The organism is Carnobacterium sp. GW821-FHT04C06, assembly GCF_059420345.1.
The window spans coordinates 319516-377186 of the sequence record NZ_JBWKTN010000003.1 but is presented as its reverse complement, the minus strand read 5'-3'; the positions used below and the strand labels follow the sequence as shown (position 1 = coordinate 377186).

The following is a 57671-nucleotide window of genomic DNA, read 5'->3' as shown; positions in this document are numbered from 1 at the left end:
CAAGGTCGCTTGCCACAAACAGGTACAACAAATACAAGTTATTTAAACTTAATAGGGCTGTTTAGTTTCTCAAGTGCAGTCTTATTAATCTTAATAAATAAAAACAAAAAACAGGAGGAAATTTATAATGAAATTAATTAAATATGGAACTACAGCAGCAATGGTATTAGCAAGTATTGCAGCAACTGGAGTGCAGGCTTTTGCAGCAGAAGACGATTACGTAAGAACGTATCAAAGTGGAGGGATTGTTGAATTCGTACCAGATGAAGACCCAACGGACCCAGTCGATCCAGTTGATCCAGATCCAAACAAGCCAGTAAATCCATGGGATCCAACAACACCAGATCACAAGCCAAATCCAGGAACAGATGGACCGCTAAGTATTGATTTCGCATCAAGTATCGATTTTGGTAAAAATAAAATTACCAATAAAGACGAAACGTACTATGCAAATCCACAATATTTATGGAATGAAGATATGTCAGATTTTGATCCAGCAACAGCAAGACCAAACTACGTACAAATTACAGACAAACGCGGAAATAATGGCGGTTGGTCACTAAGTGTTAAACAAGAAGGACAATTTAAAAACGATAAAACATTAAACAAAGAATTAACAGGTTCACAAATTACCTTTACAGAAGGTGTATCAGCTTCAAATATCGAAAATGTAATCGCACCAAAAACATTTGATATGGCATTAACGCCAAATACTTCTACTAAAGTAATGACAGCTGTTAAAGGTGCCGGTGCTGGTACTTGGGTAGATCGCTTCGGTACGCTTGAAGATATGGAAGTCGAAGGAAAAACAGTTAAGAAAAACAAAGCCATCACATTAGACGTGCCAGGAACAACAGCTAAAGATGCAGTAAAATACGATACAAAATTAACTTGGACATTAACAGATGTTCCAGGAAATGAATAAAATTAACTAAACTAAAAAAAACAAATTAGAGGAGAAATGAAAAAATGAAATCATTAAAATTAGCAACCGTAGGAACTGTCTTATTCAGTACATTATTATTAAGTGGAGTTGGTCATGTTTCAGCAGCACCAGGCCCTATTCCAGCAAATCGTGACACAAATGCACAAGTAAAATTTGTTGAAGACGAATCACCAACAGATCCAACAGACCCAACAGATCCTGATCCAGAAAAACCAGTTGACCCGGTTGATCCAACGGATCCAGAAAAACCAGTTGATCCAGGTACAAACGGACCATTAAGTTTAGACTATGCATCAAGCCTAGACTTCGGTGAGCAATTAATTTCAACTAAAAACCAAACGTATTTTGCAAAACCTCAATACCTAAGAGGTGAGGATGGCAAAGCAGATTTAAAAAATCCAGTTCCAAACTACGCTCAAGTAACAGATAAACGTGGTGGTGAAAAAGGCTGGTCATTAAGTGTTAAACAAAATGGTCAATTCAAATCAGCTAAAGAAGGCAAAGAGTTAGTCGGAGCAGAAGTAACCTTTAAAAATGGTCAAATTGCCTCTGTTTCAAATTCAAAAGCACCTAGCGTTGTCAAAACTTCGTTCTCATTGAAAAACGATGGTACAGGTGTAGCTGAAAACATTATGTCAGCAGCTGCAGGTGAAGGTTTTGGTACTTGGGTATACCGTGCCGGAGATGCTGCAAGTATGGCTGAAAGTATTGAATTAAGCGTTCCAGGATCAAGTGTTAAAGATGCAGACACATATAAAACAACATTAACTTGGACATTAACAGATACACCAGCTAACTCAAAAGAATAATAAAAAAGTTTTTATGTATAGGAATACATCTATCTGGTGTATTCCTATGCCTATTTTTTCATTTATAGTAGGAGGAAGAAAAATATGTTGAACGTCAAAAAAAAATTAGTGATTGGGTTAATCTTTCTTCTAAGTTTAGTAAGTATAATCCCACAAGCAAATGCCTCGCAATTAAAATTTAGCGTGGAGCCTGTTATTCCAGAAAATCAAAAAGACACGTCTCATAGTTACTTTGATTTAACAATGAAGCCATCAGAAAAACAAACATTAAAAGTTCACATGCGTAATGACACAGACAATGAAGTGACAGTATTACCTAGTGTACATGCAGCAACAACCAATATCAACGGAGTAGTCGAATATGGCGAATCCAATACAAAATTAGATAAAACAAGCAAGTACAATATAGAAGAAATTGTCAAACCGGCAGTAAACGAAGTAAAAATTCCTGCAAATGGCTCTACGGATTTAGAATTAATGGTTGAAATGCCAAAAGACGGATTTGATGGAATTCTAGCAGGCGGCATTACTCTAAAAGAAAAAGAAGACACAGCAGAAACTAAAAAAGAAAAAACACAACAAGGCTTAGCGATTGAAAATAAATATGCCTATGTAGTAGCCGTCGTATTACAAGAAACAGACGTTAAAATTGACTCAGAATTAAAATTAAACAAGGTTGAGCCTAACCAAGTCAATGCCCGTAACGTTATCAATGCAACCTTACAAAATACACAAGCTAAATATATGAACCAACTGTCAGTAGATACCAAAATTACTAAAAAAGGAGAAAGCGATGTTCTGTATTCTTCTAAAAAAGAAGAAATGCAAATGGCTCCAAATACATCATTTGCCTATCCAGTTTCGTTGAATGGTGAAAAGCTCAAAGCAGGAGACTATACCCTATCAATGACTGCAAAATCAATGGGAGAAACATGGAAGTTTAAAAAAGACTTTACAATCAAAGCAGATGTTGCGAAAGCCTTCAACGAAAAAGATGTCACTGTTAAAAAAGATTACACTTGGATTTACATTTTAGTTGGCATTTTACTAATTTTACTAGCGTTGCTATTAATTTGGTTTATTATTCGAAAGAAAAAGAAAGAAAAGGAAAAGAAAGAAGCGCAAAAAAGAAGAAAAGCCAACCGAAAAAAACGCGCTAAAAAAGTGAACTTAGAAGAAGACAACAATTAAAACGTTATTTTGCATAATAGATTAAAGAGGAGGATAAAACCATGAGAATCGAAAAAAATTGGGACGATTGCTTTGTTTATGCAATAAGCTTAGAAATTCCGGCTAGTTCTTATCGGAAGAAATGGTTTACGAATCGAACAATTGTGCTTAAAAAAGAATTGGATTTTTCTGAAATGAAAGACTTCATCAAACAGACCTTTGGCCCTGAAGTAACCTTGTTAAACGTAGATTTATGGGATGAAGGCCTCTTAATAAAAGAACGATAAGTTACACATGGAACAATTTTTCAACTAAACTAAAAGAACCAAAACTGAAAGGTTAATTCAGTTCTGGTTCTTTTTTTAAACAATATAAACTACTGAAAATAAAGAGCAAACCAAGTAGGATAGGATCAAATAGAAACTCTTTTTCATGGGTCTTAGGCAGTCGCGTTTCAGTAGAAAGAGGAGTGTCTTTTGTTTTGATGCTTACTCGTTCAGTTGATTCTGGATTTGATCCAGCGGGTAATGCTTCAAGGGGTGCAATAGGAGCTAAATTAGCAGCAGGCACCTCTTCTACAGGTGGGTCAACAGGTAACTCTATTGCAGGCGTCGTCGTCGTTGTTTGGGATTCCTCATGATCTTCTTTAGAATTATCTGGTGAAACAGTTTGTTTAAATTGCCCCTCTTCTTCAAATAATTTCCCCATTTGAATTAAACGTTCGTCTTGTCCTTTGGCAGCATTAAATTGAATACCTAATGGCAAGCCTTCAGCAGTTAAATGAGTAGGAAGACTAATTGCTGCTTCACCCGTTAAATTCATTTGTTGCGTAAACGGCGATAAAGTTAAGGCTGGTAACCATTGATCATAAATTAATTGTTGACGTTCTTCGGCAGAAAGGTCAGTAATATGATTCATTTTTTCCACATGCTCAGCTGTTAGCAGAGAATCGCCCACTTTTGGAGCAGGCCATGCCGTGGTAGGAGTTAAAAAAAGCGGATAAGTTTGATGGAATTCGCCCATTAGAGCAGCCATCCGGCCATTTTCTTCCCAAGCAGCATTGACTTGTTCTTTAGTAATCGTTGTTCCTGTTTGGTAAAGAGCCCAAGTCAATAAATCGACATCTTCTATTATTAAATTTCTTTTTAATTTTTGATTTGCTAAAAAATTGGCAATACTCGCTGAACTGGAAGCAATTGTATAATAATTTTTCATTAATGCGACGCCGTCAATGGGATTGTTCACTTCTTCAACTTCAAATCCTTGTGTTCTTAGAAACGTTACCGCGTTTTCAACAGCTTGAATGGCCTCCGAACTGACGGGTGTTCCCACAGGTGATTTTGTCGAATAGCCAATTTTTAGATTTTTTAAAGGCGTAGGATCAGTTTGTAGTCTCTCTGGAATTTTTAGGGCATGAAAGAGAGTTTCAGTATCTTGCATTGTTTTAGTTAAGGCGAAATGAACCGCTTGTCCACGTTCTGCCGCACTATTGCCTATTAGGACGCCACGTGAGGGCTTTAATCCAATTGTTCCAGTCCATGAAGCAGGAATTCTAATGGAGCCACCAGCGTCACTTCCAGAAGCAATTGGAACCATACCAGCAGCGACACTTGCTCCAGCTCCACCTGATGAGCCCCCTGCTTGATAAGCATGATTCCAAGGATTATGTGTTGGACCATATAGAGGCGAGTCGGTGATATTCTTATAGCCCAATTCTGGGAAATTAGTTTGTCCAATAAGAATAAAGCCAGCTTCTTGCAACCCTTTCACAAAGCTACTTGTTCCACCTGCAAGCTGATCTTTTGAAAAAATCAGTCCATTTGTATTGGATTCCCCTTTTAAAGTTTGGCCTAAGCCTTTTAAAAGTAAAGGAACACCAAGAAAAGGTTGTCCATGATCCTCCAATTCATTTGCCTCTTTTAAGGCCGCTGTTTCTCGAAGCGTGATGACTGCATTCAATTGTGGATTCTCTTGTCTTACCTGTTGAAGTGCAACAGCCACTAGTTCAGCGCTACTCACTTGTTTTGTACGAACCATATTTGCCAATTCTAGTGCAGAGCTATGGGTATAAAGCTGTTGGAGTGTTGAGTCACTAGAAGGTAGAAAAGGGGAGTTTTCTGAAGATTGCTCTAATAAAAAGGTCGTTTGTTCTGGAGCTGTTGCGGCACTACTACTATCAAATGGCAGCCATGCTCCTATAAAAATACCAACAGATATACCTACTAATTGAATGGTTTTTTTGAAAAATTTAGTGTTCACTTGTTTGCTCTCCTTAATGAATGAAATTTTCTTTTGAAGCGTATCCACTTTATCATATTCCTCAAAAGGTGAGGGCCAAACGACATGAAATCATAAATTAAAAGAAGTATTTAGTTGGAAATTAGGCTTTTTAAGAAGAATAAAAGACAATATTGTATAAGAGTGTCTATTGTAACGAAAAAAAGAGTAGCCTCGACTACTCTTTTGCTTAGGTTTAATTTTATTTAGTTAACCCCTCATGAATATGATCTAAATTCCATTTAATCATCGCGTAATAGCTATCACCAGCTTGTCCTTTTTTAGCAATAGAATCTGTGAAAATATTACTAGCAATTGGTAAACCCGTTTCTTTTGATACGCGTTCCATACTACGAGGATCAACACTTGTTTCAACAAATAGTGAAGGAACCTCAGAGCTATTAATTGTATCAATAATTTGTTTCATTTGATCTGGGGTGCCTTGGCTTTCCGTATTAATTTCCCAAATATAAGCAGCTTTTAAGCCATATGCTTTAGAAAAATATTTAAAAGCTCCTTCACTAGTAACCAATAGCTTTTTACTTTCTGGAATGTCTTTGAATTTTTCTTTTGCTTCCGAATCTAACTTCGTTAATTTTTCAATATAGGTTTTAGCATTTTCTTGATAAGTTGCTTTGTTTTTTGGATCCTTTTTTTCTAAAGTATTGGTAATTGTTTGAACATAATGAATCCCATTTTGGATATCCAGCCAAGCGTGAGGGTCTTGTTCGCTTTCTTGTCCAGCACTTGTTAAAAAGAGTGGTTCAACACCTTTGCTAACAACGAAATAATCTGTATTTTCTTTACGGTGAGCAGTTTCCATTAATTTAGTAAACCAACCATTCCCACCTGTCTCCAAATTTAATCCGTTGTAGAAAATAATGTCAGCCTCAGAAGCTTTAGCGACGTCAACTGGAAGGGGCTCGTATTCATGAGGGTCTGTTCCAACTGGCACGATACTATGAAGCTCAATTAAATTACCTCCAACATTTTTAGTCATATCGGCAATAATTGAATTTGTAGCTACTACCTTCAGTTTATCAGTCTTATTTTGTGACGTTTTAGCATTCCCACAGGCTCCTAAAACAACAACGAGTAGCAACGCAGAGACGATTAATCCTATTCTTTTCATAGTTCTTGTTCCTCCTTTTTTTTATTGATAAAAAACAACCCTTTTTTTGGTGAAAATAGAAAAGCAAGTATAAAAAATAATGCTGCAGTTAAAACAATCGTTGCACCAGAAGCTAGATTATATGAATAACTGAAGAACAATCCAATAATCGAACTTAAGACACCAAAAATGGTGGAAAGAACAATCATCGTAGGTAAGTGATTGGTTAATTGATAAGCTGTAGCAGCAGGAGTAATCAACATTGCAATGACTAGAATTGTACCAACCGTTTGCAACGCAGAGACAGCAACTAACGTTAGTAGAAACATCAATGCATAATGAAGCAAGGTTGTTTTTAAACCGTAAGCCTTAGCCATCGTTGGATCAAAAGATGAGACTACAAGCTCCTTATAGAAAAGAAAGACAAACAGTAACACCACAATGCCGACAATCAAAGTAATCAGAATATCAGAATCTCGAACAGCCAATACATTTCCAAATAAAATATGATATAAATCAGTGGAACTTTTAGCAAATGAAATCAAGATAATTCCTAAAGCAAAGAAGGAACTAAAGACCACACCAATTGCGGTATCATTCTTTAATTGACTTTTTTGAGTAATAAAACCAATTAAAATAGCTGCCAGAATTCCAAACAAGGAAGCCCCAATAATATAATTGATTCCTAACATATAAGACATTGCCACGCCAGGAAGAACAGCATGAGAAATTGCATCTCCCATCAAGGACATTCCTCGTAAAACAATAAACGAGCCAATCACGCCAGATACAATTCCAACCATAATCGAAGTAATCAAAGCATTTTGTAAAAATTGGTAGTGAACCAGTCCGTTAATAAAATTTTCAATCATTCGTCCTTAACCCCCTTAATTTGAATATCTCCCATGCTTTCTCCATACGCCTTTTGAATGTTTTTATTCGTAAACGTATTCGTTACATCTCCAAAAGCAATCAATTCTTTTTTTAGAAGAATCACGTCATCAAAGTAATCCAGTACTTTGTGAAGATCATGGTGAACAATAATTATCGTTTTTCCTTGTTGTTTTAATTCCTTTAAAATACCCACAACGACTTTTTCGCTTAACATATCAATACCGACAAAGGGCTCATCTAAAAAGATAATATCCGCATCTTGTGCTAAAACCCGTGCAATAAATACTCGTTGCAATTGCCCACCGGAAAGCTCGCCAATTTGGCGTTTACTAAACTCGGTTAATTGAACCTTTTCCAACGCAAGTCGCGCTTTTTCTCTCTCCTTTGCAGTGGGTTTCTTAAATAATCCCAGTTTAGGATAAGTTCCAAGCAGTACCGTTTCTTCCACATTGATGGGAAAAGTTAAGTCTAAGGCATTGCGTTGTTCAACGTAGGCGATCTCCTTTTTTTTAGTATCAATTGAACGCTCACCTACTAAAACACAGCGCTGATCTGTTTGGATTAAGCCCATCATGCCTTTAATCAAAGTTGATTTCCCTGCACCATTCGGCCCAATGATGCCTGTAATCTTTCCTGAATTTATGTGTAACGCAATATTTTGAAGTGCGGTGTTTCCTTGATAACGCACGGTTAATTGTTGAATCTTGATACTACTAGAGGATGCCATAATGAATACACTCCTTTTTAATTTTTAGGCTTACCTAAAACAAGTCTAACAAACATTAATTTTAATATCAATATATTTTTAAAGTTAAGTTAACAAAATGTTTAGGTTAGGCTAAAAATAAAAAAGTCGAAAAAAAACCACCTGATGGAGAATCAGGTGGAAAAAGGGCGTATCATGGGTGTAGGTTGTTATATCCTATCCTCATGATACGAATTAAAATCAGTTCAAAGAACTAATTTTAAGGATAGCTTTCATTATACTTTGGAGGAGTAGTAATGAAAAAATGAAAAGTTTGTTTGTAGGGTGGTGTTCTTATTACTCTTTAAGTATACTTCGCAATTGTGAAGAAATAATGATGAAATAAGGAAATAAATTTGGTTAAATAAGAAGTAAGATAGAAGATCTTAGCAGTAAAAAAAATCGTAGCCAAAGGACATTGACACCTTTACTGACATTTTGTATAATTGAGAAAAGTTCTCAATTAGAAAGAGGTAACGAGATGTTTATTGTGACGAATACAATTCAAACTGAAAAAGCTGCAACCGATAAAGTCATTGAAAAATTCATGGGACATGGAAAAGTAAGTACGGAAGGCGTAAATGGCTTCTTAGGCTTAGAACTATTACAAACTAGAACAACTGAAGAATTTGATGAACTTGTTGTATTAAGTCGTTGGGAATCTGAAGCAGATCAAAAAGAATGGGTGAAATCAGAAGCTTTTAAAAAGGCTCATGGCCGAACAGAAGAAACCCGTCATGAAAAACCAAAAAATATCGGTATTATTAGTAATGAGATTAAAGAATACGATCAAAAATTTGCTCAATAGTCCTGTAGTTAAATAGAATTTAGGAATACAATGATTGGTTAAGCGATCATTGTATTTTTATATTCATTTTTCTTGACGATGCATTCAATTATGGAGACTATTATTTTTCGTTATAGTAACTCATTTATATAAACTAGCTGATTGATAATTAAGTAATCTATGTTGACATTTGGAATCCTATATGTTAATTTTTCTAAATGCTTATTTAGATGCCATGATAGGGGTAGATTTAGTGAATAATATTTTTGACAAAAGGACTTTAAGAAAGATAACTATTCTGTATTATATTGTAAATAATCAAAGTAAATCAAATTTAAATGATATTAGCAATTATTTGGAGTGCAATATAAGAACTACCAAAAGCTTAATTAATGAATTATCTAGTGAAATTAAAGATTGGAACAGCCAAGCATACCTAAAATTAAAAATAGATCAACAGAGTAACAGTATAGATTTATTTATTCCCTCTTTAGTATCAATACATGAAATGTATCTGTACTACTTAGAAAGAAATATAACATTTAATGCTTTAAAAACACTTTTTTTTGATAACAGTTTTGAATTGAATAAATACGCAATAAACAATTATGTTTCATATACTACTATGTATAAAAATATGAAATTAGTTAGCGAAAAGGTACTTAGTAGATATGAATTAGAGTTTCATGCTAATGTAAAATCAAATATAGTTGGAAGCGAAGTTCAAAAAAGACTATTCTATTTTGAATTTTTTTGGTATTCATACAGTGGAATAAAGTGGCCCTTTGAAACAATAAAGAAAGAAAGCTTTGATTTTCTTTTCTCATATATAGAAAAAATAAGAAAACAAAGTATAGGACTCTCTGAAAAAGAAATATTAAGACACTATTTTGCTATTATTTTTTATAGGATAGAAAATAATGAAATTTGTGACAAATCAATCTTAGAGAATGATTTACTTATTGACAGTAAACATTTTGACCTAATAAAAAAAGATACAATACCAGCTTATCAAAATATGTTTCCAAAATTAACAAATGAAGAAGTAGAATCAGAAGTTGCTTTCCTATATCTAACAGTTTTTGGACTTGAATATCATGTGGAAGATAATTCAATAGTTTCAGAAATGATGTTTTATGTACAAACCCATCAAGTAAATGTAGTAGAATACACAAATCTTTGGATGAAGGAATTCCTATTAAGTTTTGATGTCAATCTGAATGCAAAAGAGTACAGTCTTCTATATGCTAACTTAATACATGTTCATTCAAGAATACTACTATATAAAGGTATAGAGAGTATCACTGAAGATATTCCTGAAATGAGTAAACCAATTAAGTCGGAGATCATTAACTTTTATAACCAATTAGTGAAAAAAATGAACTATAATGAAAGTTTTGTAAAGAATGAAAAGTACTTGATTAATAAATATCAACTGTTAATAAGTAGGCACATAAGAAATAAAAGTTTAAACAATCCTGTTAATGTTTGTATATTATCTATTTATGGTGGAGAAGTTATTAAGGATTTTATAGATTTGCTGAAAAATAATAATTTAGATGAAATGGTAAATGTAACAATTTCTTTAGATGAAATAGTAGATGTAATAATAACAGATAGGATATATGATAGTATAAAAGATTCTAATGTTGAAACGTTATTATGGGAAGTGTATCCAACGCAAAAATCAAAAATGACAATAATCAATTTTTTAAAGAATCTTATTCTAAAAAAAAACACTTGAGAAATTAAATTTAAAATAGCACTAAAAAGTATATCAATTATAAGGTGGTTCATGTCACCTGAAAATTGATATTTTTTTTGATTTAAAATTTGTATAGTCCATTTTAACGATGTAAATGCAGTGAGAAAATTTTAATATTAACCACGTTCATAACAAAAATAAGTTAAAAAAAACAAAAATCAGTTGGATTTTAAATAGTTAATAGTCAATTTAAGTACAAAAAAATTTAAAAATGTTAATATTACTGTTTTTTTATTAACTTTTAAATGTTTAGAAATGAACATATTTGGAAAAGTAAATTATTAATTGAGTTGCTATAATTGTTTTGAGGCATAGAAAGCGCATCTAAATTTTATTGTTTATCTTAATGAATGCTACTTTGAATTTGTGAAATAAATATAATGTAAAAAATTATTTAGGGCCACTAATCAATACAAAACGGGAAGGGGGTGGTTTTTTGAAGATTGTGGTATATATTTCCCTAGTGATGAGTAGTATTTTAATAGGATTATTTTTCTCAAATACGGGGTATGCTTCTGATGATAATAAAAGTAAAGTAGGGATTAGTTTTTCTGAGGTAGAAGTAGACAACGGGAATAGTAATAAAGAAATATTAGAAAAAACGACACATAATCAAATAAAAAAAGCGGAAAATAAAAAAAATCTAAACTTACCTTCAACGATGGAAGCAAAATATAAATACCATAATTTATTAAGTTTAGTACTTATTTTGTTGAGTATTATGTTAAAGGGGTTAACTCAAAGAAGTGAGCCACTCAAAAAGGATAGAACGTAACATCCTTTTTAAGTTGGGAATAAAATGATTGGAGAATGTATAAATGAAAAAATTAATTAAAGTGGGATGTACTAGTTTAGGAGCAGTAATGTTATTTAGTTTTTCTAATAAAATATATGCAGAAGAAGTTGACACATCTAAAACGAATGCAGATTTTATCCTTGTAGGAGGAACCGAAGATAATAAACCAACAGAACCAATAATTCCAATTGATCCACCAACTAATCATACGGGGAACCTAGTAATTGATGCTATTTCAGATTTCAAGTTTTCAGATGGGAAAATTGAGAGTAAATCAGTATCCTATAATGCGGTAATTCCATCAGGTAAAACTCTTGGACTTCAAGTTACAGATACGCGAGGAACTGGTGCAGGTTGGAATTTAACAGCAAAAATTTCAAATTTTGAAAACGCTACTAAAACAAAAACATTAAAAGGAGCAGAAGTCTTTCTACCAGAAGGTGATGTTACAACAACCAGTGTTTCTAAAGAAAATGCTGCCATTTCTAATTCTGTGATACTCAACTCAAATGAACAAACTGTTTTTAGTGCAAGTAAAGATGCAGGGATGGGAACATGGTCAAGCAACTTTGAAGGTAAAGGGGAACACGTAACCATAACTGTTCCAGATGGAAACTATGCAGATAGCTATTCAGCTGAGATTTTATGGTCTTTACAAGACGTTCCAAAATAACGAAAGTATAATCAGGGGGATATAATGAAAAAACTAAATATTGGATTATTGAGTGTTGCGCTAATTTTAACAGGAATGGAGTATACAAACGTAGAAGTTGTTGCTGAAAATAGTGATACACAACAAAGTACAACAGTAGTTGAGATTGAGCCAGGTGGTGAAGAAGTTAATCCTATTATTGATGGCATTAAACCAGAAACAAATCATAAGGGTCCATTAGTTATAGATGCAGTATCAAATTTTAATTTTGGGAAGATAAAGCTGGGTATATCAAATAATAATGCTTTGTTAGAAAATGGTGAAACTTTGGGAGTGCAAGTATCTGATACTAGAGGTACAGGAGGAGGCTGGAGTTTAACAGCTAGCATTAGTGATTTTTCGAATGCAGACAGTACAAAAAAATTAAAGGCAGAGTTAACAATTCCTGTTGGGAAAGTCAAAAGCAATTCATCTAATCTTCTAAACCCCGCAGTTGCAGCAGGGGCAACTTTGAATGAATCACCTTCTAAAATATTATATGCACAAAAGGATTCAGGTATGGGGACATGGTCAAATTCATTTGAAGGAAATAGACAGAAAGTTAATCTTGTTATTCCAACAGACAGCTATATTGATTCATACAGCGCAATTATTAACTGGTCTTTACAAGATGCACCAACATAAAAAAATAAATCAATCATCTTTATTAAGGAGAAAAAACATGAAAAAAAAATTATTATTGATATCACTATTTTTAGTTAATTCGTATATTTTATTGGACGTATCAGAAGCTCATGCAGAAATTACTAGCCAAGCAAAGAGTCTTAATAGTATCAAATTTTTAGAAGGTGGTAGTGAATCAACCAATCCAGTAAATCCAATAGATCCTGATCTTCCTGTTGAAGTAGATCCTGTTGATCCTAATAATCCAGGAACAAATAATCCAGGACCACTATCAATTGATTTTATTTCCAATATCCAATTTGGGAATAATAAAATTAATGGTAAAGATACTGTATATAGTGCTCTAAACAAATCACCATATGTTCAGGTTACGGATGTAAGAGGGACAGAAGCAGGCTGGGAGCTGAAAGTTGCAGCGAGTGAATTTACGTCAACAGAAAATCCTAAAGACGTGCTGAAGGGCGCGGAACTTACCTTCAAAAACGCAACTGTAAAATCTGCTAGTAAAGGCAACGTATCTCAGCCTCCCACAAGTAGCGATGTCACTTTAATAAATAGCGATGCACAAACAATAATGAATGCCGATGAGAATCAAGGAAGTGGGACATGGCTAAGCACATGGACTGCAAATTCTGAAGTAAATGAGAACGTACAGTTAAAGGTACTATCTGGATCTGCAAAAGCTAACACTGAATACACTGCGGAGTTGAATTGGTCTCTTTCTGACGCTCCAAAATAAAATTTTATACGGCAACAAGAAAAAGGTATTCTTTTTCTTGTTGCCTATTATAAGTTGGGAGTTTTTTAATTGAAAAAAGCAATACTATTACTGTTTTTTTGCATGATAAGCAATCTAAATTTATTTACCAACGTTGAGGCTGCTTCTATGGGATATTCAGTTAAAGCCAATTTACCTGAAAATCAAATTGATAAAAATAAGACATATTTTGATTTGAAAATGGACCCAAATCAAAAAGAAGAAATTTCGTTAACTGTAAAAAACAGTTCAGAAGAAGAAATTATATTAAACATTGTACCTAATAATTCAAAAACAAATCAAAATGGTGTAATAGACTACAGTGACGAAAATTTAGAAAAAGATAAGTCTCTTAAATACTCACTAACAGATATTATATCGGGTAAGCAAAAAATTAAACTAAATCCAGGTGAAACTAAAGATGTAACATTTAGTATTAAAATGCCTAATGAAGAGTTACAAGGAATTATTTTAGGCGGGTTTTATATATATAGAGAGGATAATGAAACTAAAAATACAAATGAAAACTTACAAATAAAAAATTCATATTCGTATGTCATTGGAATTCAATTATCACAAAATACTATTAAAGTTGATCCTAAATTAAGCCTTAATAAAATTAAACCAGCGTTACAAAATTACCATACAGTTGTTACTGCAAATATTCAAAATAGTAAACCAACAATCATTAATAATTTGATTATAGATGCAAAAGTAACAAAAGAAGGTGAATCTAAAGTAATTCATGAAACAAACAAGCAGGGAATGTCTATGGCACCTAATTCAAACTTTGATTTTCCTATTAGTTGGGATAATGAGCCGTTAGAAGCAGGTGATTATACTCTCCATTTAAAAATTAATCCAGGTGAAAAGGAATGGAGCTTTGATAAAAATTTTTCGATTGGTAAAGAAGATACAAAAAAATTAAATGATGAGGCTGTAAACATTGATAAAAAAGAAATAAATTGGAACATAGTCGCACTGACAATTTCTATACTGTTAATAATCTGCGGAATTACAATTGTTGGGTTAACGATTAGACATAAAAAGAAAATTGATAGAGAAAAAAAAATAAAAGCTGCCAGAATAAAAAAAAGAAGGAAGGCAAAAAATAGTGAAAGAAACAAGAAAAAAATCACATAAAAAAAATTTTTTTCTTTTGGTATTTAGTTGTACTTTATTAGGCTTATTACTGTTTATTAGACCCCATTATGCTAATGCATATAGTCCATTTAAGACACCTACTGGAACGATACCAATTCTAACAGTTGGACAGGCATATTGGTTAGATATTGATAGTAATGGTTTAGCATTTGGCTACAGATATGGAAATTCAAATATAATCATTGATAATTATTGGAATTCAAAAGAATTATCAAATGGACAATTTATTTTCACTTCGATGAGAGCTCCAAATAAGTTATTAACAGTAAATTCTGATAACTCAATGTCTGTGAAACAGTATACACAAGAAATTTATACAGATGAGACAAAAATCCCTGCTAATTCTAGATTTTATACCAAGTATGTAGGAATTGTATCAAATCGATATTCTTTTGTAGTATCAACGAGTGCTAATTTTGATTATTCAATAGGTTATGATATGTTTAATAATAATTATTTGAAATACTTGCCAACTAACTCGAATAGTACTTCTGATGGAAGATGGCTAATAAGTTTTGGTCAGCTTTACACTACTACAAATATGTTAAATCTAAAAGTCGATAGTGTTGTAGGCAAAAAATATATAAATTCAGATATTCATATCACCGGATCATTAAATGTATCTGGAGTGGATACATCAAAACTTACAATAAACATAGGTAATAATGTTTATTCAATTAAAGATATGGATGTTACTTATACAAATGGAAAAGCAACATTTGATGTTGTAGTTCCTTTAACTAATGATAAATTTCAAGAAGGAGAAAGTTATTCTATTGAAGTTTCTGCTAATACAGGTTTTTTAGACTCTTATGATAATAGCCAGAGTTTTACTGTTGATTATTCAGTGATGACAGGAAACACAACCAATAAAAAGGTGGAAGCCGGAACTGATTTTAATGAGTTGAATCCTTCAGATTTTATAACAGATTTAAAAGACAGTGCAGGAAATGATGTTAAAGTAAATAAATTTGTAAATATTCCAGATAATAAAAAAATTGGAAAAAAAAATATCGGTATTGAGGTTACTAATGGAAAAAGTACAGCTACAATAACGGTTGAGTTTGAAATTATTGATACAGTAAAACCAACTGCAACAGCAGTGCCACAAAAAATTCAAAAAAATTCGGTTTTTACTTCGGATGCATCGTCTTTAATTACGAATGTAGCTGATAACGGTGGCTCAGATAGTGTTACCTACTCAATAACAAAAATTCCACCAATGAATAAAGTGGGGTATTTTTCTGCTGAAGTTACGTTAAGTGATCAATCAAACAATCAAAGTGTAATTGAGATTCCTGTAACAGTCTATGATGAAACGACTCCGATTGTAGGAAATAGTATTTTAACAGGTAATGATTTTGAAATAACGATAGAAGATTTGAAAACAGGAGTAAGCAATTCAAACCTAAACCATTTAATTTTAGAGAAATCTGGTTCTAAGGCATGGGATATTTTAACAGGTAAAGAAATTGAAACGATTAGCGTTGTACAAAATAATTTAGATTTTTCTAAAGGAAGCTATACTGCTACAATAAGGGCGCAAGATTCAAATGCTAAAATACTAGAAAAGAGTATAAACATAACTGTAACAGATGGGTTTCTTGAATTTACAAAAATAGAAAACGATTTGGATTTTGGAAAAATTACTTTATCGACTATCGAAAAAAACTATAATTTGATTAATGAATCCATTATTAAAATTGAAGATACTAGAGGAGAGGAATCTACTAATTGGGAATTAACTGCAAAAATATCTAAAAAATTAACCTCTCAAGATGGTGACCTCAGAGAAAGTTTATACTATGTAGATGATAAAAATGCAAAATTTTATTTAAACAGTGATGAAACAACACTGTTAAATCAATCCGCAACATCAACGTATAAAGAAACTACTATAAATCTTAATAAAAATGGATCATCAGGATTATATTTAGGCTTGTTAGCAGGACAGGGGAAAATTGGGAAGTATGCTGGCAGTATACAATGGTCGTTAAAAGATGCGCCATAATAATATGCAAGATTAAACGATAACCTCTACATTAAGGAGACTTTTATATGGAAACTTTAGACAAATATTGGGAGGATAATGCAATTTATTATGTTGTCTTTACTGCTAAATGTTTAAGTAACAACAACGAAGTAATAAAAAAATTCCAAAAATTTTTAATATTAGATCCAGATGTGGATGAAACTAAGGTAAAACAAATCATGCAAGAAAAATTATATAATTTAGTAGACATTTTAAATATCGACAAATTTGAAGAAGGAATTAGACTAAAAAAATAAATCTTAAATAATCGTTGATTTAGTTTATTACATTTACAATTTTAGATAGATGGACAGTTGAATTTTGATACTAAAATAGTTTAAATGCGACACAATTAATTGTGTCGCATTTTTTATTACAGAGGGAATAGAAGGAGGACTAATCGGAACTTTTTTGAATGTGATGTAAATTTTATTATGATATAGTTAAGTTGAATTTGATAAAGCAAAGAAAAATGTCTAAACTACAAGAGCTTTTTTATCTTCATAAAAAAGAAAAAATAATTAGGAAATTACTTCAATATTTAATCCATTTAACTTACTATTGTGAAGCATAAAGTAGTGAATAGAATTAATTAATGCAATAACGGACAGAAAAGCTTATAATCAAGAGAGTAGACTAAATGCAGTGGAGGAAATTATGAATAAAAACGATATACTAGTACGATTAAGATACGCTTTAGATCTTAAAGATCAAGAGATGGTCGACATTTTTAAGCTGGGGGACTTGGATGTTACGAAAGAAGCAGTCCAAAAAATGCTAGCAAAAATAAAAACGGCAGCAACAAACAACGAAGAAACTGAAGAATTTGCTGATAATGAATACGAACTAGCTTGCGATAATCAAACATTAGAATCCTTTTTAAATGGTCTGATTGTTTTAAAAAGAGGGAAACAAGAACCAAAACCCGGAGCGCCTAAAAAACAAGAATTTATGATTAAAGATCAACGTAGTGTGAATAATGTGCTCTTTAAAAAATTAAAAATCGCACTTTCTCTAACGAGTGATGATATCCTTGATATTTTAGATGAAGCAGGCGTTTATCTTTCAAATAGTGAATTGAGTGCGGTGCTTAGAAAAGAAGGACATCGCAACTATAAAGAATGCGGCGACCGTTATGCACGTAATTTCTTAAAAGGTTTGACGATGCGATATCGCGCTTAAACACATTCTATAAAAGGGGGAACTGACGTTGAAAAAACCCACACGTATCTCTTTAGCTAAACAAATTACAACCGAAATTGAGAGTCAAATTGAGAGCGGACGTTGGCCTGTTGGGTCAAAAATCCCTCCAGAATCTCATTTGGCAGAGCAATTTGGTGTAAGCCGCAATACAATGCGGGAAGCGTTACAATCCTTAACTCAATTAGGAGTACTTGCATCAAAGCCTGGAGATGGAACCTATGTAATGACTGCAGGCAAGTTTGAAGCCAATATGTATACCCGTTTAGAAAAAGCAGAAACGAAAGAAATTGCTGAAGCAAGGCTTTTTTTAGAAAAAGACTTAGCAATTTTAGCTGCTAAAAATCGTAATGAAACAGATATTGAAAAAATAGCATTAGCGTTAAAGAAGCGTAATGAAAAAAAAGCGACTCTTGAAGAAGAGGCTAAAAGTGATATTGAATTTCATGTGGAAATTGCCAAAGCTGCCCATAATAGCGTAATGTATGAACTGTATTGTTACATGTCTAACTATATTTATGAGCTTATTCTAGAAAAAATGTATCAAGATTTAGAACAAGACTTGCCGGATTTAGAAAAATTGCATCAGGATCTCTTTCTGGCAATTAAAAAGCAAGATCCAATTGAAGCTGAAAAAGTTGCCTCTTGTATTAATCATTTTTAATAATCAAAGCTTGAAGTTGTTGAATAAACTATCTCTTAAATTCAACAGCTTTTTTTGTCGTTCTATTGACAAAGTTATTCAGTTCGTGTTAATGTCATATTGTTCAAATGTCCGACATTTAAAAAGGGGTATTTTATGAAGAATAGAACTATAACTCGAAAAGGTTTTTTCTTAGGCCTTGGAATTTTATTCATTGCAACAATTTTAAGAGCACCAATTACGTCAGTAGCACCATTAATCGGAACAATCAGTAGTGATTTAGGTCTGAATTCAGCTGCAGCAGGGATGATTTCAACCACTCCATTACTAGCTTTTGCTCTGTGTTCTATCTTAGCACCAATTAGTGAGCGGAAAATAGGCATTGAAAAAGTGCTATTTTTATCGCTGATTGGCTTATCAATTGGCATTTTTCTTCGTTCATTTTCAGGTTCTTTCTTCTTATACTTTGGAACCATTTTGATTGGCATTTCTATTGCACATTGCAATGTGTTAATTCCAAGTTTAATTAAAAGAGATTTTCCTGAAAAAGTTGGTTTAATAACAGGAATTTATTCTGTCACTATGAATGTTTGTGGTGCACTAGCGTCAGGAATCAGTTTGCCACTTGCAACAAAACTGCATTTAGGTTGGCAAGGTTCTTTGAGAGTCTGGCTTGTTTTAAGTATGTTAGCCCTAGTTTTTTGGTTGCCACAAGTTCGTTCGACCACGAAGATGGATTTATCTGTATCTACTCCCAAACAAAAAAGCCTTATAAAATCTTCATTGGCTTGGAAAATCAGTTTATTTATGGGCATTCAGTCCTTGATTTTTTATACGCTAATTGCATGGATGCCACAGCTGATTTTGCAAAAAAATATAGACGGCGAGTTAACAGGATGGCTTTTAACCTTGTTGCAATTATTTTTAGTACCAGCTACTTTTTTAGTCTCAATAATAGCAGGTAGGTTAGCAGAACAAACGATTCTTGTTTGGCTTGGTGCAGGCACTATTTTTATTGGTTTATTAGGAATTATGTTGACAACAAGCCTACCAATTATTGTCATTTCTGTTATTTTATTAGGTATCGGCGGAGGATGCTGTTTCAGTTTATCGATGATGTTTTTCAGTTTACGCTCTAAAAGCTCAGCCGAAGCTTCTCAAATATCTGGAATGGCTCAATCCGTGGGTTATTTGCTTGCTGCAAGTGGACCGTTATTATTTGGTTTATTACATGATTTAAGCCATTCATGGATCAGTTCATTACTTGTTTTGTTAGCACTATCGGTCGTTCTACTTTATGTCGGTCTAGGTGCTTCAAAAAAGGTATATCTTTAAAAAAACTACTCTGAGTTCTTATCCTCAGAGTAGTTTTTTTAGTTAAAAGTAATTTATTGCACAAACTATCTGTTAAAAAAATAGTATAAAATTAGCTTTTAAATCTATTTGTTATTGAATTGAGGGACTGAACCTGTTATGATAATAGCGAACGTTTTGTTCGTTAATTCACAATCTTTTTTTGGAGTAACGACACAAAATATAAACAAAATTTGGAGGTAAAGTATGAAAAAGAAATTGGTTACGTTGTTGTTTGTTATGTGTGGTCTAGTTATTGTTTTAGCTGGCTGTGGAGGAAAAGAAAAGGATGTTAGTAAGAAAGATTCTTCAAAAGAAAAAGCAGAAACTTCAGAGGCAACAACCGGTGCATCTGAAACAAGTTATACGGCACTAGATAAACTAAAAGACAGTTATGATATTGTGATTGTCGGTTCTGGTGGAGCGGGAATGTCTGCAGCATTAGAAGCAAAAGAAAAAGGACTGAATCCTGTTATTCTTGAAAAAATGCCTATTGCTGGTGGAAATACAATGAAATCATCATCAGGTATGAATGCATCTGAAACAAAATTCCAAAAAGAACAAGGTATTGAAGACAATAATGACCTTTTCTATGAAGAAACATTAGCTGGTGGACATGGCACAAACGATAAAGAATTATTGCGCTACTTTGTTGATCATTCTGGTGAAGCAATTGATTGGTTAGATTCAATTGGAATTCGTTTAAACAACATTACGATTACAGGTGGAATGAAAGAAAAACGTACTCATCGACCAGAAGATGGTTCTGCAGTTGGTCAATATTTAGTGAACGGTCTTGTTAAAAATGTGCAAAAACAAGAAATTCCATTATTTGTAAATGCAGATGTTACAAACATTACTGAAAAAGATGGAAAAGTAAACGGCGTGGAAGTAACATTTGATGGAAAAGAAAAGAAAACCATCAAAGCAGATGCTGTTGTTGTGACAACAGGTGGTTTTGGAGCAAACATGGAAATGATTTCAGAAACTAACCCAGAATTGAAAGATTACGTTACAACAAATCAAAAGGGCAGTACTGGTGACGGAATCAAGATGATTCAAAAATTGGGTGGCGTAACAGTCGATATGAACGAGATTCAAATTCACCCGACAGTTCAACAAGAGAAATCCTATTTAATTGGTGAAGTAGTTCGTGGCGAAGGTGGTATTTTAGTTTCATCAGATGGTCAACGATTTGTCAATGAACTGGATACACGTGATAAAGTATCACAAGCAATCAATCAAACAGCTGATAAATATGCATACTTGGTTTTTGATTCAGGGGTTGCTGAACGAGCAAAAGCAGTTGAACAATATAAACAGCAAGGATTCGTTAAAGAAGGTAAAACGATTGCAGACTTGGCAAAAGAAATCAATGTTCCTAGTGAAGAGTTGGAAGCGACAATGACAAAATGGAACGACAATGTGAACTCAAAATCCGATTCAGATTTTGGGCGAACAACAGGAATGGATCACGATCTTACAAAAGGTCCTTACTACGCAATTAAAATTGCACCAGGTATCCACTATACAATGGGTGGCGTTAAAATTAATTCTAATACAGAAGTCTTAACGAAAGAAGGCACACCAATCAAGGGCTTATATGCAGCTGGTGAATTAGTTGGCGGTTTACATGGTCAAAATCGAATTGGTGGAAATTCAGTTGCTGAAATCATTATTTTTGGACGTCAAGCTGGCGAACAATCAGCAGCATTTGTGAATACAATTAAATAGAAAAACGTGTTTGGTTGCTTAAACAACCAAACACGTTTTTTTTTTAGTTATTTTTTAAAGAACGCTCCATTTCAAGACGTTGAATTTTCATTGTTGCCGTTCTTGGTAGGTCTTCATAGTTCATGATGATGGGTTCATTAATATGTGGCAGATCAGAAACATTCTTCCACCATTGCTCCCAATCCATTTCCTTATTTTCATTAACAGCTAAAATCGGTTGAGGACTGCCGTCAACGCCGCGAATTAAAACGACTTCATCTAAGAACGGCATGGCATCTAATAATTTGTCTTCAATTGCCAATGAACTTTCAATATTTGCAATCAAGTCAACTTGACGATCGTGAAGTGACAAACGTCCTAAATGATCTTTAGCACCATAATCGCCACTGTCCCACCATTTGCCATAAACATTTTCTTGAAAGCGCGCATCTTCTTTATAATAGGTCAATGCACGCCCTTTTGAAAACATTTGAATATTGCCACTGACATTAGCACCAACTGGATTTCCTTCTTGATCGACAATTCGAACTTTTGTTAAGCCAGGCATGCCAATTCCCATATCCCGTGCATCTGTTTTTTTAAGAGATTTTTTTGTATTTGCTCGCATAATCATTGGGCCACATTCACTTTGTCCGTAGACTTGTAAGAAAACAGGGGACTTTTCCTTTGAACAACGTAAGAAAACGGCCATGGTTTCTTTGTTGATAGCATCAAAAGTGGAATGATAAAATTTGATACTAGAAAATACTTCTGGTTGTTCTCTAGCTAAAGAAGCCCATTGTACAAAATGATTTGGATGTGTTTCTAAAATTCTTGGTTGATAAGTTGTTAAAATACGGCGGATATTTTCTTTAGCTGGATTTGCAATTGGGAATAACGGAAAACCTTTCGCCATTAGAGATGAAATTCCAATGTTAAAGCGTGAATGAACAGGTGAAATATGGAAAGCCACCAATTCTTTTTTACGAATCATACTGAAAATATTTTTTTGCCACTTGGTGCGCCAGCCCATTGAATTGGCTGAGTGTGCAATAAGCTTTGGAACACCTGTTGTACCAGAGGTGTGAGTCATATAAGAAATGGTATCTTTTTCAAGTTCTTCTTGAGGGCATTGAGGTGCACTGTCGCTAAGAATCAACTTTTCAACTTCAATTAATTTAGTATCAGGTAGATTTTTTAAGCTAGTACTTTTGTGATGAGTTTCACTATCGAATAGAAGCCAAGGCTGATCTAAACGATTGACAAAGATATCAATTGTTTCTGCTGGTAAATGAGGTGAGACCATAACGGGTACAGCGCCAAGATAAGAAGCAGCGACTGCTAATAGATAAGTATCAAACTTTGCTGATTTATAGATAATGATTTTGTCTGCTTTTTTTACACCTAATTGATGTAATTGTGCTGCTCGATTCACAATGGACTCCTTACAGCCTAGATAAGTGGTTTCCAAATTTAATTCAGGGAAAGCAATTAAAGGCTCATCAAAGTAAATCGCTTTGGTAGGGAATTTTTCTGCAGCTTTTTCAAAATTGGTGTACAAGTTTAATGGTTCATATTTATTCAACATTAAAAGTCAATACGCTCCTTTTATATTTAGATGGTGTTATTATATCATGTGATTTAAGAATGTCTATCGATTCTATAATAAGACTAAAAAAAATAGAGGGAAACAAGCTTTTTTCTAATTGAAAACAAAGGATAAAGGGATTTTTTCGTCAAATGAAGTTAGTAATCACAAAATGAAGGCTACGATGTTTGCTTGTGATAGCGACTATTAAACCATTTTTTTAAAAATTAGCTGTTTTTTATTATTTTTTCTAAAAAATAATGAAGATGGCTATGGTATATTCAAGGTATCCAATAACAGATATTTTGGAAATTAATAAGGAAAGGAGAAAAATATGACACCTAAAAAAAGTCAATGGTTAAGTATTTTGTTCATTATTTTTAGTATTTTTATAATTATTGGACTTAATTTAAATAACGTTGATGGTGAAAAAGGAGTTCAAGCAGAACAGCAGAAATCAGAAAATCTGTTATTTCAACTAGAATCGCTCCCTCTTCAGCAAGTTAATCAGACTTTTCAAATTCAATTAATCTATTCAAGAAAGCTTACAGAAGAAATAAAGTTAAAAGTTCCTGAAGGCATAGAATATCAACCATTACCTGAGAAACAAGACGATTCCAATTATATAGTAAACTTTGATTATACAACGAGAGAAGTGACGATTGTTCCAACGAGTGAAAATGAAGCGACTCAAGAAAGTTCTCAAACGATTGCTCTTGATTTCAAAGCGACAGCAGCAACAAATTATTCTTTACAGGCTGTGACTAGCGATGAGCAAACAACAATTGTTTCAAATAGCTTACAGTTGACAGTTGAAGCCAATGAACCTGCTCAAGACGAGTCTAACTCGGAAAATGAAGCTGATAATCAAGAAGGTGAAGCTCCAACTCCACCCGATACTGAAACAGCAGAAAAAGCTGCGACAGAAGATTTGGATAATCAATTAAACTTGAACTTAAACACACGCTCTTTATACAATGCTAGGTCAATTGAGACCAACAAACCAGAAGATCGTTTAATTATTAAAGAAAAATTCCGTGACCCAATTGGTTCGGGAGCTAAATTTATTGATCCAACGATTCTACAAATGAGTGATGCAAAATCTCAATTAGGAAGTATTTGGTCAAAAAACAAATTGGACTTAAAGAAAAACTTTGCACTCAAGTCTTATGTCTATCTAGGAGATTCAAAAGCCAGTGCCGCAGATGGAATTACATTTACCTTGCAAAATGACGAACGAATGGCAACCAACCCAAATAGTGTAATTGGAAGTGGCGGAATGGGATTAGGTTCTTATAGTTCGGCATCAGGAAAACCTTATGTTCATCGAGGATTATCGGTTGAATTTGATACCTACTATAATAATGGTTCTTCTAATAGAATGGACCGAGAAGTTGATAAAAATGGCGGGCGTGGGCATGTTGCTGTGGTAAAACCTAAGAGCAATAATAATAACTACTCAGGAGAACATTCACACATTCAATACCCTTCAGATTATTTATCAAATGGAACGTGGCGATCTTTTGTTGTGACATGGGATAGCGCAACGAATCAATTAAGTTATCAATTAGAAGGTTTAGACAAAGTTACTTTTGGCATTAATCCGCAGACTGAATTTGGCGGAGACTCTGTTTATTGGGGATTTACGTCATCGACAGGTGGCTCTTATGCACAAAATGCTATTGCTATTTCAGAATTGCCACAAGAAATTGATGCAAATCAAGAAGTGACCATCAAAAATAGCACATCTAATACAGTCTTAGCAACAGAGCAAGAAGCGAATGCTGGAGATGTGATTGAATATCATATTAAAAATAGTTACCTATCAGAAGAAGAATGGATTGCAGATTGGACGAATGTCGTTTCAATAGCTACCTTGCCAGATGGATTAACGTATCAACCGGGTTCTGCTACGATTGATGGAAAATCAATTGCAGACAGTTCTATAACGATTAATGGTTCAAATATATTATTTCCAAAAATGAATTTTACTAAAACACAACGGCACCAAGAAATTGTTTTTAAGGTTCAAGTAGATAAGAATTTGAAAGGACCTCAAGATTTAACTTCTACATTTAAGGCAAAAGGGGATAATTATATTGCAGAAGGAAATTCTGTTATCGTTCATCTTTTAGAACAACCAACGGGTGAAGTAATTGTACAGTATTTAGATGAAGAAAATAAACCAATTATAAATGATATTCATCTAAAAGGTTATAGTGGCGAAGAGTATCAAGCAGAACGAAAAGAATTTCCAGACTATTTGTTGGTAGACATTCCAGAAAATGAAAAGGGTATTTATCGCGATGGAGAAATTACAAATGTTATCTATAAATACAAAATGAGAGCATTAGAATTTATTTCTGCACCGAGCAAGATTGATTTTGGTGAAGACTTAACAATCACATCAAAACCTAAAATATATCCACTAACAGCAATGGATGGAAAGTTAACAGTTCAAGATACTAGAGCTGATAAAAAAAGCTGGACGGTTACAGCTAAAATGAAAAAAGTCTTAACAAGCACGGGGAATCAAGTGCTTCCAAACGCAGTTCAGTATACCAGACAAGGACAAACTTCGATTATCAATTCAGCCGCGACTGTTATTTTTGAAACAGTTAGCCCAAATGACGAGGCCGTTGACGTCTCTGATAATTGGTTTCCAAATGGAGATGGCTTATCATTGAAAATCAATCCAGGAGAAGCTTATTCTGAAGCCTATAATGGCACGATTAATTGGACATTGCAAAATACACCAGCAAATCAATAGGAGGAATTAGATGAAAAAGCAAGCTCGATTTATATTGTTATTTATTGTTTTGTTCACTAGTTTCTGCTCTATTGAAGTCGCATTCGCAGAGCCCTCTAACCAACAACCTTACACATCTAATGGTGACATTAGTTTTTATGGAGAGTACGAATATCCAGGTGAAGAAAAACCATCTGGAATCTTGCCTAATACTAGTCCACCAACGAATCAAGGTGAAACAGGCTCTGGTAATCGTTTGCCGCAAACTGGTGAAAACAATCCACAACTACCTATTGTGTTAGGCGGTATCTTGATATTAAGTAGTTTTTTAGGAATAAAAAAATTAGGAAAATAATTAATTAAAATTTGGAGGAAAATAAAAAATGAAACTAACAACATTAATGACAACATCAGCTTTACTATTAGCAACAATCGGTGGAACAACGGCCTTAGCAGCAGATGGCGATCACGGTGGCGTATATGAATCTAACGGACTTGTGGAATTTATTCCAAATGACGAGCCAACAAATCCAGTCGATCCAACAGATCCAACAAACCCAGTTGATCCAATTGACCCAACAGATCCAGAAGGCCCAAATCCTGGAACAAGCGGACCGTTAAGTATTGATTACGCTTCAAGTTTAACCTTTGGAAAAAATAAAATCACCAATAAAGATGAAACGTATTTTGCTGATGCTCAAAAATTAAAAGATGGAACATTTAGACCAAACTATGTGCAAGTTTCAGATAATCGTGGAACTAATGGTGGTTGGACATTAACTGTTAAACAAGAAGGGCAATTTTCTAACCAAACAACACAAAATAAAGTATTGACTGGTTCAGTTTTAAAATTAGTAGATGGCGTAGCGGTTAGTAATGTAACAGATGTCACTGCACCTATCACTTCAGCAATTACATTAGACCCTACAGGAGCTGCATCACCAGTAATGAATGCAGCAGCTAAAACAGGAGCTGGAACATGGATAGATCGTTTTGGGACAAATGAAGAAATGACAATCAACGGTGAAGCTGTTCAAAAAAATAAAGCAATCACGTTAGATATTCCAGGATCAACTCCAAAAGATGCAGTTAAATACAACACTAAATTAACATGGACATTAGCAGATATTCCTGATAATGGATCTGAAACACCAGAAGAAACAACAAAATAAATTAAAGCAACTAAACAATTGGAGGAAATAAAAAGATGAAAAAAGCAACTTTAATCACAACGTCAGCACTAGCATTAGCAACATTAGTAGGAACATCAGCAACAGCCTTAGCAGCACCAGGTAAAATTCCAGCAAATTATGATTCAAACGCTGTTGTAAAATTTGTCCCAGATGACAATATCACACCACCAGTGGATCCAACAGATCCAACAAACCCAGTAGAACCAATTGACCCAACAGATCCAGAAGGTCCAAATCCTGGAACAAGTGGCCCACTAAGTATTGATTTTGCCTCTTCATTTTTCTTTGGCGAAAATAAAATTACAAGTAAAGATATGGTTTACAACGCAGCACCTCAAGAATTAAAAGATGGTTCAACTCGTCCAAACTATGCACAAGTAACCGATAATCGTGGTGGAGCGAAAGGCTGGAAATTACAAGTAAAACAAAATGGTCAATTTAAAACAGCTAAAGACGAAGAATTAACAGGCGCGATGATGTCATTTAAAAATGGTCAATCAGCATCAGAATCAACTTCACCAATCCCTTCAGTTGTAAAAGAATCTTTTGATTTAACAACAAATGGAACTGGAGCAGTTGAAGATATCATGGCTGCTAAAGAAGGCGAAGGCGCTGGAACGTGGGTATACCGTTTTGGTGATGATACAACTAAAGCAGATAGTGTGACTTTATCTGTTCCAGGTAAAACAACAAAAATGGCAGACACTTATTCAACAAAATTAACATGGACATTAACTGATGTACCGGATAATGGTGAAACACCAGAAGAATAGAAAAAACGGAACAGCATCAATGAAAATTGATGCTGTTCAATTATTGAAATGCGTAACGAAGGAGACCACTATGATAAAACGTAAACATTTATTTACCCTACTAATAGTCGCTTTGACAATTCCTTTTCTCAAAGGATCATTTGTTTCAGCATCAGAATTAAATTTTGCAGTAGAGCCTGTAATTCCAGAAAATCAACGAGATAAAACAAAGACCTATTTTGATTTATTAGTGAAGCCAGATATCGAACAAACAATAGAAATTAATTTACGAAATGACACTGAAAATGAAGTGATTGTTGAACCAAAAGTCCATTCTGCAACGACTAATTTAAATGGTGTTGTTGAATATGGGCCAGTGGATAGTAAAAAAGATTCTACGTTAAAGTACGATTTAAATGAAATTGTACAGGTTGAAAATGAAGTGAAAATACCGGCTCATAGCTCAATCAAAGTTCCTTTAAAAATCAAGATGCCTAAAGAAGCGTTTGATGGTATTCTAGCAGGCGGTATCACGCTACAAGAAAAAGACACAAAAAAAAGCGAAAATACAGAAACAAAAGGTTTATCGATTCAAAATCAATATGCATATGTTGTGGCTTTAGTACTAAATGAAAATAATAATCCTGTTAAACCAGAGTTGAAGCTAAATAAAGTGTATCCAGATCAAGTAAATGCCCGCAATGTAATTAATGCAAATTTACAAAACAGTACACCAAACTATATAAATCAACTAAATGTTTCAGCTAAAATAACTGAAAAAGATAAGTCAACAGTGCTATATGAGACAACCAAAAAGGCTATGCAGATGGCCCCAAATTCTAATTTTGATTTTCCAATTTCATTATCAGGGAAAAAATTAGAGGCCGGAGACTATACACTTGAATTGACTGCAACAACCAAAGCTGATCGCTGGCATTGGAAAAAGAATTTCACAATCAAGGCCGATGAAGCAAAAAAATTGAATGCTAAAGATGTTACTATAAAGAAAGATTATACATGGATTTATATAGTGGTTGGCATTATTTTAATTTTAGTATCAATTTTACTAATTATTCTTATTTTAAAACGCAAACGAAAAAAAGAAGAGGAAGAGCGTAAAAAAAGAAACCGGATCAAAAGAAAAAAGAAAAAGTTAGCACAACAACAATCAAATCAAAAGAAGGATAATTAAGGGATAAAGGAAATGGAAGGACAACTAGTGAACATAAATAACAAATATTTTTTAGCCGGTTTTAAAATGAAGTCAGTTGAACACACAAAAAAATATCCATACAAACAGACTAGAATCAATCAAAAAAAGAGCAGTTCCTCCCCCTCTGCTAAATGAAAGTAAAAGGACTAACAATGGTTAGTCCTTCTTATTAATCATTCCTTTTAATGAAAAACAACAAAACGAATGTAGAAATGAAGTAGATAAATCATGCAGATTAGGGGGATTTACATGGAAGAATTTCTTGATAAGATTGATAATAGAAAATTTTTTCTCTTTAAAGCACTAGAAGAAAGTTATCGGAATAGATTAACTTATTCTGAATTGATGGAAGCCTTAAATGTTTCAGAGTTTGTGTTGATGAGGATTTTAAATGATTTAGAAGATGATCTCCAAAAGTTTGATTTGACGGAATCATTTAACATTATTAAATACAAAAAATATGTTCAATTAGAAGAAAAATTGGATGTGAATTCAGAGATATTGCTTCATAAACTAGTAATCAATTCCCCTAAATTCAAAATGATTGATTGCATCTTAAAAAAAGAATTTCCAGGGGTTAGTATTTTTTCAGAAGAAAATTATGTTAATATGCCCAAAGCATATAGTTACATTAAAGAAATAAAAAAATTGTTTATAAGAACAAGAATCAAAATAAATGCAAAATTTGAATTAGTTGGCAACGAAATGGACCAACGAATGTTTATGTTTAATTTTTATTATTCTATATTTGGTAATATCGATACACCCTTTCACAGAAATATTTCAGAAGAAGCGGAATTGCTGACCGCGCAGTTTAAAATGGAGTGCTATCCAAGATTATCTATTATTCAGACAAATAAATTACTTTATTTGTTTAGTATTATCTTGATTCGTCAAAAAAATGGTGAGTATATTGATTCTGAAATGACAGTTCGTGATTATTTAAGAGAAGAAGATTACCAAATGTACAGTCTTTTTTTTAGAAGCAAGTTCATAGAAATTGATGATAAGGAGATTAATTTTTTTATTGCATTTTTAATTTCAGAAAATATTATCAATAGTGATGAAAATGTTATAAAATATAATCAACAAAGTATCAACACAACAGAATTATTTCTCAGCCGTTTTGTTGAGCGCTTTGGTAAATTTGAAGATTTTAGATTAAAAAGAAAAATAGAAGAAGGGCTGAATCATGCCCATTTTAAAGTAAGTCTGATTAATCGAACTAAATATTTTCGAGATGAATTTATTGTATTTCCTTTTATTAAAGAACAATATGGGGAAATTTTGCAATTTTGTGACGAGTTTGTAGAAAGTTGCAGACGAACACCGAGCTTGAAAATTGTATACTTAAACAAAGAATTTCTCTTAAATGAATACATTTATTTGATTATCAATAGTATGCCTGCTAGTTTTTTTATGAAAGAAATCAATGTTTGTGTTGATTTTCTATTGGGAAAAAATTACAATGAAATGATTATTAAGAATATTAAGACATTTGAATTTTTAAATATCGAAATTCAAGAAAATTTAGACCTCAAAACGGATTTATTATTAACGGACAGCCTAATGAAGAACGAATTAACCTGCGATTATATAATATGGAACACTCCACCAACCACCCAAGATTGGGGAAATTTGGGAGAATTGTTGGTGAAGATAAAAAAGAAGAAAGAAATGAAGAGATGATAAATAAAAAGAAACTAATACAAAAACTGATTATATCCTTAACGGTATTGTCCTTTTATGGATTTATCGACTTATGCACAGTTCAGGCATCGGATCAAGAAAATATTGTAGATCCATTAGATCCATCAAAAAAAGCAGAACCGGTATTTCCACCAAGACAGGCTCAAAAAAGAAAAAACGAGCAAGAATTATCAGAAGAATCGTTAATTAGTTTACCAGATGGGAAAAAGCCAATAAAAATTGTTAAACCATCTAAAAAGAAAAGAGAAAAACAAGAAAATAGGTACAACCACTTACCTCAACAATTCAACGTAGAAACTATTTTTCCAGATGGAATTGAGCCAGGCGAAGGCAAAGAAGATGATCTTTATCTTTCTGAAGTTTACATTCAATTATCAGGAACAATCTTATTTGGCAGATAAATATAGAGGGGGCAATGTTATGAAAATTGAAGATTATTGGAAAGATGTTACAATCTATGTTACAGAATTTATTGTAAATCAGGGGACAGAAAAAGAAAGAAGACTATCCAGATGCCTTGTTTTTGATGAAGAGGTTACTAAAAATGAAGCAATAAAACATGTGAATGACAAATTTAGTAATGTTGGCGAAATTCTGTATATTGATTTGTTTGACGAAGGTTTGCGAATGAAGTGATTGGATGGAAGAGCATCAATAACTGTTAAATGAAAAGTAAAATAAAGCATAGATGAAATAACTTTCTCATTAATGGGGTTATTTCTTTTTTTATATAATAAGACGCTATAAACATATAGGTGAGCTATACGCTTATAACGTGAGGGGCTTGTGTTGAAAACTTTAATTGTTCGATAGTTCTTATACGAGCTTCTAATTGATCCCATTCAACTTTTAGCGGAAACATATGCCAGTAAAAAATGGGTTCACGTGTCGGTTGTAAATAATAATCCGATAAAATAAGGTCAATACAATCTGTTTCTTGATCTGTAATTGTTAGGTAGAAAGGCAGAGTGTAGATTTTATCATATAAAGCTTGTTTTTTTGATTCATCTAATTTTGTTACAACTAATAGACGAATCATCGGTTGATAATAATTGGCAATTAAATGGCGATGAATTAAGTGCGTTATATTTTTTTTTTAAAAAGGCATTTTATCAGAATCTATTTTATTTTCATCAAGAAGAGTAGCTAGTTCTGTCTGGTAAGAATTACTAATAGGTGACTGTTGGTAGGTGTTTTCTAATAATTCAAGATAAGAGTCACCTAAATGAGAACTTAAATAAACTAAGTAAAATAGTTCATTTTTAAAAAAAGTTGATAGTTTTGCTTTTGGGAAAAGTTTAACAGTGTCTTCTAATAGATGTGCTGTTTTCTTTATTAGAGGATCTTCTGTTAGATGTAAAAAGGACTCAATTGGAAGATTTAATATCTGGTGAATTACAAAAAAGATAAAATATTCCTCATTTTTTTGTTCAGAAAGACCATTATTTTTACTAAAATTTTTAATAAAAGGAAGCAAGCTAATATAAAATGGGCTATTTTGAGCAATAGTTTGATAAAAAGTCACCTTTGGATCAATAAATTCATTTAAACGATATCTTGTTTGGCAAAGCGCAAACCAATATTTAAGCTGTTCTTTTTGAATGAATGAGAGTTTAATAGAAGTTAATGCTTCAATAGCTTGAATATCGTCATCTAGTTCAGCTGAAGTGACAACTTGAAAAGGCCATTCAACTCCATTACAAGTGTAAAAATAATAATAAAAGAATAAATAGCGAATCCTGAGTTCAGACCCATTCATCTTTAAAGGTGAGAGATCGAACGATAAGCATAATGGCTTTAACAGTTGGTTCATTAAGCGGATTTGGCGATATATATAGCTATAACTAAAGAAATTTACTTTAGCATAAGAATCGATTGTTTCATTTTGTTGATGAAATGTGTATAAAAAAAAGTAATAAAACAAAGTATCTTTTATAATTTCGTGGTAAACAGCCTCTATTGAAAATGAATTTTTTTTCGAGAGGTAGTACCCATCATTATTTTTAACTAATTGAATATCTTGTTTAAAGGCTTCTAAATAATGTTGTAGTTCTTTTAAGTAGCTTAGCAACGTCTTACTGCTTACAGATAATTGTTGGCTTAAAGTAGTAGTAGAACAAGGCTTATTTTGGTTGGCTAGTAATTTCAATAGTTCAACTTTTCTATGTGCAATTTTATCAAGCGAATTTATTTTACTTAACATCAGTATCTCCTTTCAAGTATCAATTATAAGTAAAAAACAGTAACCAACTTACGGGGTTACTGTTTTTTGTTTTTTTATAAAGCAACACCTTGTAAATCAGGAGTTGTGTAAAGTTTTTCTAGAGGAATAAATACTGGGGTAGTAGTAGGACGCATGCTTGGCGTAATCCATTTAATGTGGCTGTATAAACCAAATGTAGGATCGTTGATTTGTCCAATATCCCATACTTCATATTTAACTTTAGCAACTTGTCCAGCATTAAGGTAAAGTGGAGTACCGTAATTAGGTAAATCATTTACCATTAGAGTGTAACCTAGGTTTCCAGTCATTGAGAAGCTATAAGTTCCAGATTCAGTAATTGGAATGTAAGCTGTTTTGATAATTTTAAAGTTACGGTAGCCTAAGTTTGGGTAAGGCTCTGTTAATCTATAAGAAGAATCAAGTGTTTTCGCTTCATACACTGATACAAAATTATCCCATTGGCCTGATTGTGTATTTCTTTTTTGGTAAACAGAATGTACGCCATTTACTAATTTTTCTGGTGTTTCAACCTCAACACCTTGTAAATCAGGAGTTGTGTAAAGTTTTTCTAGTGGGATAGATGCATAGTTAGTAGTTGGACGCATGCTCGGGGTAATCCATTGGATGTGGCTGTATAAACCAGATGTAGGATCGATAATTTGACCACTATCCCAAGATTCAAACTTAATTTTGGCAACTTGTCCAGCATTTAGATAAATAGGTGTTCCATAATTAGGTGAGTCGTTAATCATTAACGTCATTCCTAAATTTCCAGATGTTTTAAAACTATAATAGCCTGTTTCAGTAATTGAAATATAAGCAGTTTTGATGATTTTAAAGTTTCTTAAACCTAATCCTGGATAAGGTTCAGTTGATCTGTATGAAGAATCCAGTGTTTTTGATTCGTATAATGACATGAAATTTTCCCACTGGTTTGTTTGTACATTTCTTTTTTGATAGGTTGTATGAACCCCGTGTACTAATTTTGTTGTAGCTCTTGTGTTGCTGTCTGCAGCAAATGCTTGGTCAGACTTAGTAGGAATACATAGAAACAGCAGTGCTGCTAAAAGAATTCCAATGATACTTAATTGCTTTTTCATTTTTTTGTTGCCTCCTTCTTTTTATACTTTCAGTTTATCAGCTCTAATCATCAAAATGTTTTCCTAAAGAAAGAAAAAGATTCTTCTTTGTGAACAAAGATAAATTTGTTTAAGAAGTTTTTCATTTACTCATTAAATACTGATTTTTGTGAATTAATAGAAGAAATAACTATGAAAAAGTCGAATTAAAGCTCGGTGGTCAATAAAAAGATAAAACTAAGTATTCATTTTGCTGAGAAATATTGATAGGAATAAAAAAATCAACGAATGAAAAGAAAGAGCATGCTTTCTAGATTAAATAGGAAGCATGCTCTTTCTTTAATTAAGATAATTCGCCTGTTAAAAATTGAGCTTTTCCAAAACCAAAGCTCCAATCTTCATCGTCATTGATTACGAATGAAACTAAAATATCCCTTGGGCTAATCTGACATTCTTTTTCCAAACGGGTTACAAGTGAATGATAAAATTGTTCTTTTTGTTTTTTTGTTCGTTTACGGCTAATGACAGTAAGAATCATCTGATTTTTAGTTCGGCTAAATCCTAGACCAGTATCTTCCATTCTCATTTCATAGGGCTTATGTTGGGTGACCACTTGATAGCGATCACCAGGTGGCACTTGAAAAGCATCTAAAACAACTTGGTGTGTGACATCAAGCATTTTAATAATTTCGTTTTCTGTTTTTCCTTCTAATAAATCAAACTTTAGTAATGGCATAATCTTCCTCCTCCTTAACTGTTATGTGGTCGTCAAAAGGTTAATCCCCTGTTCTTGGCAGAATATTTGATATTCAGCTGGGATGTTTGGTGTGGTAATAATCGTATCGACTTTTTCCAATGGCGCATAAGTCAATAAAGTCGATTTATTGAACTTAGAACCATCTGCAAGTAGATAAACATCGCTAGCTTTTTCAACAATCATTTTTTTAATACGGTATTCTAGCAAATCAGAGTTTGTTAGCCCATTTGAAATAGAAACACCAGTTGCTGCCATAAAAGCTTTGCCAATATTGTATTTTGTAATGAGTTCCTCATCTTCCACTCCAACAAATGAGCGTGTCTTGGCTTTATAGCTATTTCCAATCAAAATCAATTGGATATTTTCCATACTTGCAACAAGATTCACTACATCTAAGCTATTCGTGAGTACAGTAAAGTGTAAGTCTGGAGAAATAGCGTTTAAAAGCTGGCTTGTCGTCGTCCCTGAGTCAATAAAAATTAAATCATTTTCTTTAATCAGAGTGCTAGCAATGGCCGCAATTTTTTCTTTTTCTTCTTGATATTGAATTGTCCGATTTTCATATGGAACTAATGTATTTTCAACAGCAACAACTCCTCCGTAGACTTTTCGTAGAGTCCCTCTTTTCTCCAATTCGTTAACATCTCGGCGAATGGTATTTTTTGAAACATTGAAAACTGAACAGAGTTCATCTAAGGAGATACTTCCTTGTTGCTGTATGTAGTTTTCTACTTGTTGAATTCGTTTTAATTTCATATAAATAACAACCTTTCAGAGGATTTACGAATAAGTTGATTAAAATATAACATATAATCAAAATGTGTTCAATAGTTAATCATTTTGATTTTTTTCTAGAGAACTTTATATAAATAAAATGTTTTTATTAGTTAATTGGGTCGTCAACCCCTTTTTTTAACAGTTTTTTTGATTTTTAAGTTAGTTTTATCTTATTTTAATTAAAAAAACATTGACTGTTAACCAACTTAATTGTAACATGTAATCAAGAGTTAACCAATAAGGCGGATTTAATTTGGTTATGTCTTGTTTTTTCATTATTTGTAAAGAATAAGCGCACTTTTTTAATAAAAGAGATTGAATAGGAGGAAAATAACATGACAGAAATCAGAAAATTAAGAAATTATATCAATGGCCAATGGGTTGCTAGTAAAACAGCTAAATATGAAGACGTTTACAATCCAGCTACGAGTGAGATCATTTGCCAAGTTCCGATTTCAACGAAAGAAGATTTAGCAGAAGCAACTCAAGTAGCATCTACAGCATTTGAGAAGTGGAAAAATATAGCTGTACCAAGAAGAGCAAGAATTTTATTTACGTTTCAACAATTGTTGCTACAACATAAAGAAGAACTAGCACGGTTAATTACGTTAGAAAATGGGAAAAATTTATCTGAAGCGCGTGGAGAGGTTCAACGAGGGATTGAAAATGTTGAATTTGCAGCAGGAGCACCGACATTAATGATGGGAGACTCATTAGCTTCTATTGCAACCGATGTAGAAGTAGCTAATTATCGTTACCCAATTGGGGTAGTAGGTGGCATTACACCGTTTAATTTCCCAATGATGGTTCCTTGTTGGATGTTTCCAATGGCGATTGCATGTGGAAATACGTTTATTTTGAAACCTTCAGAGCGAACACCATTACTAACGGAACGACTAGTAGAACTGTTTTCAGAAGCAGGATTGCCAGCAGGAGTTTTCAACGTTGTCTACGGGGCACATGATATTGTTAATGGAATTTTGGAACACCCAGAAATTAAAGCGATTTCATTTGTAGGTTCTAAGCCTGTGGGTGAGTATGTATATAAAACAGGAAGTGATCATTTAAAACGAGTTCAAGCCCTAACAGGTGCAAAAAATCATTCCATTGTTTTAAAAGATGCAGATTTAGATGACACTGTTACAAACATTGTTTCTGCCGCTTTTGGTTCCGCTGGGGAACGTTGTATGGCATGTGCTGTTGTAACGGTTGAAGAGTCAATTGCAGATGATTTTATCGCAAAATTAAAAGAAAAATCAGAAGCAATAAAAATAGGGAATGGACTTGACGATGGAGTGTTCTTAGGTCCAGTGATTCGAGAAGAAAATCAAAAACGCACCATAGACTATATTGAAAAAGGACTTGCAGAAGGAGCAACTTTAGTCAGTGATGGACGCCAATCCATTCCTGAGACAGGGTACTTTGTTGGACCAACTATTTTTGATGGCGTTACAACAGAAATGACGATTTGGCGAGACGAGATTTTTGCTCCAGTATTGTCAATTATCCGTGTTAAAGACTTAAAAGAAGCGGTAGAGACAGCCAATAAATCTGAATTTGCGAATGGCGCATGTCTATTCACGAATAACGCAGCTGCCATCCGTTATTTCCGAGAAACCATTGACGCTGGCATGTTAGGAATTAATCTAGGTGTCCCTGCCCCAATGGCCTTCTTCCCATTCTCTGGTTGGAAATCTTCTTTTTATGGAACACTTCATGCCAATGGCAAAGACAGTGTGGACTTTTATACAAGAAAAAAAGTAGTCACTGCTCGTTACCCTAAAGCTACTATCTAAGAAAAAAGGAGATGCTGATGATGCCAAACTTGAAGTACCAACCGATAAGCGAAACATTAAGTTCAGGTGTTCAACTCGTTCAAAAGATTGATACGAAAAACTCACCCTTACATTACGTCCAATTAAAGATTTTAGAAATGGAATTGAATTCTAGTTACGAAGAGTCGTTAGCTAAGCAAGAAGTGTGTATTGTAGCCTTGACGGGGAAAATAACGATTACTGATTTTACACAAACATTTAAAAAAATAGGCACAAGAGGATCTGTTTTTGAAAAAATACCAACAGATAGTGTGTATATTTCCAATAACCAAACTTTTAAAGTAACAGCTGAATCAAAAGCAAAAGTCTTGATTGCATATTCGCCTTCAACTAGACAATTGCCTACAAAGCTGATTGCGGCAAAGGACAATACAATTGAATACCGTGGCAAGTATCAAAATAAACGACTTGTTCACAATATTTTACCTGATGACAGTCCGATAGCGAATAGTTTATTAGTCGTTGAGGTATACACAGATGGAGGAAATTGGTCAAGTTATCCACCTCATAAACACGATCAAGATAATTTGCCTACAGAATCTTTATTAGAAGAGACTTATTATCATGAAATGGACCCACCACAAGGGTTTGTTTTTCAAAGAGTGTACACAGATGATCGTTCAATTGATGAAACAATGACGGTGGAGTGTGGCGAAGTAGTCGTGGTTCCAAAAGGCTATCATCCGGTATCTGTCCCAGATGGATACAATTCCTACTATTTAAATGTGATGGCAGGCCCAACTAGAAAATGGCAATTTCATAACGACCCTTTTCATGAATGGATTTTGGATCGAAAATAAACTAAAAGGAGCAAACAACATGACGCAAACAAAAGAATTTGACATTATTGCTTTAGGGCGAGCATGTATTGATTTAAATGCAGTAGAATACAATCGTCCAATGGAAGAGAGCATGACTTTTAAAAAATATGTTGGAGGTTCTCCAGCAAATATTGCAATAGGAAGTTCAAAACTTGGAGTGAAATCCGGTTTTATCGGAAAAATTCCAGATGACCAGCACGGTCGATTTATTAAAAAATTTATGTCAGAAGCTGGGATTGATACAAGTGAGATGGTGACTGATCATGAAGGACACAAGTCAGGTTTAGCATTCACTGAAATCAAAAGTCCATCAGAGTGTAGTATTTTGATGTACCGTGAAAATGTAGCAGATCTGTTTTTAAAACCAGAAGAAATTAGTGAAGATTATATTAAAAAAACCAAAATGTTGCTAGTGTCAGGAACCGCGTTAGCTATGAGTCCATCACGAGAAGCAACTTTGAAAGCGATTTCCATCGCTCGGAAACACAACATTCAAGTGACGTTTGAATTGGATTACCGTCCATATACATGGAACAATCCCACCGAAGTTGAAATTTACTATTCCTTAGTTGCCCAACAGTCGGATATCGTGATTGGTACAAGAGATGAATACAATCAAATGGAAGGACTAGAGAAAGGAGACAATCAAACGACTATTTCCAATCTGTTTAAACATCAACCCAACTTAATTGTGATTAAGCATGGTGTAGAAGGTTCCTATGCCTATACAAAAGCTGGGGAATCCTACCGTGCTGGTTCTTATAAAACAAATGTCCTGAAAACCTTTGGTGCAGGAGACTCCTATGCAGCAGCATTCTTGTATGCAATAAGCGTAGGAAAAGAAATTGAAACGGCATTGAAATACGGAAGTGCCTCGGCGGCTATTGTCGTAAGCAAACATAGCTCATCTGAGGCTATGCCGACAGTTGCCGAAATTGAAGAATTAATTCAAGCACAATCCTAAGTAAAGGTGGAAACGCGATGAGTAAAAAAATCAGATTGACTACAGCGCAAGCTTTAATCAAGTTTTTAAATCAACAATATTTACATGTCGATGGAAAAGAATTTCCTTTTGTAGAAGGGGTTTTCAATGTTTTTGGACATGGAAATGTATTGGGCATCGGCGAGGCACTTGCCGAAAACTCCGGACATCTCAAAGTGATTCAAGGGAAAAATGAACAAGGAATGACTCACGCAGCAGTTGCTTATAGCAAACAAAAATTACGCCAAAAAATATATGCAGTAACTGCTTCTGCTGGTCCTGGTTCAGCAAATATGATTACAGCAACGGCTACCGCATTTGCTAACAACATTCCTGTTTTAGTACTACCTGCAGACACCTTTGCTAGCCGACAACCAGATCCTGTTTTACAGCAATTAGAACAAGAAAGCAGTGGGGCGACTACAACAAATGATGCATTTAAGGCTGTCTCGCGCTACTGGGATAGAGTGCAACGACCTGAACAGTTAATGAGTAGCTTATTACGGGCCTTTGAAGTGATGACGAACCCAGCAACGGCAGGACCTGCAACGATTTGTATTTCTCAAGATACGGAAAGCGAAGCCTATGATTATGACGAAGAATTTTTCAACAAACGCATTCATTATCTCAATCGCCAAGTACCAACGGATAGAGAATTAACAGAAGCAGTAGCTAAAATTCGTCAAAGTAAAAAACCCGTTATTATTGTTGGCGGAGGTGCTAAGTATTCAGAAGCACGCGAAGAGTTGATGGAACTGTCAATTCGGTGCAATATTCCTTTAGTTGAAACACATGCTGGAAAATCCACTGTGGAAGTAGGATTTGAAAATAATTTAGGTGGAACAGGTGTACTCGGAACAATAGCAGCCAATAAAGCCGTTCGACAAGCAGATTTAATTATTGGAATTGGAACAAGGTACACAGATTTCACCACTTCTTCAAAGACGGCTTTTAACTACCAACAAACAACATTTTTAAACATCAATATAAATCGCATGCAAGCGTACAAATTTGATGCTTTTCAAGTGGTGGGAGACGCAAAAGCCACCTTGCAAGAACTAATTCCACGGTTAAATGGCTATCAAACAGCTTTTGGTAACAAAATCTCTGATTTAAAAGCGGAGTGGCTTATTGAACGAAATCGGTTAAGAGAGGTTCGTTTCAACAAAGAGCAATTTGATCCTGAAATCAAAGGGCAATTCGATCAAACAATCCTCAACGAGTATTCAAAAGCATTAAATACAGAACTTACTCAAACAAGTGCCTTTATCGCTATCAACGATACTGTTGCAAAAGATAGCATTGCTCTTGCAGCAGCGGGCTCCTTACCTGGAGACATGCATCGCTTATGGAACGCAGCGGTTCCAAATACCTATCACTTGGAATACGGTTATTCTTGTATGGGCTACGAAATCAGTGGTGCATTAGGTGCTAAACTAGCCCACCCAGAGCAAGAAGTGTACGCAATGGTAGGTGATGGTAGCTTTTTGATGCTTCACTCAGAACTTATAACCTCTCTACAATATGGCAAAAAAATCAATGTAATGCTGTTTGATAATTCAGGTTTTGGATGTATTAATAATTTACAGATGGATAATGGCAGTGAAAGTTACAACTGTGAGTTTCGAACTAGCGACAATCAAATTATGAACATTGATTACGCCAAAGTCGCAGAAGGATATGGAGCAAAAGCATATCGTGCAACTACTAAAGAAGAGTTAGTTTTAGCAATTGAAGATGCAAAAAAACAAACCCGCTCAACGCTGATTGAGATGAAAGTATTGCCTAAAACGATGTCAGATGGTTATGACAGCTGGTGGCATGTAGGGGTTTCTGAAAATTCCGAAAATCCAAGTATTGAAGAAGCCTATCAGCGAAGTCAAGCAATGTTAAAGAATGCTAAAACCTACTAAGTCATTAAAGTTTAGATAAATTCAAGGGAGGAAATACAAATGGATTTAAGAATCGGAGTTATTGGAACAGGGGCAATTGGGCAAGAGCATATTCAGCGCTTAAATCATAAAACACAAGGGGCGCATGTTGTCGCCATCTCAGATATTAATAAAGAAAAAGCAACGCTACTTGCTAAGGAAATTGGTGCAAAATTTTATGAAACAGGGGAAGCCTTGATTGCGGATCCAGAAGTAGACGCTGTTGTAGTGACTTCATGGGATCCCACACATGAACAATATGTTTTGGAAGCCATTAAACACAATAAATATGTATTTTGTGAAAAACCGTTAGCAACTGATAGTGAGGGTTGTCGTAGAATTGTAGATGCTGAAGTGGCTAATGGAAAAAAATTAGTTCAGGTTGGTTTTATGCGTCGTTACGATCGCGGATACATGGAGCTTAAAGAAGTGATTGAAAATCGACAACTAGGAGAACCGCTGTTGTTGCATTGCGCACATCGGAATCCAACGGTGGACAAAAACTATGAAACTCCGATGGCAATTATCAATACTGCTATTCACGAAATTGATGCGTTACGATGGTTATTACAAGAAGATTATGTTTCAGTCCAAGTGATTTTGCCTAAACAAACAAGTTACACACATGAAAAATTACACGATCCACAAATGGTAATTCTTGAAACAAAATCAGGTATTCATATCGATTTAGAAGTATTTGTAAATTGTCAATTTGGATATGATATTAAGTGTGTAGTAGTGTGTGAAACGGGTGAAATTTCATTAGAAGATCCCTCGTATACACGCGTAAAAGCGAAAGGAAAAGATTACACAACGGTTTCACCAGATTGGCAAAGCCGATTTATGGATGCGTATGATGAGGAATTTCAATTATGGATTCATTCGATTCAAGCAGATGCCATTACAGGTCCAACTGCTTGGGATGGATATGTTGCCTCTATTACAATGGTCGCTTGTGGAGTTGCTCGTGAGTCAGGTGAGCGAGTAGCTATTTCATTAGATAGCTGTCCAACCTTGTACCAAGCTTAGTCATTAAAAAATAAGTTATTAAGGAGAACCGATATGGAAAAAGTTAGAGTAGGAATTGTGGGACTAGGGCGATTAGGAAAAGTTCATGCTAAGAATTTATCTGAAGCGATTCAAGGCTGTGAACTGGTAGCGGCATGTAGTGTTGTGCCAGCCGAACTAACGTATGCAGTTGAAGAATTAGGCGTTCAAGAAACGTTTACGGACTATCAAAAAATGGTAGAAAGTCCTTTCATTGACGCCGTATTTATTGTTTCACCTTCTGGTTTTCACTGCGAGCAAATTCAGGTAGCTATGGCTCATGGAAAGCATGTATTTAGCGAAAAACCTATTGGCTTATCCATTGCAGATATCCAACAAACCGTCAATGTCATCGCAGAACATCCGTCGCAAGTGTTTATGTTGGGCTTTATGCGTCGCTATGATGAGTCCTATCAGTATGCAAAAAAGTTGGTAGAAGCTGGTGAATTAGGGGAGATTACATTAGTTCGTTGCTATGGAATTGATCCTAGTTCTGGGATGGAAAGTTTTGTTAAATTTGCAGGCGCAAGCGATAGTGGCGGCTTATTCGTTGATATGTCAATTCATGATATTGATTTGATTCGTTGGTTTACAAAAAAAGAAGTAAGCAAAGTTTGGGCGATTGGGAAGAATGCCGCATACCCAGAACTAGATAAAGTAGGAGAACTTGAAACAGGGGCGGCGATGATGCAACTAGAAGATAACACGATGGCGCTTTTAGTCGCGGGTCGAAATTGCCAACATGGTTACCACGTAGAAACAGAATTGATTGGAACGAAGGGGATGTTACGAATTGCAGCAGCACCAGAAAAAAATCTGGTGACGGTTATGAATCAAGAGGGCGTGGTTCGTCCTTGCTCACAAAATTTCCCTGAACGATTTAGAGAAGCCTTTATAAATGAAGCTAGAGAATTTATTCAATGCATTCAAGAAAAGAGACAACCAGAAGTCAATGCATTTGATGGACTACAGTCAACACGTATTGCACTAGCCTGTAAAAAGTCTTGCGAGACAAATCAGCTAGTCGACATATTGAAGGATTGAAAAAATAAGCCAATAGGAGGAACAATGAATGAACGATTCAAACATAACATTAGGCATTGCGCCAATAGCTTGGACAAATGATGACATGCCTGAACTAGGTCAAGAAAATACATTTGAGCAATGTATTAGTGAAATGGCATTGGCAGGATTTGTGGGTACAGAAATTGGCAATAAATACCCAAAAGAACCCCATAAATTAAAGGAAATGTTAGATATTCGAGGATTATCTGTTGCAAGTGCGTGGTTTAGTTCCTTTTTAACAACAAAACCTTTTAGTGAAACGAAGGAAGCGTTTATCAAACATCGTGATTTTTTACATGAAATGGGCGCAAAGGTAATCGTTGTTTCAGAACAAGGGAACAGCATACAAGGGGAAATGACAACGCCACTTTTTTCAAAAAAACCGCTCTTCACAACAGAAGATTGGGAGAATGTCACAACAGGTTTGGAACGATTAGCTGATTTAGCCAAAGAAAAAGACATGTCGATTGTCTACCATCATCATATGGGGACAGGAATTCAAACAACCGAGGAAATCGATCAGTTGATGGAAATGACTGATCCTCAAAAAGTCTTTTTACTATTCGATACGGGTCATTTAGTTTTTTCAGGAGAAGATCCATTGACAATTTATCAAAAATATCAAAGCCGCATTAAGCACATTCATTTTAAAGATATCCGTCAAAGTGTGGCAAATGAGGTCAGAAAAACTCCCATCAGTTTTTTAAATGCAGTAAAAATGGGTGTCTTTACCGTTCCAGGAGATGGAATGATTGACTTTTCACCAATTTGGAACGCTATAAATGATAGCGGATACAAAGGTTGGATTGTAGTAGAAGCAGAGCAAGATCCTGCACTTGCCAATCCTTTTGAATATGCAGTTAAAGCAAGAACTTATATAAAAAATACCTGTGGGTTGTGACCAAATTGGACTAGACTCTGATTAAGAGCTAGTCCAATTTAAAAAAAATTCTCTTTAATGCGAAAGGAGCACTACAATGGCAAGGAAAGTGGAACACGGAAATGAAGAAATCACGACTAAGCAAGTCAATAAAAATATGAAAGTTATTGCGCTTATTTCAACTTTTGGTGGATTGCTATTTGGGTATGATACAGGAGTAATTAATGGCGCGTTGCCTTTTATGGCGAAACCAGATGAACTCAATTTTACACCAATGGTTGAAGGGTTAGTGGCAAGTTCATTAACATTAGGAGCTGCTGTCGGTGCACTAGCAGGTGGTCGTCTGTCCGATAAATATGGTCGACGCAAGGTTATTATGTATCTCGCTATTTTATTTTTTATTGCTACATTAGGATGTACGTTCACCCCAAATGCTGAAGTGTTGATTTTATTTAGAACAATCTTAGGATTAGCCGTGGGCGGGGCGTCAGTAATTGTGCCCACCTTTTTAGCAGAAGTTTCACCCGCTGATAAACGAGGGAAAATTGTAACCCAAAATGAATTTATGATTGTATCGGGTCAGTTTTTAGCTTTCACTTTTAATGCTATTTTAGGAACAAGTTTTGGTCATGTCTCTAATATCTGGCGTTATATGTTAGTTTTAGCAACGATTCCAGCAGTGATTTTATGGTTTGGCATGATGGTTGTCCCAGAATCACCAAGATGGTTAGCAGCTAATGGAAAAATGAGTAAGGCACTTGAAGTGTTACGTAAAATTAGATCATCTGCAGATGCAGAAAATGAGCTTGAACAAATTCAAATTTCATTGCGTGCTGAAAAGGAAATTAAAGTCGCTTCTTTTAAAGACTTAAAAATTCCATGGATTCGTAAATTAGTATTGTTAGGTGTCGGATTAGGAATTATGCAACAAATTGCAGGAATCAATATTATGATGTACTACGGAACCACTATTTTAGAAACAGCAGGATTCGGCCGGAATGCGGCTTTAACTGCTAATATCGCTAATGGTGCGATTTCAGTAATAGCCACTATCGTTGCCATGTCAATTATGAATAAAGTAAAGCGGCGGACGATGCTTCTGACAGGTTTAGGTGGAACGACTGCTACGATGTTGTTGATGTCGTTGGCCACTAGCTTTTTAGCAAATTCCCCCATGTTACCTTACGTTACAGTTTGCTTAACAGTCATTTTTCTAGCATTCTTCCAAGGTGCTATCGGGCCGTTAACATGGCTATTGCTTTCTGAAATATTCCCTGTTCGTTTAAGAGGAATGGGAATGGGTTTGGCAACGTTTTTCTTATGGATTGCTAATTTTGGAGTGGGCTTCTTTTTCCCAATTATGTTAGCTTCACTGGGATTATCAAAATCCTTCCTAGTATTTGTCTTCTTAAATGTACTTTCTTTCCTATTTGCAGCGAAATTTGCTCCGGAAACGAAAGGAAAAACATTAGAAGAAATTGAATTAGATTTTAAATTTGATAAAAATTTTAAAGAAAGTAATATGTAAAATAAAAGCATCTTGGCTAAAACCTTCTATATTATATAGAAGATTTTAACTAGATGCTTTTTTATTAATTAAAAACCATACCGCCATCAATCAAGAGTGATTGACCTGTCATATAGTTAGAGTCAGGACCTGCTAAATAAGACACGCAAGCCGCCACATCTTCTGGTTCAGATAGACGTTTTAAGGTAATATTTTGAGCGAATTGTTCCATTCCCCATTCAAAAGATTTTCCAGCATTGTCTGCTACTTCTTGTGCGATATCGTTCATCATTGGTGTTTTTACAATACCTGGGCAAAAAGCATTGACCGTAATGCCAAGAGGGGCAAGATCGCGAGCTGTTACTTGAGTGATTCCACGAATCGCAAATTTGCTACCACTATAGACGGTTAATTCAGGATTTCCCACATGTCCAGCTTGAGAAGAAGCATTAATGATTTTTCCACCATGACCTAATTTTTTGAAAGCTTTAACGGCTGCTTGAGTTCCCCAAATTGTGCCTGCAACATTGATATGAAAAACTCTATCAAATAATTCAGGTGTAATGCTTTCAAGTGGTGTAGTTGGCCCAATACCAGCATTATTAACCATCACATCAAGTCCACCGAGTTTTTCAACACATTGATCAACGGCTTTGAAAACATCTTCTTGATTAGCGACATCCACTTTAATTGCGACAGCTGTACCATTATTTTCATTTATTTCTTTGGCAACTTCTGAAGCAGTATCCATATTAAAATCGGCAATCGCTACTGAAAAACCATCTTTTGATAATCGTTCTGCAATCGCTTTTCCGATTCCTTGTCCAGCTCCCGTAATAAATGCAACTTTGTTAGTAGTTTTACTCATTTTACATATCACTTCTTTCTTATTATATAATAACATTTTACTACTATGTAGATAAGTTATCAAGTGAAAAGAATCACAATAAGAAACAATTATCCTCATTTTTTAAAATGAAATGAGATGTAATAAAAACCCATCAATCGTCTTGTTTAATCTAATTTTCTTGAGTACAAAGCAATAATATTTCTGTTCACATTTCCAAAACAAAAGTTTCTTTAAGAAAGAATGGGTGTTTTTTTAAATGATAAAATAAAAGTACAAAAGTTGAGGAGATTTAATAAAATGAAAAAATAAATCTACAGTAATAAAGTTAGTTTATGGGTGTGGATGAATCTGCCATCAAATATAGAAGAAACAAAAAGTAACCATTTTCAATTACTTATAAAAAATAAAATGTAGAGAAACAAAACTTATTGGAACCGGAATAATTTAAGTTGGTTGCTGTTTTTTTATTGGGTAAAGATAAAGTTTAGTAATAACGGCAAATTAATAACTTGTTGGTTGTTAATAATATTAAGTTCACGCAATCTTTGAAAAGATTCACTTGTTCGAGCTTGCCCGGTACCACTATATTCAGCAACAGTTTTTTGATTGATATATTTTGGAAGAGCGTAATAATTCTCATTAAGTCCGGGATAAAGAGTATAGATAATACAATATAAAGCATTTGCAGTTTTTACAATAGGAGGTTCATTAATGATAAACATCTTTTTACTTTGTTGAACATACTTAATAATCATAGCTTCGTAAAAATATTGAAATTTTAGTGGATTCAAATGGAGGTGATTTAAGAAGTATTCTCGATTAACAAAATAAACTTCAACAGCCTCCATAGCAACAACACGATAATCAAATTGTTCTGGAATTTTAAAGAATTCTAATAAATTTTCTGGGGTCAACAAGTAATTTGGTGTAGCAATTTCTCGACTACTCCAATTACTAAATTTATCAAGTGCCTGAATGACCGCAGTACCGGATTTTATAATTAAAATGTCATTAGTATCCCCATGATAATAAAATTTTGTTCCTTTTTTAAATTTCTTAAGTTTATAGTAATCCATTTGTTTATCAGATTTTAAGTCTAAAGATTCAACAATATTTATCAAATTAACACCTTCTTTTTTATAGTATATTCTTGATTTATAATACCATGAAAATGAACATTAAAATTATAATTTTTAAACCTTTAAAGAATGGATGGATTGATAATGCAAAAAATATTTTTAAAAGTGCCGATTTTATTAGGATTTTTTCTTTTTTTTATTAAATTTTATGATAATTTAAAAAGAATTAGAGCAGGAGAAAATCTTCTTTCGTGGCCGAGTAGCTTGCTATACAGTCTGTTTATCATTTTGTTACTTGTCTTAGGGATTACCTTAGCAAAATTATATAAATTAAAAAAAAGTTACTTTTATCTGGCTTTAGTTGTGCTGGTAATTGTTCCAAGAATGATTTGGGTAGTTGCTTTTCCAACCAGCCCGACGTCAGATTTTTATTTATATCACTTAATAGCGAATTATCGAGCAGATAACAACTCGTGGGCTATTCTTTATGATAAAGACATATTAAATTATGCTCCCTTTTTTACACATATCTTGTCTTTTTCTACTGTGCTTTCATGGTTCTATCAAATTTTTGGGAAATCTATTTTCTCAGGACAATTGTTTAATATTTTAGCTACTTTAGTAGGTTCAATTTATTTTTTTAAAGCGAATATACTGGTGTTTAATCGATACGTTGCTTCTATTGCAACCATTTTTTTCCTATTTTCGCCTTCTTATTTTATGTACAGTACGTTGATTGTTACAGAGCCTTTATTTATGAGTTTGATAGCTATTTCGATTTACTTATGGGTTTTACTATTTAAGAGTAAGAACCCCAATTGGATGTTGTCTCTGGGGATTGGAGTAGCGATGATAGGGGCTAATTTAATTCGACCAAGTGGTTTTTTAATTTCGGTTGTCTTTGCAGTTAGCATGTTGGTGTGTAGTAAAAATAAACTTCTTTCATTAAAAAAAATTCTTCCGGGTATGATTATCTTCCTAAGTTTTACAATTGCCACGCCGATTATTAATAATATCGTCTATCCTTTTCCAACCGCTGCAACCTCAGCAGGATACGGGGTGTACGTTGGAGCAAATGAAAAATCTGGTGGCGAGTGGTCGGAAGAAGATAAAGATTATTTTTGGGAGTTATATGATAAAGAACCTATTGATGAGGTCAGCTCAATTATGATGCGGGATGGCATACAACGGTGGGTAAAAATAATCAAAGAGGGAAAGTTACTACCGTATCTCAATATCAAATTTAAAAAATTCTCGGATGATAGTTATGGCTATAACTGGACTATCTATAATAATCCTAAAAATTTCCCGCTTGATGCAAGAAGTAAGTTTCATGGATTTAGCTATTTTGTTGATAGTTTTTTACTAATAATGAGCTTTATGGCGTGTTTGATTGCATTGTTCTTGCATAAAACTAAAAAAATTTATTTATATATCATACTAGAGTTAGGGTATACGATGGGTTCGTTACTAATCGAAGTACAGGGTAGGTATCATGTTCCGTTATTACTTGTCTACACAACCTTAACAGGAGTTAGTTGTTTCTATATATATAAAATGATAGTCGATCGAAAAAATATTAAAATTTGAACGATTAAGCAAAAAAGAGGGGAATTTGACAAAAAAGAAAGAAAAAAATAGCTTTTTCTTTCTTTGAGAAATCCTTAGTGAAATTGATAACTATAATATTAAGAAGTAAATAGAAGGTGGGTTTTATTATGAAGAAAACTTTTTTTTAGCAGTAGTGCTAATTATAGTACTTATTTGTGGATACTTTATCAAAGCTAGCAATAACATAAAAACTAAGTTTAAAGAAGAGGTAACAACAGAAAAAGTGGCAAAAGATCAAGATACAATCATTTCCTCTTTTCCAACTAAACTTATTTTTATCAAGGAAGGGTTTGGGTTGCCAATAATTCATACAAAAGTTGATTCAGATGGGCGGATGAGTGTACCCAAAGGACTTGGTAAAGCAGGTTGGCTACAAACAAGTCCCATTCCTGGAAATATTGGGAATTCTTTGATTGCTGCTCATCGTGACTGGAATAATCAATTAGGCCCCTTTAAATATCTTGAGAATATCAAAATAGGAGAAACAGTCGTGATTGAGTATGAAGATGGAACAAATAGAGAATTTAAAGTAGTAAAAAGAGAAGTCATTGATACGACAACAAATCCAGATGCAAAAATTGAAATTAACAGTAATAAAAGAATGATTACCTTAATTTCTTGTACAGGAGCTTTCGATACTAAAATCAAAAGTTACACACAAAGAGCGTTAGTGACGCTAGAGTAACAAGGAGGAATTTATGCAGTTAATCATTCACATCATGTCATCCTTTATAGTAGGTATTTTTTTCTTTTACATTATTTTAATGCTAATCATGCCGGTGCACAAAGAGCCAGTACGGAAAAAAAAAGTTAAGCAACTTTATTATGTTTTCTTGATTCCATGTTTGAATGAAGAAAAAGTCATTAAGCGAACTATTTATAACTTATTAAGATTGCGGTATAAGAGAATGATGATTATCCCAATTGATGATGCATCTGATGATCGAACCGCCGAAATAATTGAAAGTATCAAAGACAAGCGAGTACGGCTGTTAAAAAGGACAAAACCTAACGCACAAAAAGGAAAAGGTGCTGCGTTAAATGATGCGTACAAGCGAGTATTAAAAGAAGCAAAAGCGCTAAATATAGAAAAAGAAGTAGTAATTGCCATCGTTGATGGAGATGGGAAATTAGGCATGAATGTAATTAAAGAAGCCAATAAAGCTTTCTCAAATAAAGCAGTTTGTGCAGCCCAATGTCGAGTGCGTATTATCAATACGCAACATATTCTTCCTTTTTTACAAGATGTTGAATTTTTCACGATGATTTCGGATATTCAAAATATTAGAAGTTACATTCAAAGTGTTGGTCTAGGTGGAAATGGTCAATTTACGAGGTTGACAGCTTTAAAGGCTTTAGGCAAAGAGCCATGGGGAGATAGCTTATTAGAGGATTATGATATGACCCTAAGGTTGTTGTTGCGAAATGGAAAAATTAGTTACTTATCTAATGGAACGGTTTATCAACAAGGACTTTCTTCAATTAAAAAATTAATTTACCAACGAAGTCGTTGGGTACAAGGAAATATCCAATGTTTGAAATATCTCAAAAAAGTAAAAAAATCAAAAAGATTAAAAAAAGAAGCAAAGCTAGATATTTATTATTTTTTAGCACAACCATTTATTAATCTAATTGGAAGCATTATTTTTCTAATTTCATGGATATGGATCACTTTTTCTTTCATCCTGTTAATTAAATCGTGTATTGAGGGGGATTCAAGTTGGGTGAGCATCATTCTTTATTTAGGTCTGTTAATTTTGATTACGTCACTACCAGGATTTGTATTTACAATACGTCATTACTTTAATACAAATCATATTCGAGCACAAAAAAGCAATACTTTTATAGAATGTTTTTTTGCAGGATTTGCAATGACAGTATACAACATTATTACAATACCCAGCGTTTGGATTGCGTTTAAACGACATCTATTAGGTGAAAACAGCTGGTTGAAAACAGAAAGAGAATAATAGGGGGAATTTTAGATATGAAGAAGAAAGTTTTATTTACATCGTTTGTCGTAACATTGTTAGTTTTAGTAGGATGTGGGAATGCCAATGAAGCTGCTAAATCAAAAGAAAACGTAGAAGAAAGTGTTTTAGATTGGTCTTACAAAGGTGAAAAAGGACCGGATAATTGGGAAAAGTTAAATAAAAAATACGAACTAAAATCAAAAAAGAAACAATCACCAATTGATATCTCAAAAGAGGAAAAAGTAGAGACACTCGCACCAGAAGCGATTAAATTTCAACCAGGATACTTTGAATTATTACGTCAAGACCAGCAATTAACACTCACGCCAATGCCTGTTGAAGGAAAAGAAAACATTCTTACATTCAACGAAGAAGATTATTTGTTAACTGCAATCAATCTACATGTTCCTAGCGAGCATAAAATACAAGGAAAGCAATACGATGGCGAGTTGCAACTAAAATTTGAAAGCAAAGAAAAAAAGAATTTAATTATGGCAGTGATGCTTGAAGAAGGCGAAAAAAATTATGCTTTAGACCAAGTTAGCAAGGAAATTAATAAATTAAAAAATAATAAAAAAGTAAAAACAAAAGAGCCGATAAGCACACTAGCATTGATTCCACAAAATAGAGACTATGTTGCATACCAAGGTTCATTCACAGCGCCACCAACAACGGAAGGCGTTCAGTGGTTCGTTATGAAGAATGCCATTACGTTAGAAAAAAATCAGTTAAAAGAGTTGAAAAAAGTATTAAAAGATAACGTTCGCCCAATTCAAAAACAAAAAGCAAACTAAACTTTTTTAGGTTTTTAGGTTCATCCTTTAAAAACCTGAAAAATAAGAATAGGGGAGTGATAAAGATGAGTTCACCAAGTTCAAGTGTTTTGCTGCCTTTTACAGGTGGTGGAATGACGACGGTAGGACTAATTATGGGGGGCTATCCAATGAGGGTTGTGATAGGAGCTGCTGTATTAGCCATTGGCGTTGGAGCTGTTTTAGTTGTTAAAAGTAAACTGGTAAAAAAATAAAGTATCTTGTTTTTTAGATTGAGGATTTGAATGGGGGAGAACTGTTAATGAAAAAGAATAAATTAATGCAAATTTTTCTCTTAGTTACATTATTGTTAAATACCGTATTGCCAAGCTTGGTAACTACTGTGTCAGCAGAAAGTATAACTAAAAGACAAACTAAAGCTGGAACAGGAACGATTTCAGCTGTGTTTTTTGAAGATTTAAATGGAAACCAAAAACAAGACCCAACTGAAGCTGGTGTGTCAGGTGTAACAGTCACACTAACCGATGGTAAAGCAGAGCAAGTAATCGCTACAAAGGTAACGGATAGTGATGGAAGATACACTTTCAGTAATTTACCTGCTGGAACATACTATTTAACTGTAAAAATACCTGAAGGACATAAAGCATATACACAGGGGTCTCTAGGATTTGGAAAGGAAGGTAATACAACATACTTTGATTTAGCGGAAGGTGAGACTCAATCAGGTGCTTGGCAGGGTCTGTTTCCCACTACTGCGTCAGTGAAGGGAACTGCTTATTTAGATGCAAATAGAAACGGACGACAAGATGTTGATGAAAGTGGAATAGCAGGATTAGAAGCTTCTCTTTTTGAAGAAGGAACAGCTACTTCTGTTCAAACAACAACAACAGATGCACAAGGAAGATATTCTTTTTCAAAATTAAATCCAGGAACGCAGTACAATGTTGAAATTAAATTTTCATCAGATTATGTGGTGATTGCTACAAATTATTTCAATAAATCAGGGAAAAGTGAGCCAATCAGATTAGGCTCGGAAGAAGTATTAGAAAATGTAAATCTAGGATTATATAAGGATGTGCCAGTAGGTTCAATCAATGTAAATCCTACAATCCTTGATAAGTTAGTTGGAGATAGCGGAACTTTAACTACAAGAATTTTCCCAGAAAATGCAACGGATAAGACAGTAACTTATACCAGTGAAGATTCAACTATTATGACAGTTGATGCTAACGGGAATTGGACTGCTAAAAAAGCGGGGACAACGAAATTAAAAGTTACTAGTAATGGAGATCCAACAAAATTTGTTTATGTGACAGTGACAGTCACAGATAAAAATGCCTCAACCATTTCTGGTCAAATCCAAAAAGAAGATGGATCTGGATTTTCAGGAATTCATGTAGAATTAAGAGAACCAGGATCAGATAAACTTATTCAACAAATGACAACATCAGTAGATGGCAATTACTCGTTTAAAGAGTTGAGCAAAATGAACTATTATATTCAAGCGACAATACCAAATGATTACAAAACGAAGTATGGATATAATTATTTTGATTCAACAGGAAGAACCGTGTATCTTCATCCAGATGGAATTAATGCAATTTCAGGGGTAAATCTTCAATTAGAACCGAAACAAATTTTACCAGATTCAATCAAAGTAAGCCCTAAAGTGATTGACACAAGAGTTAACGAAACGGGTCAGTTAACGGTAGATTTTTTACCAACGAATACGACTAATAAAGATCTTGTATATAGAGTTTCTGATGTAAGTATTCTTTCAGTGGATGCCAATGGAAAATGGACGGCTAAAAAGCCTGGAAAAGCAACAATCACTGTAGTTTCAGCAAGTGGAGCACAAGACACAGTTGAAGTAACCGTCAGAAGTTTCACCAATTCACACATTGCAGGAAAAATAGTAGATCCTAATGGGAAACCAGTCAGTGGAGTAGACTTAGTGATTTATTCATGGGATGGGAAATTAATCGGACAAAAAACGACCGATGCAACAGGAGCGTATCGCTTTGATAGTTTAGAAGCGATGGAATATTATGTGAAAATTCAAGTTCCAACAGAATATGAGCTTGCTTGGTCTAGCCATTTCTGGGGAGATTCGACAGGTTATTTAAGAGTGGATGGAAGCAATTCAATTGATAACGTAGATGCAGTTATTAAGTTAATTAATCCAAAAGATTCAGCATTATCAGGAACCATTTACGATCAAACGAACAATGGTGTTGGATTTGGCGGTGTTCAAATTCAATTAGTTAATGTTTTAACAGGTAAAATGACACAAACAACGACTAATGCAAATGGAACGTATAGTTTTCCAAACTTAGAAAAAGCATACTATTATATGAAAATAGTAGCACCAACAAACTATGAGTATGCTAGTTCTGTTCAATTTTATCAAGATTTAACAACAGCCTATATTACTATTGATGGTTTAGCAAAACAAGAAGGTTTTGATGCTTCATTAAAAGCGATCACACCGAAAAATAATTCTTCTATTAAAGGGGTTATTACTAATCAAGAAACAGGATTAGGGTTCCCAGGTGTTCAGTTAAGTTTATATTCGGGGAGTAATGGACTAGAAGGAACAACGATTACAGCTGCAGATGGATCTTATAATTTTACAGGGTTAACCCCAGCAGACTACTATGTTAAATTAACATTTCCAACTGATTATCAATTAAGTCATTCTAATTTTTTAGGTTCAGATGGAGTGTCTGGTTATAAATATGTAGATGGAGCTAACCAGTTAACAGAACAAAACGCGACACTTAAGAAAATTGCTATTGAAGCAGAAAGCATTACAGTAGAACCAAAAGAATTAAATCAACTCATTGGAGATACAGGTAAATTAACGGTAACCTTCCAACCAAGTAATACAACAGATAAAAACGTGAATTTCACTAGTAAAAATCCTAATGTAATAACAATTGATAAAGATGGCAACTGGATTGCAACAGGAGTAGGCACAACAACTATTGAAGTAACAACATCAAATGGAAAAAAAGAAACGGTTAAAGTGACGGTTAAATCTAAACAAGAATCAAGTATTTCTGGAAAGATTACCAATCACAGTACAGGCTTAGGGTCCGAAGAAATTTCTATGAAATTGTATACTTCAGATGGAAAATTAGTCAGTGAGGCAATCACCGATGTGAACGGACATTACTCATTTGAGGGATTATCAAAAAATGACTATTATGTCATACTAGGTGTTCCTGAAGGACAAGTAATGTTCACTTCAAATACCTTTGGAGCAGATGGCGTCAGTGGATTTTATCCGATTGATGGTAGCAATAAAATGACCGACCGAAATGCAACATTAAAACCAAAAGATATCCCGGCAGTTGGAATTACAGTAGAACCAAAAGAATTAAATCAATTCGTTGGAGATACAGGGAAACTAGCCATTACGTTCCAACCAGGAAGTACAACAGATAAGAGTTTAAACTTTGTCAGTGGAAAACCTGAAATCATGACAATTGATAAAGATGGCAATTGGATTGCAACAGGAGTAGGCACAACAACTATTGAAGTAACAACATCAAATGGAAAAAAAGCAACTGTTAAAGTAACGGTTAAATCTAAACAAGAATCAAGTATTTCTGGAGTGATTACCAATCACAGTACAGGTTTAGGGCTATCCGAAATTACGCTGAAACTATATACTTTTGATGGAAAATTAGCCAGTGAAGTCATTACAGATATGGATGGACAGTACTCATTTGTCGAATTATCAAAAAGTGATTACTATATTGTATTAAGTGTTCCTGAAGGGCAAGAAATGTTCTATTCAAATACTTTTGGATCAGATGGCGTCAGTGGATTTTATGCGATTGATGGAAGCAATAAAGTAACCGACAGAAACGCAACATTAAAATCAAAAGATATTCCTGCAATTGGAATTACAGTAGAACCAAAAGAATTAAATCAAGTTGTTGGAGATACAGGTAAATTAGCGGTAACATTCCAACCAGGGAGCACAACAGATAAGAGCTTAAACTTTGTAAGTGACGATCCAACAGTAATGACAATTGATAAAGACGGCAATTGGATTGCGACAGGAGTAGGCACAACAACGATTACAGTAACAACATCGAATGGAAAAACAGAAACGGTTAAAGTAACCGTAACAGCAAAAGAAATTCCAGCAGAAAGTATCACCGTAGAGCCAAAAGAATTAAACCAAATCGTTGGAGATACAGGAAAATTAGCCATTACGTTCCAACCAGAAAACACAACAGATAAGAGTTTAAATTTTGTCAGTGGAAAACCTGAAATCATGACAATTGACAAAGACGGCAATTGGATTGCAACAGGAGTAGGCACAACAACGATTACAGTAACAACGTCAAATGGAAAAATAGAAACGGTTAAAGTGAAGGTAGAGGCAAAACAAGAATCAAGTATTTCTGGAATAATTACCAACCATAGTACAGGTTTAGGATTATCCGAAATCATGATGAAACTATATACTACTGATGGAAAATTAATAAGTGAAGTCATTACAGATATGGACGGACATTACTCGTTTGTCGAACTATCAAAAAATGACTACTATATTGTATTAAGTGTTCCTGAAGGGCAAGAGATTTTCCATTCAACTACATTTGGACCAGATGGAGTCAGTGGGGTTTACGCGATTGATGGAAGCAATAAAGTAGCGGATAGAAACGCAACGTTAAAATCAAAAGACATCCCTGCAATTGGAATTACAGTAGAACCAAAAGAATTAAATCAAGTTGTTGGAGATACAGGTAAATTAGCGGTAACATTCCAACCAGGAAGCACAACAGATAAGAGCTTAAACTTTGTTAGTGAAGATTCAACAGTAATGACAATTGATAAAGATGGCAATTGGGTTGCGACAGGAGTAGGCACAACAACGATTACAGTAACAACATCGAATGGAAAAACAGCAACGGTTAAAGTAACCGTAACAGCAAAAGAAATTCCAGCAGAAAGTATCACTGTAGAGCCAAAAGAATTAAACCAAATCGTTGGAGATACGGGTAAATTAGCCATTACATTCCAACCAGAAAACACAACCGATAAGAGTTTAAACTTTGTAAGTGAAGATCCAAAAGTAATGACAATTGATAAAGATGGCAATTGGATTGCAACAGGAGTAGGCACAACAACGATTATAGTAACAACATCGAATGGAAAAACAACGACAGTCGCTGTGACTGTAAAAGCAAAACAAGAATCAAGTATTTCTGGAATCGTTACAAGACAGAGTACAGGAGCAGGTATTGGCGGAGTTACATTAACGCTGTATACATTTGATTCAAAACCTTATGGAGAAGTAACAACAAATGCAAAAGGTGAGTATATATTTGCAAACTTACCAGCAAGTGAATATTATATTGTATTATCAGTTCCTGACGGACAAGAAATCGCTCAATCTGATACATTTGGATCAGACGGAGTCAGTGGTTTCTATACTATTGATGGAAGTAACAAGTTAGTAGAAAAAAATGCAACCTTAAAAACAAAAGATGTTCTAGCAGAAAGCATTACAGCGGAACCAAAAGAGTTAAATCAAGTTGTTGGAGACACAGGAAAATTAACAATCACGTTCCAACCAAGTAATACCGCTGATAAGAGCTTAAACTTCGTTAGTGAAGATCCAACAGTAATGACAATTGATAAAGCTGGCAATTGGATTGCAACAGGAGTAGGCACAACAATAATTACAGTAACAACATCAAATGGCAAGAAAACAACGGTTAAAGTAACCGTAAAAGCAAAAGAAATTCCAGCAG

Annotated in this window: 52 protein-coding genes (1 of these 52 running past the window's edge); 40 read left to right on the top strand and 12 right to left on the bottom strand. The window is 34.1% G+C overall.

The features are described from left to right. The 5 genes from AC07SW_RS07135 to AC07SW_RS07115 all read left to right on the top strand — a co-directional run. On the top strand, positions 1 to 141 hold the 3' portion of the coding sequence (locus AC07SW_RS07135) for an LPXTG cell wall anchor domain-containing protein (protein ID WP_034572443.1). The gene continues 195 nt to the left of window position 1, outside the view; 141 of the gene's 336 nt are visible here — the last part of the coding sequence; the start codon falls outside the window, past its left edge; it ends in the stop codon at positions 139 to 141. Then, complete coding sequence (locus AC07SW_RS07130; protein ID WP_034572441.1) at positions 128 to 925, top strand: WxL domain-containing protein; 798 nt, start codon at positions 128 to 130, stop codon at positions 923 to 925. The genes AC07SW_RS07135 and AC07SW_RS07130 overlap by 14 nt, the downstream gene beginning before the upstream one ends. A 44-nt stretch (positions 926 to 969) precedes the next feature. After that, positions 970 to 1755, top strand: a complete 786-nt coding sequence (locus AC07SW_RS07125; protein ID WP_494632529.1) for a WxL domain-containing protein — start codon at positions 970 to 972, stop codon at positions 1753 to 1755. An 84-nt stretch (positions 1756 to 1839) separates the two neighbouring features. After that, entirely contained in the window at positions 1840 to 2946 is a 1107-nt protein-coding gene (locus AC07SW_RS07120) for a WxLIP family cell surface protein (RefSeq protein ID WP_034572435.1), read from the top strand. A 41-nt stretch (positions 2947 to 2987) separates the two neighbouring features. Further along, positions 2988 to 3212, top strand: a complete 225-nt coding sequence (locus AC07SW_RS07115; RefSeq protein WP_034572433.1) for a hypothetical protein — start codon at positions 2988 to 2990, stop codon at positions 3210 to 3212. 52 nt (positions 3213 to 3264) lie between these two features. On the opposite strand, the gene AC07SW_RS07110 is transcribed toward AC07SW_RS07115, so the two are convergent. The 4 genes from AC07SW_RS07110 to AC07SW_RS07095 form a co-directional block, all read right to left on the bottom strand. Continuing rightward, the gene (locus tag AC07SW_RS07110) at positions 3265 to 5184 is read right to left on the bottom strand and encodes an amidase family protein (RefSeq protein ID WP_051915707.1); all 1920 of its coding nucleotides are present in this window, start codon (positions 5182 to 5184) and stop codon (positions 3265 to 3267) included. Between the two features lie 220 nt (positions 5185 to 5404). After that, positions 5405 to 6334: an Mn/Fe ABC transporter substrate-binding lipoprotein EfaA gene (efaA, locus tag AC07SW_RS07105; protein WP_485402229.1), complete on the bottom strand. Its 930-nt coding sequence runs from the start codon at positions 6332 to 6334 to the stop codon at positions 5405 to 5407. Beyond that, on the bottom strand, positions 6331 to 7185 hold the full coding sequence (locus AC07SW_RS07100) for a metal ABC transporter permease (protein ID WP_034572428.1): 855 nt from the start codon (positions 7183 to 7185) through the stop codon (positions 6331 to 6333). Before AC07SW_RS07100 ends, efaA begins: the two co-directional genes overlap by 4 nt. After that, positions 7182 to 7934: a metal ABC transporter ATP-binding protein gene (locus AC07SW_RS07095; protein ID WP_034572425.1), complete on the bottom strand. Its 753-nt coding sequence runs from the start codon at positions 7932 to 7934 to the stop codon at positions 7182 to 7184. The genes AC07SW_RS07100 and AC07SW_RS07095 overlap by 4 nt, the downstream gene beginning before the upstream one ends. Positions 7935 to 8433: 499 nt before the next feature. Between AC07SW_RS07095 and AC07SW_RS07090 the strand changes: the two genes are divergently transcribed. The 13 genes from AC07SW_RS07090 (at position 8434) to AC07SW_RS07030 (ending at position 21519) form a co-directional block, all read left to right on the top strand. Next, positions 8434 to 8760 (top strand): antibiotic biosynthesis monooxygenase, encoded by a 327-nt coding sequence (locus tag AC07SW_RS07090; RefSeq protein ID WP_034572423.1) that lies wholly within the window; start codon positions 8434 to 8436, stop codon positions 8758 to 8760. A gap of 232 nt (positions 8761 to 8992) precedes the next feature. Next, entirely contained in the window at positions 8993 to 10483 is a 1491-nt protein-coding gene (locus tag AC07SW_RS07085; RefSeq protein WP_160113844.1) for a helix-turn-helix domain-containing protein, read from the top strand. A gap of 457 nt (positions 10484 to 10940) precedes the next feature. Beyond that, positions 10941 to 11279: a hypothetical protein gene (locus AC07SW_RS07080; RefSeq protein WP_034572418.1), complete on the top strand. Its 339-nt coding sequence runs from the start codon at positions 10941 to 10943 to the stop codon at positions 11277 to 11279. 43 nt (positions 11280 to 11322) lie between these two features. Further along, positions 11323 to 11973 carry a WxL domain-containing protein gene (locus tag AC07SW_RS07075; protein WP_051915706.1) on the top strand — a complete coding sequence of 217 codons (651 nt, stop codon included), beginning with the start codon at positions 11323 to 11325 and terminating at the stop codon, positions 11971 to 11973. A gap of 24 nt (positions 11974 to 11997) precedes the next feature. Beyond that, positions 11998 to 12636 carry a WxL domain-containing protein gene (locus AC07SW_RS07070; protein ID WP_494632527.1) on the top strand — a complete coding sequence of 213 codons (639 nt, stop codon included), beginning with the start codon at positions 11998 to 12000 and terminating at the stop codon, positions 12634 to 12636. A gap of 37 nt (positions 12637 to 12673) precedes the next feature. Further along, the gene (locus AC07SW_RS07065) at positions 12674 to 13375 is read left to right on the top strand and encodes a WxL domain-containing protein (protein WP_494632526.1); all 702 of its coding nucleotides are present in this window, start codon (positions 12674 to 12676) and stop codon (positions 13373 to 13375) included. A 69-nt stretch (positions 13376 to 13444) separates the two neighbouring features. Then, on the top strand, positions 13445 to 14536 hold the full coding sequence (locus AC07SW_RS07060) for a WxLIP family cell surface protein (protein ID WP_494632525.1): 1092 nt from the start codon (positions 13445 to 13447) through the stop codon (positions 14534 to 14536). Beyond that, positions 14508 to 16568 (top strand): hypothetical protein, encoded by a 2061-nt coding sequence (locus tag AC07SW_RS07055; RefSeq protein ID WP_119907420.1) that lies wholly within the window; start codon positions 14508 to 14510, stop codon positions 16566 to 16568. Before AC07SW_RS07060 ends, AC07SW_RS07055 begins: the two co-directional genes overlap by 29 nt. A gap of 47 nt (positions 16569 to 16615) precedes the next feature. Beyond that, positions 16616 to 16846: a hypothetical protein gene (locus AC07SW_RS07050; RefSeq protein ID WP_034572406.1), complete on the top strand. Its 231-nt coding sequence runs from the start codon at positions 16616 to 16618 to the stop codon at positions 16844 to 16846. Positions 16847 to 17246: 400 nt separating this feature from the next. Beyond that, positions 17247 to 17771, top strand: coding sequence for a YehS family protein (locus AC07SW_RS07045; protein WP_135022674.1), 525 nt, complete (start codon positions 17247 to 17249; stop codon positions 17769 to 17771). Positions 17772 to 17799: 28 nt separating this feature from the next. Continuing rightward, a complete protein-coding gene (locus tag AC07SW_RS07040; RefSeq protein WP_135022675.1) occupies positions 17800 to 18453 on the top strand; it encodes a FadR/GntR family transcriptional regulator in 654 nt (217 codons plus the stop codon). 135 nt (positions 18454 to 18588) lie between these two features. Continuing rightward, the gene (locus AC07SW_RS07035) at positions 18589 to 19767 is read left to right on the top strand and encodes a CynX/NimT family MFS transporter (RefSeq protein WP_494632524.1); all 1179 of its coding nucleotides are present in this window, start codon (positions 18589 to 18591) and stop codon (positions 19765 to 19767) included. Positions 19768 to 19992: 225 nt separating this feature from the next. Then, positions 19993 to 21519: a flavocytochrome c gene (locus tag AC07SW_RS07030; RefSeq protein ID WP_119907423.1), complete on the top strand. Its 1527-nt coding sequence runs from the start codon at positions 19993 to 19995 to the stop codon at positions 21517 to 21519. A gap of 43 nt (positions 21520 to 21562) precedes the next feature. Here the strand turns inward: AC07SW_RS07030 and AC07SW_RS07025 are convergent, their stop codons facing one another. Beyond that, positions 21563 to 23086, bottom strand: a complete 1524-nt coding sequence (locus AC07SW_RS07025) for an acyl-CoA synthetase (protein ID WP_311780969.1) — start codon at positions 23084 to 23086, stop codon at positions 21563 to 21565. A gap of 334 nt (positions 23087 to 23420) precedes the next feature. Here AC07SW_RS07025 and AC07SW_RS07020 point away from each other — a divergent pair, with 334 nt between their 5' ends. The 8 genes from AC07SW_RS07020 (at position 23421) to AC07SW_RS06985 (ending at position 31339) form a co-directional block, all read left to right on the top strand. Then, complete coding sequence (locus tag AC07SW_RS07020) at positions 23421 to 25856, top strand: lectin-like domain-containing protein (protein ID WP_463685278.1); 2436 nt, start codon at positions 23421 to 23423, stop codon at positions 25854 to 25856. A gap of 10 nt (positions 25857 to 25866) precedes the next feature. After that, on the top strand, positions 25867 to 26190 hold the full coding sequence (locus tag AC07SW_RS07015) for an LPXTG cell wall anchor domain-containing protein (RefSeq protein ID WP_034572388.1): 324 nt from the start codon (positions 25867 to 25869) through the stop codon (positions 26188 to 26190). Positions 26191 to 26218: 28 nt separating this feature from the next. Further along, positions 26219 to 27007 carry a WxL domain-containing protein gene (locus AC07SW_RS07010; RefSeq protein ID WP_034572387.1) on the top strand — a complete coding sequence of 263 codons (789 nt, stop codon included), beginning with the start codon at positions 26219 to 26221 and terminating at the stop codon, positions 27005 to 27007. Positions 27008 to 27042: 35 nt separating this feature from the next. Then, a complete protein-coding gene (locus AC07SW_RS07005; protein WP_034572386.1) occupies positions 27043 to 27801 on the top strand; it encodes a WxL domain-containing protein in 759 nt (252 codons plus the stop codon). Positions 27802 to 27871: 70 nt separating this feature from the next. Continuing rightward, complete coding sequence (locus tag AC07SW_RS07000) at positions 27872 to 28972, top strand: WxLIP family cell surface protein (protein ID WP_119907427.1); 1101 nt, start codon at positions 27872 to 27874, stop codon at positions 28970 to 28972. Positions 28973 to 29242: 270 nt separating this feature from the next. After that, a complete protein-coding gene (locus tag AC07SW_RS06995; protein WP_463688572.1) occupies positions 29243 to 30682 on the top strand; it encodes a helix-turn-helix domain-containing protein in 1440 nt (479 codons plus the stop codon). Next, on the top strand, positions 30679 to 31104 hold the full coding sequence (locus tag AC07SW_RS06990) for a hypothetical protein (RefSeq protein ID WP_135022680.1): 426 nt from the start codon (positions 30679 to 30681) through the stop codon (positions 31102 to 31104). Before AC07SW_RS06995 ends, AC07SW_RS06990 begins: the two co-directional genes overlap by 4 nt. A 19-nt stretch (positions 31105 to 31123) precedes the next feature. Then, positions 31124 to 31339, top strand: a complete 216-nt coding sequence (locus AC07SW_RS06985; RefSeq protein WP_034572381.1) for a hypothetical protein — start codon at positions 31124 to 31126, stop codon at positions 31337 to 31339. A 124-nt stretch (positions 31340 to 31463) separates the two neighbouring features. Here AC07SW_RS06985 and AC07SW_RS06980 read toward each other — a convergent pair whose 3' ends face one another. The 5 genes from AC07SW_RS06980 to AC07SW_RS06960 all read right to left on the bottom strand — a co-directional run bounded on the left by AC07SW_RS06980 (position 31464) and on the right by AC07SW_RS06960 (position 35519). Beyond that, complete coding sequence (locus tag AC07SW_RS06980) at positions 31464 to 31742, bottom strand: hypothetical protein (RefSeq protein ID WP_494632522.1); 279 nt, start codon at positions 31740 to 31742, stop codon at positions 31464 to 31466. Positions 31743 to 31799: 57 nt separating this feature from the next. After that, positions 31800 to 32906: an AcpB/EbpR/MafR family transcriptional regulator gene (locus tag AC07SW_RS06975; RefSeq protein ID WP_494632521.1), complete on the bottom strand. Its 1107-nt coding sequence runs from the start codon at positions 32904 to 32906 to the stop codon at positions 31800 to 31802. Positions 32907 to 32980: 74 nt separating this feature from the next. After that, a complete protein-coding gene (locus tag AC07SW_RS06970) occupies positions 32981 to 34027 on the bottom strand; it encodes a PA14 domain-containing protein (RefSeq protein ID WP_494632520.1) in 1047 nt (348 codons plus the stop codon). Positions 34028 to 34349: 322 nt separating this feature from the next. Further along, entirely contained in the window at positions 34350 to 34742 is a 393-nt protein-coding gene (locus AC07SW_RS06965; protein WP_034572375.1) for a tautomerase family protein, read from the bottom strand. 21 nt (positions 34743 to 34763) lie between these two features. Continuing rightward, entirely contained in the window at positions 34764 to 35519 is a 756-nt protein-coding gene (locus AC07SW_RS06960) for a DeoR/GlpR family DNA-binding transcription regulator (RefSeq protein WP_034572372.1), read from the bottom strand. Positions 35520 to 35875: 356 nt separating this feature from the next. On the opposite strand from AC07SW_RS06960, the gene iolA reads away from it, so the two are divergent. From iolA to AC07SW_RS06920, 8 genes are all read left to right on the top strand, one after another. Then, positions 35876 to 37336 carry a methylmalonate-semialdehyde dehydrogenase gene (gene iolA, locus AC07SW_RS06955; protein WP_034572370.1) on the top strand — a complete coding sequence of 487 codons (1461 nt, stop codon included), beginning with the start codon at positions 35876 to 35878 and terminating at the stop codon, positions 37334 to 37336. 17 nt (positions 37337 to 37353) lie between these two features. Continuing rightward, the gene (gene iolB, locus AC07SW_RS06950; RefSeq protein WP_208854071.1) at positions 37354 to 38175 is read left to right on the top strand and encodes a 5-deoxy-glucuronate isomerase; all 822 of its coding nucleotides are present in this window, start codon (positions 37354 to 37356) and stop codon (positions 38173 to 38175) included. 19 nt (positions 38176 to 38194) lie between these two features. Beyond that, positions 38195 to 39160, top strand: a complete 966-nt coding sequence (gene iolC / locus AC07SW_RS06945) for a 5-dehydro-2-deoxygluconokinase (RefSeq protein WP_034572366.1) — start codon at positions 38195 to 38197, stop codon at positions 39158 to 39160. Positions 39161 to 39177: 17 nt separating this feature from the next. Next, positions 39178 to 41091 carry a 3D-(3,5/4)-trihydroxycyclohexane-1,2-dione acylhydrolase (decyclizing) gene (iolD, locus tag AC07SW_RS06940; protein ID WP_135022683.1) on the top strand — a complete coding sequence of 638 codons (1914 nt, stop codon included), beginning with the start codon at positions 39178 to 39180 and terminating at the stop codon, positions 41089 to 41091. A 39-nt stretch (positions 41092 to 41130) separates the two neighbouring features. Next, complete coding sequence (locus AC07SW_RS06935) at positions 41131 to 42138, top strand: Gfo/Idh/MocA family protein (RefSeq protein WP_034572361.1); 1008 nt, start codon at positions 41131 to 41133, stop codon at positions 42136 to 42138. Positions 42139 to 42171: 33 nt separating this feature from the next. Then, positions 42172 to 43200, top strand: coding sequence for an inositol 2-dehydrogenase (iolG, locus tag AC07SW_RS06930; RefSeq protein ID WP_119907436.1), 1029 nt, complete (start codon positions 42172 to 42174; stop codon positions 43198 to 43200). Positions 43201 to 43228: 28 nt separating this feature from the next. Beyond that, complete coding sequence (iolE, locus tag AC07SW_RS06925) at positions 43229 to 44122, top strand: myo-inosose-2 dehydratase (RefSeq protein ID WP_463685058.1); 894 nt, start codon at positions 43229 to 43231, stop codon at positions 44120 to 44122. A gap of 76 nt (positions 44123 to 44198) precedes the next feature. Continuing rightward, entirely contained in the window at positions 44199 to 45629 is a 1431-nt protein-coding gene (locus AC07SW_RS06920) for a sugar porter family MFS transporter (protein ID WP_051915705.1), read from the top strand. Between the two features lie 64 nt (positions 45630 to 45693). On the opposite strand, the gene AC07SW_RS06915 is transcribed toward AC07SW_RS06920, so the two are convergent. Together AC07SW_RS06915 and AC07SW_RS06910 are read right to left on the bottom strand one after the other, a co-directional pair. After that, entirely contained in the window at positions 45694 to 46476 is a 783-nt protein-coding gene (locus AC07SW_RS06915) for a (S)-acetoin forming diacetyl reductase (RefSeq protein ID WP_135017786.1), read from the bottom strand. Between the two features lie 446 nt (positions 46477 to 46922). Beyond that, on the bottom strand, positions 46923 to 47579 hold the full coding sequence (locus tag AC07SW_RS06910; RefSeq protein ID WP_494632516.1) for a cyclic nucleotide-binding domain-containing protein: 657 nt from the start codon (positions 47577 to 47579) through the stop codon (positions 46923 to 46925). Between the two features lie 102 nt (positions 47580 to 47681). On the opposite strand from AC07SW_RS06910, the gene AC07SW_RS06905 reads away from it, so the two are divergent. The 6 genes from AC07SW_RS06905 to AC07SW_RS06880 form a co-directional block, all read left to right on the top strand. Next, a complete protein-coding gene (locus tag AC07SW_RS06905; RefSeq protein ID WP_463685060.1) occupies positions 47682 to 49127 on the top strand; it encodes an ArnT family glycosyltransferase in 1446 nt (481 codons plus the stop codon). Positions 49128 to 49371: 244 nt separating this feature from the next. Then, positions 49372 to 49833: a class F sortase gene (locus AC07SW_RS06900; protein WP_135022687.1), complete on the top strand. Its 462-nt coding sequence runs from the start codon at positions 49372 to 49374 to the stop codon at positions 49831 to 49833. A gap of 13 nt (positions 49834 to 49846) precedes the next feature. Beyond that, the gene (locus tag AC07SW_RS06895; protein WP_119907443.1) at positions 49847 to 51118 is read left to right on the top strand and encodes a glycosyltransferase; all 1272 of its coding nucleotides are present in this window, start codon (positions 49847 to 49849) and stop codon (positions 51116 to 51118) included. A gap of 17 nt (positions 51119 to 51135) precedes the next feature. Next, entirely contained in the window at positions 51136 to 51915 is a 780-nt protein-coding gene (locus tag AC07SW_RS06890; RefSeq protein WP_463685061.1) for a carbonic anhydrase family protein, read from the top strand. 65 nt (positions 51916 to 51980) lie between these two features. After that, positions 51981 to 52148 carry a hypothetical protein gene (locus tag AC07SW_RS06885; RefSeq protein ID WP_156099056.1) on the top strand — a complete coding sequence of 56 codons (168 nt, stop codon included), beginning with the start codon at positions 51981 to 51983 and terminating at the stop codon, positions 52146 to 52148. A 47-nt stretch (positions 52149 to 52195) separates the two neighbouring features. Beyond that, positions 52196 to 57671: SdrD B-like domain-containing protein (locus tag AC07SW_RS06880; protein WP_494632514.1), on the top strand; the 5476-nt coding region annotated here is incomplete at its 3' end.

What these genes read in the sequence shown, in the direction of transcription:
- AC07SW_RS07125 (WP_494632529.1), top strand. Translation starts at nt 970, where the DNA reads ATGAAATCATTAAAATTAGCAACCGTAGGAACTGTCTTATTCAGTACA.
- AC07SW_RS07100 (WP_034572428.1), bottom strand. Translation starts at nt 7,185, where the DNA reads ATGATTGAAAATTTTATTAACGGACTGGTTCACTACCAATTTTTACAA.
- AC07SW_RS07020 (WP_463685278.1), top strand. Translation starts at nt 23,421, where the DNA reads ATGACACCTAAAAAAAGTCAATGGTTAAGTATTTTGTTCATTATTTTT.
- AC07SW_RS07035 (WP_494632524.1), top strand. Translation starts at nt 18,589, where the DNA reads ATGAAGAATAGAACTATAACTCGAAAAGGTTTTTTCTTAGGCCTTGGA.
- AC07SW_RS06915 (WP_135017786.1), bottom strand. Translation starts at nt 46,476, where the DNA reads ATGAGTAAAACTACTAACAAAGTTGCATTTATTACGGGAGCTGGACAA.
- AC07SW_RS06990 (WP_135022680.1), top strand. Translation starts at nt 30,679, where the DNA reads ATGATAAATAAAAAGAAACTAATACAAAAACTGATTATATCCTTAACG.
- AC07SW_RS07065 (WP_494632526.1), top strand. Translation starts at nt 12,674, where the DNA reads ATGAAAAAAAAATTATTATTGATATCACTATTTTTAGTTAATTCGTAT.
- AC07SW_RS07075 (WP_051915706.1), top strand. Translation starts at nt 11,323, where the DNA reads ATGAAAAAATTAATTAAAGTGGGATGTACTAGTTTAGGAGCAGTAATG.
- iolC (WP_034572366.1), top strand. Translation starts at nt 38,195, where the DNA reads ATGACGCAAACAAAAGAATTTGACATTATTGCTTTAGGGCGAGCATGT.
- AC07SW_RS07090 (WP_034572423.1), top strand. Translation starts at nt 8,434, where the DNA reads ATGTTTATTGTGACGAATACAATTCAAACTGAAAAAGCTGCAACCGAT.
- AC07SW_RS06920 (WP_051915705.1), top strand. Translation starts at nt 44,199, where the DNA reads ATGGCAAGGAAAGTGGAACACGGAAATGAAGAAATCACGACTAAGCAA.
- AC07SW_RS07025 (WP_311780969.1), bottom strand. Translation starts at nt 23,086, where the DNA reads ATGTTGAATAAATATGAACCATTAAACTTGTACACCAATTTTGAAAAA.
- AC07SW_RS07115 (WP_034572433.1), top strand. Translation starts at nt 2,988, where the DNA reads ATGAGAATCGAAAAAAATTGGGACGATTGCTTTGTTTATGCAATAAGC.
- AC07SW_RS06935 (WP_034572361.1), top strand. Translation starts at nt 41,131, where the DNA reads ATGGATTTAAGAATCGGAGTTATTGGAACAGGGGCAATTGGGCAAGAG.
- AC07SW_RS06975 (WP_494632521.1), bottom strand. Translation starts at nt 32,906, where the DNA reads ATGTTAAGTAAAATAAATTCGCTTGATAAAATTGCACATAGAAAAGTT.
- AC07SW_RS06960 (WP_034572372.1), bottom strand. Translation starts at nt 35,519, where the DNA reads ATGAAATTAAAACGAATTCAACAAGTAGAAAACTACATACAGCAACAA.
- AC07SW_RS07095 (WP_034572425.1), bottom strand. Translation starts at nt 7,934, where the DNA reads ATGGCATCCTCTAGTAGTATCAAGATTCAACAATTAACCGTGCGTTAT.
- iolG (WP_119907436.1), top strand. Translation starts at nt 42,172, where the DNA reads ATGGAAAAAGTTAGAGTAGGAATTGTGGGACTAGGGCGATTAGGAAAA.
- AC07SW_RS06980 (WP_494632522.1), bottom strand. Translation starts at nt 31,742, where the DNA reads ATGATTCGTCTATTAGTTGTAACAAAATTAGATGAATCAAAAAAACAA.
- AC07SW_RS07070 (WP_494632527.1), top strand. Translation starts at nt 11,998, where the DNA reads ATGAAAAAACTAAATATTGGATTATTGAGTGTTGCGCTAATTTTAACA.
- AC07SW_RS06995 (WP_463688572.1), top strand. Translation starts at nt 29,243, where the DNA reads ATGGAAGAATTTCTTGATAAGATTGATAATAGAAAATTTTTTCTCTTT.
- AC07SW_RS07000 (WP_119907427.1), top strand. Translation starts at nt 27,872, where the DNA reads ATGATAAAACGTAAACATTTATTTACCCTACTAATAGTCGCTTTGACA.
- iolB (WP_208854071.1), top strand. Translation starts at nt 37,354, where the DNA reads ATGATGCCAAACTTGAAGTACCAACCGATAAGCGAAACATTAAGTTCA.
- AC07SW_RS06985 (WP_034572381.1), top strand. Translation starts at nt 31,124, where the DNA reads ATGAAAATTGAAGATTATTGGAAAGATGTTACAATCTATGTTACAGAA.
- AC07SW_RS07010 (WP_034572387.1), top strand. Translation starts at nt 26,219, where the DNA reads ATGAAACTAACAACATTAATGACAACATCAGCTTTACTATTAGCAACA.
- AC07SW_RS06895 (WP_119907443.1), top strand. Translation starts at nt 49,847, where the DNA reads ATGCAGTTAATCATTCACATCATGTCATCCTTTATAGTAGGTATTTTT.
- AC07SW_RS07030 (WP_119907423.1), top strand. Translation starts at nt 19,993, where the DNA reads ATGAAAAAGAAATTGGTTACGTTGTTGTTTGTTATGTGTGGTCTAGTT.
- iolA (WP_034572370.1), top strand. Translation starts at nt 35,876, where the DNA reads ATGACAGAAATCAGAAAATTAAGAAATTATATCAATGGCCAATGGGTT.
- efaA (WP_485402229.1), bottom strand. Translation starts at nt 6,334, where the DNA reads ATGAAAAGAATAGGATTAATCGTCTCTGCGTTGCTACTCGTTGTTGTT.
- iolE (WP_463685058.1), top strand. Translation starts at nt 43,229, where the DNA reads ATGAACGATTCAAACATAACATTAGGCATTGCGCCAATAGCTTGGACA.
- AC07SW_RS06885 (WP_156099056.1), top strand. Translation starts at nt 51,981, where the DNA reads ATGAGTTCACCAAGTTCAAGTGTTTTGCTGCCTTTTACAGGTGGTGGA.
- AC07SW_RS06905 (WP_463685060.1), top strand. Translation starts at nt 47,682, where the DNA reads ATGCAAAAAATATTTTTAAAAGTGCCGATTTTATTAGGATTTTTTCTT.
- AC07SW_RS06970 (WP_494632520.1), bottom strand. Translation starts at nt 34,027, where the DNA reads ATGAAAAAGCAATTAAGTATCATTGGAATTCTTTTAGCAGCACTGCTG.
- AC07SW_RS07005 (WP_034572386.1), top strand. Translation starts at nt 27,043, where the DNA reads ATGAAAAAAGCAACTTTAATCACAACGTCAGCACTAGCATTAGCAACA.
- AC07SW_RS07130 (WP_034572441.1), top strand. Translation starts at nt 128, where the DNA reads ATGAAATTAATTAAATATGGAACTACAGCAGCAATGGTATTAGCAAGT.
- AC07SW_RS06965 (WP_034572375.1), bottom strand. Translation starts at nt 34,742, where the DNA reads ATGCCATTACTAAAGTTTGATTTATTAGAAGGAAAAACAGAAAACGAA.
- AC07SW_RS07015 (WP_034572388.1), top strand. Translation starts at nt 25,867, where the DNA reads ATGAAAAAGCAAGCTCGATTTATATTGTTATTTATTGTTTTGTTCACT.
- AC07SW_RS07045 (WP_135022674.1), top strand. Translation starts at nt 17,247, where the DNA reads ATGAATAAAAACGATATACTAGTACGATTAAGATACGCTTTAGATCTT.
- AC07SW_RS06890 (WP_463685061.1), top strand. Translation starts at nt 51,136, where the DNA reads ATGAAGAAGAAAGTTTTATTTACATCGTTTGTCGTAACATTGTTAGTT.
- AC07SW_RS07120 (WP_034572435.1), top strand. Translation starts at nt 1,840, where the DNA reads ATGTTGAACGTCAAAAAAAAATTAGTGATTGGGTTAATCTTTCTTCTA.
- AC07SW_RS07050 (WP_034572406.1), top strand. Translation starts at nt 16,616, where the DNA reads ATGGAAACTTTAGACAAATATTGGGAGGATAATGCAATTTATTATGTT.
- iolD (WP_135022683.1), top strand. Translation starts at nt 39,178, where the DNA reads ATGAGTAAAAAAATCAGATTGACTACAGCGCAAGCTTTAATCAAGTTT.